At 54.8% G+C, this 56,755-nt stretch carries 56 protein-coding genes, 3 tRNA genes, 1 pseudogene and 1 other annotated feature (2 of these 61 only partly in view); of the genes and pseudogenes, 22 read left to right on the forward strand and 38 right to left on the reverse strand.

The annotated features are described in order from the left end of the window. Nucleotides 1–536 carry the 5' portion of a transaldolase gene (gene tal, locus EGY08_RS10855; protein ID WP_004098458.1) on the reverse strand. 418 nt of this gene lie to the left of the window's left edge, so the window shows 536 of its 954 coding nt (coding positions 1–536); it begins with the start codon at nt 534–536; its stop codon lies off the left edge, out of view. A gap of 203 nt (nt 537–739) precedes the next feature. Between tal and EGY08_RS10860 the strand changes: the two genes are divergently transcribed. Together EGY08_RS10860 and yaaA are read left to right on the forward strand one after the other, a co-directional pair. Then, nucleotides 740–2,170 carry an alanine/glycine:cation symporter family protein gene (locus tag EGY08_RS10860; protein WP_087828605.1) on the forward strand — a complete coding sequence of 477 codons (1,431 nt, stop codon included), beginning with the start codon at nt 740–742 and terminating at the stop codon, nt 2,168–2,170. 77 nt (nt 2,171–2,247) lie between these two features. Then, nucleotides 2,248–3,021, forward strand: a complete 774-nt coding sequence (gene yaaA, locus EGY08_RS10865) for a peroxide stress protein YaaA (RefSeq protein WP_004128743.1) — start codon at nt 2,248–2,250, stop codon at nt 3,019–3,021. A 51-nt stretch (nt 3,022–3,072) separates the two neighbouring features. Here yaaA and thrC read toward each other — a convergent pair whose 3' ends face one another. The 6 genes from thrC to yjjY all read right to left on the reverse strand — a co-directional run bounded on the left by thrC (nt 3,073) and on the right by yjjY (nt 9,338). Beyond that, a complete protein-coding gene (gene thrC / locus EGY08_RS10870) occupies nt 3,073–4,353 on the reverse strand; it encodes a threonine synthase (RefSeq protein WP_004128741.1) in 1,281 nt (426 codons plus the stop codon). A gap of 3 nt (nt 4,354–4,356) precedes the next feature. Then, the gene (gene thrB / locus EGY08_RS10875) at nt 4,357–5,286 is read right to left on the reverse strand and encodes a homoserine kinase (RefSeq protein WP_004128739.1); all 930 of its coding nucleotides are present in this window, start codon (nt 5,284–5,286) and stop codon (nt 4,357–4,359) included. A 1-nt stretch (nt 5,287) separates the two neighbouring features. Continuing rightward, the gene (thrA, locus tag EGY08_RS10880) at nt 5,288–7,750 is read right to left on the reverse strand and encodes a bifunctional aspartate kinase/homoserine dehydrogenase I (RefSeq protein ID WP_004128737.1); all 2,463 of its coding nucleotides are present in this window, start codon (nt 7,748–7,750) and stop codon (nt 5,288–5,290) included. Between the two features lie 25 nt (nt 7,751–7,775). Next, nucleotides 7,776–7,893: a sequence feature (Thr leader region), on the reverse strand. After that, nucleotides 7,832–7,900 (reverse strand): thr operon leader peptide, encoded by a 69-nt coding sequence (thrL, locus tag EGY08_RS10885; protein WP_004222578.1) that lies wholly within the window; start codon nt 7,898–7,900, stop codon nt 7,832–7,834. Its footprint overlaps the feature before it by 62 nt. A 212-nt stretch (nt 7,901–8,112) precedes the next feature. Continuing rightward, complete coding sequence (locus EGY08_RS10890; protein WP_049115930.1) at nt 8,113–8,799, reverse strand: tRNA/rRNA methyltransferase; 687 nt, start codon at nt 8,797–8,799, stop codon at nt 8,113–8,115. Between the two features lie 398 nt (nt 8,800–9,197). Then, complete coding sequence (gene yjjY / locus EGY08_RS10895) at nt 9,198–9,338, reverse strand: protein YjjY (RefSeq protein WP_001541509.1); 141 nt, start codon at nt 9,336–9,338, stop codon at nt 9,198–9,200. Nucleotides 9,339–9,433: 95 nt separating this feature from the next. On the opposite strand from yjjY, the gene arcA reads away from it, so the two are divergent. Beyond that, the gene (gene arcA / locus EGY08_RS10900; RefSeq protein WP_002887843.1) at nt 9,434–10,150 is read left to right on the forward strand and encodes a two-component system response regulator ArcA; all 717 of its coding nucleotides are present in this window, start codon (nt 9,434–9,436) and stop codon (nt 10,148–10,150) included. A gap of 55 nt (nt 10,151–10,205) precedes the next feature. Here the strand turns inward: arcA and creD are convergent, their stop codons facing one another. From creD to creA, 4 genes are read right to left on the reverse strand one after another with little or no spacing between them, the layout of a single operon-like run. Further along, a complete protein-coding gene (gene creD / locus EGY08_RS10905) occupies nt 10,206–11,564 on the reverse strand; it encodes a cell envelope integrity protein CreD (RefSeq protein WP_177447636.1) in 1,359 nt (452 codons plus the stop codon). Between the two features lie 57 nt (nt 11,565–11,621). Next, nucleotides 11,622–13,046 (reverse strand): two-component system sensor histidine kinase CreC, encoded by a 1,425-nt coding sequence (creC, locus tag EGY08_RS10910; protein WP_123828481.1) that lies wholly within the window; start codon nt 13,044–13,046, stop codon nt 11,622–11,624. Beyond that, nucleotides 13,046–13,735, reverse strand: a complete 690-nt coding sequence (creB, locus tag EGY08_RS10915) for a two-component system response regulator CreB (protein WP_004128730.1) — start codon at nt 13,733–13,735, stop codon at nt 13,046–13,048. The genes creC and creB overlap by 1 nt, the downstream gene beginning before the upstream one ends. 12 nt (nt 13,736–13,747) lie before the next feature. Continuing rightward, the gene (gene creA, locus EGY08_RS10920; protein WP_004128728.1) at nt 13,748–14,221 is read right to left on the reverse strand and encodes a protein CreA; all 474 of its coding nucleotides are present in this window, start codon (nt 14,219–14,221) and stop codon (nt 13,748–13,750) included. Between the two features lie 209 nt (nt 14,222–14,430). Between creA and robA the strand changes: the two genes are divergently transcribed. Further along, nucleotides 14,431–15,300: an MDR efflux pump AcrAB transcriptional activator RobA gene (robA, locus tag EGY08_RS10925; protein WP_004128726.1), complete on the forward strand. Its 870-nt coding sequence runs from the start codon at nt 14,431–14,433 to the stop codon at nt 15,298–15,300. On the opposite strand, the gene gpmB is transcribed toward robA, so the two are convergent. Continuing rightward, nucleotides 15,297–15,944 (reverse strand): 2,3-diphosphoglycerate-dependent phosphoglycerate mutase GpmB, encoded by a 648-nt coding sequence (gene gpmB / locus EGY08_RS10930; protein WP_049115926.1) that lies wholly within the window; start codon nt 15,942–15,944, stop codon nt 15,297–15,299. The two genes, robA and gpmB, sit on opposite strands and share 4 nt — an antisense overlap. A gap of 114 nt (nt 15,945–16,058) precedes the next feature. Between gpmB and yjjX the strand changes: the two genes are divergently transcribed. After that, nucleotides 16,059–16,574, forward strand: a complete 516-nt coding sequence (gene yjjX, locus EGY08_RS10935) for an inosine/xanthosine triphosphatase (RefSeq protein ID WP_004128722.1) — start codon at nt 16,059–16,061, stop codon at nt 16,572–16,574. Here yjjX and trpR read toward each other — a convergent pair. Continuing rightward, a complete protein-coding gene (trpR, locus tag EGY08_RS10940; RefSeq protein ID WP_004128720.1) occupies nt 16,561–16,893 on the reverse strand; it encodes a trp operon repressor in 333 nt (110 codons plus the stop codon). The genes yjjX and trpR overlap by 14 nt on opposite strands. A gap of 117 nt (nt 16,894–17,010) precedes the next feature. Further along, a complete protein-coding gene (gene sltY / locus EGY08_RS10945) occupies nt 17,011–18,948 on the reverse strand; it encodes a murein transglycosylase (protein ID WP_087828602.1) in 1,938 nt (645 codons plus the stop codon). 273 nt (nt 18,949–19,221) lie between these two features. Here sltY and ettA point away from each other — a divergent pair, with 273 nt between their 5' ends. Further along, on the forward strand, nt 19,222–20,889 hold the full coding sequence (gene ettA / locus EGY08_RS10950; protein WP_014227837.1) for an energy-dependent translational throttle protein EttA: 1,668 nt from the start codon (nt 19,222–19,224) through the stop codon (nt 20,887–20,889). A gap of 73 nt (nt 20,890–20,962) precedes the next feature. On the opposite strand, the gene nadR is transcribed toward ettA, so the two are convergent. The 3 genes from nadR to serB are packed head-to-tail and all read right to left on the reverse strand — an operon-like array spanning nt 20,963 to nt 24,580. After that, the gene (gene nadR, locus EGY08_RS10955) at nt 20,963–22,195 is read right to left on the reverse strand and encodes a multifunctional transcriptional regulator/nicotinamide-nucleotide adenylyltransferase/ribosylnicotinamide kinase NadR (protein WP_004128716.1); all 1,233 of its coding nucleotides are present in this window, start codon (nt 22,193–22,195) and stop codon (nt 20,963–20,965) included. 21 nt (nt 22,196–22,216) lie between these two features. Next, nucleotides 22,217–23,599, reverse strand: a complete 1,383-nt coding sequence (radA, locus tag EGY08_RS10960) for a DNA repair protein RadA (protein ID WP_004128714.1) — start codon at nt 23,597–23,599, stop codon at nt 22,217–22,219. Between the two features lie 9 nt (nt 23,600–23,608). Then, entirely contained in the window at nt 23,609–24,580 is a 972-nt protein-coding gene (serB, locus tag EGY08_RS10965) for a phosphoserine phosphatase (RefSeq protein ID WP_123828482.1), read from the reverse strand. Nucleotides 24,581–24,684: 104 nt separating this feature from the next. Here serB and EGY08_RS10975 point away from each other — a divergent pair, with 104 nt between their 5' ends. Together EGY08_RS10975 and lplA are read left to right on the forward strand one after the other, a co-directional pair. Continuing rightward, nucleotides 24,685–25,326 (forward strand): YtjB family periplasmic protein, encoded by a 642-nt coding sequence (locus EGY08_RS10975; protein WP_004128710.1) that lies wholly within the window; start codon nt 24,685–24,687, stop codon nt 25,324–25,326. A 10-nt stretch (nt 25,327–25,336) separates the two neighbouring features. Continuing rightward, on the forward strand, nt 25,337–26,353 hold the full coding sequence (gene lplA, locus EGY08_RS10980) for a lipoate--protein ligase LplA (RefSeq protein ID WP_004128708.1): 1,017 nt from the start codon (nt 25,337–25,339) through the stop codon (nt 26,351–26,353). Nucleotides 26,354–26,410: 57 nt separating this feature from the next. Here the strand turns inward: lplA and deoD are convergent, their stop codons facing one another. The 13 genes from deoD to EGY08_RS11045 all read right to left on the reverse strand — a co-directional run bounded on the left by deoD (nt 26,411) and on the right by EGY08_RS11045 (nt 38,807). After that, nucleotides 26,411–27,133: a purine-nucleoside phosphorylase gene (gene deoD, locus EGY08_RS10985; protein ID WP_004098401.1), complete on the reverse strand. Its 723-nt coding sequence runs from the start codon at nt 27,131–27,133 to the stop codon at nt 26,411–26,413. A gap of 94 nt (nt 27,134–27,227) precedes the next feature. Beyond that, on the reverse strand, nt 27,228–28,451 hold the full coding sequence (deoB, locus tag EGY08_RS10990; protein ID WP_004128706.1) for a phosphopentomutase: 1,224 nt from the start codon (nt 28,449–28,451) through the stop codon (nt 27,228–27,230). Nucleotides 28,452–28,503: 52 nt separating this feature from the next. After that, nucleotides 28,504–29,826 carry a thymidine phosphorylase gene (gene deoA / locus EGY08_RS10995; RefSeq protein WP_049123169.1) on the reverse strand — a complete coding sequence of 441 codons (1,323 nt, stop codon included), beginning with the start codon at nt 29,824–29,826 and terminating at the stop codon, nt 28,504–28,506. Nucleotides 29,827–29,903: 77 nt separating this feature from the next. Next, on the reverse strand, nt 29,904–30,683 hold the full coding sequence (gene deoC, locus EGY08_RS11000; RefSeq protein WP_004128701.1) for a deoxyribose-phosphate aldolase: 780 nt from the start codon (nt 30,681–30,683) through the stop codon (nt 29,904–29,906). A 414-nt stretch (nt 30,684–31,097) separates the two neighbouring features. After that, nucleotides 31,098–32,375: a NupC/NupG family nucleoside CNT transporter gene (locus EGY08_RS11005; RefSeq protein ID WP_123828483.1), complete on the reverse strand. Its 1,278-nt coding sequence runs from the start codon at nt 32,373–32,375 to the stop codon at nt 31,098–31,100. A 145-nt stretch (nt 32,376–32,520) separates the two neighbouring features. Beyond that, nucleotides 32,521–33,300 carry a metal-dependent hydrolase gene (locus tag EGY08_RS11010; RefSeq protein WP_004128696.1) on the reverse strand — a complete coding sequence of 260 codons (780 nt, stop codon included), beginning with the start codon at nt 33,298–33,300 and terminating at the stop codon, nt 32,521–32,523. Beyond that, nucleotides 33,297–34,370, reverse strand: coding sequence for a patatin-like phospholipase family protein (locus EGY08_RS11015; protein WP_004128693.1), 1,074 nt, complete (start codon nt 34,368–34,370; stop codon nt 33,297–33,299). The genes EGY08_RS11010 and EGY08_RS11015 overlap by 4 nt, the downstream gene beginning before the upstream one ends. Nucleotides 34,371–34,490: 120 nt before the next feature. Then, nucleotides 34,491–34,652 (reverse strand): DUF1328 domain-containing protein, encoded by a 162-nt coding sequence (locus EGY08_RS11020; RefSeq protein ID WP_003856556.1) that lies wholly within the window; start codon nt 34,650–34,652, stop codon nt 34,491–34,493. 123 nt (nt 34,653–34,775) lie between these two features. Beyond that, nucleotides 34,776–35,387: a molecular chaperone OsmY gene (osmY, locus tag EGY08_RS11025; RefSeq protein ID WP_004128691.1), complete on the reverse strand. Its 612-nt coding sequence runs from the start codon at nt 35,385–35,387 to the stop codon at nt 34,776–34,778. 217 nt (nt 35,388–35,604) lie between these two features. Further along, nucleotides 35,605–37,194, reverse strand: coding sequence for a peptide chain release factor 3 (gene prfC, locus EGY08_RS11030; RefSeq protein ID WP_087828598.1), 1,590 nt, complete (start codon nt 37,192–37,194; stop codon nt 35,605–35,607). Nucleotides 37,195–37,286: 92 nt separating this feature from the next. Further along, a complete protein-coding gene (gene yjjG, locus EGY08_RS11035) occupies nt 37,287–37,964 on the reverse strand; it encodes a pyrimidine 5'-nucleotidase (RefSeq protein WP_004128688.1) in 678 nt (225 codons plus the stop codon). Nucleotides 37,965–37,978: 14 nt separating this feature from the next. After that, entirely contained in the window at nt 37,979–38,425 is a 447-nt protein-coding gene (gene rimI, locus EGY08_RS11040; protein WP_004128686.1) for a ribosomal protein S18-alanine N-acetyltransferase, read from the reverse strand. Beyond that, nucleotides 38,394–38,807 carry a DNA polymerase III subunit psi gene (locus EGY08_RS11045; RefSeq protein ID WP_004128684.1) on the reverse strand — a complete coding sequence of 138 codons (414 nt, stop codon included), beginning with the start codon at nt 38,805–38,807 and terminating at the stop codon, nt 38,394–38,396. Before EGY08_RS11045 ends, rimI begins: the two co-directional genes overlap by 32 nt. A gap of 158 nt (nt 38,808–38,965) precedes the next feature. On the opposite strand from EGY08_RS11045, the gene rsmC reads away from it, so the two are divergent. From rsmC to EGY08_RS11065, 4 genes are all read left to right on the forward strand, one after another. Next, a complete protein-coding gene (gene rsmC / locus EGY08_RS11050; protein WP_049114002.1) occupies nt 38,966–39,994 on the forward strand; it encodes a 16S rRNA (guanine(1207)-N(2))-methyltransferase RsmC in 1,029 nt (342 codons plus the stop codon). Between the two features lie 165 nt (nt 39,995–40,159). Beyond that, nucleotides 40,160–40,246 (forward strand) — tRNA-Leu (locus EGY08_RS11055). Nucleotides 40,247–40,274: 28 nt separating this feature from the next. Then, nucleotides 40,275–40,361, forward strand: a tRNA-Leu gene (locus EGY08_RS11060). 31 nt (nt 40,362–40,392) lie between these two features. Beyond that, nucleotides 40,393–40,479 (forward strand) — tRNA-Leu (locus tag EGY08_RS11065). Nucleotides 40,480–40,500: 21 nt separating this feature from the next. Here EGY08_RS11065 and EGY08_RS11070 read toward each other — a convergent pair. Further along, nucleotides 40,501–40,740 (reverse strand): DUF1435 domain-containing protein, encoded by a 240-nt coding sequence (locus EGY08_RS11070; RefSeq protein WP_004128679.1) that lies wholly within the window; start codon nt 40,738–40,740, stop codon nt 40,501–40,503. Nucleotides 40,741–40,844: 104 nt separating this feature from the next. Between EGY08_RS11070 and EGY08_RS31420 the strand changes: the two are divergent. The 3 genes and pseudogenes from EGY08_RS31420 to fhuF form a co-directional block, all read left to right on the forward strand. Further along, a pseudogene (locus EGY08_RS31420) lies at nt 40,845–40,910 on the forward strand (hypothetical protein); the annotation flags it as partial. 92 nt (nt 40,911–41,002) lie between these two features. Further along, nucleotides 41,003–42,049 carry a GGDEF domain-containing protein gene (locus EGY08_RS11075; protein WP_004128677.1) on the forward strand — a complete coding sequence of 349 codons (1,047 nt, stop codon included), beginning with the start codon at nt 41,003–41,005 and terminating at the stop codon, nt 42,047–42,049. Between the two features lie 108 nt (nt 42,050–42,157). After that, entirely contained in the window at nt 42,158–42,946 is a 789-nt protein-coding gene (fhuF, locus tag EGY08_RS11080) for a siderophore-iron reductase FhuF (RefSeq protein WP_004128675.1), read from the forward strand. Nucleotides 42,947–42,993: 47 nt separating this feature from the next. Here the strand turns inward: fhuF and EGY08_RS11085 are convergent, their stop codons facing one another. Then, a complete protein-coding gene (locus tag EGY08_RS11085) occupies nt 42,994–44,337 on the reverse strand; it encodes a PTS cellobiose transporter subunit IIC (protein ID WP_004128673.1) in 1,344 nt (447 codons plus the stop codon). A gap of 341 nt (nt 44,338–44,678) precedes the next feature. Here EGY08_RS11085 and EGY08_RS11090 point away from each other — a divergent pair, with 341 nt between their 5' ends. After that, nucleotides 44,679–45,137 (forward strand): YbaK/EbsC family protein, encoded by a 459-nt coding sequence (locus tag EGY08_RS11090; protein ID WP_123828484.1) that lies wholly within the window; start codon nt 44,679–44,681, stop codon nt 45,135–45,137. Nucleotides 45,138–45,150: 13 nt separating this feature from the next. Here the strand turns inward: EGY08_RS11090 and bglJ are convergent, their stop codons facing one another. From bglJ to pobA, 4 genes are all read right to left on the reverse strand, one after another. Further along, nucleotides 45,151–45,831 (reverse strand): DNA-binding transcriptional activator BglJ, encoded by a 681-nt coding sequence (gene bglJ, locus EGY08_RS11095; RefSeq protein ID WP_004128669.1) that lies wholly within the window; start codon nt 45,829–45,831, stop codon nt 45,151–45,153. Continuing rightward, nucleotides 45,792–46,514, reverse strand: a complete 723-nt coding sequence (locus tag EGY08_RS11100; protein ID WP_123828485.1) for a helix-turn-helix transcriptional regulator — start codon at nt 46,512–46,514, stop codon at nt 45,792–45,794. The genes bglJ and EGY08_RS11100 overlap by 40 nt, the downstream gene beginning before the upstream one ends. 279 nt (nt 46,515–46,793) lie before the next feature. Continuing rightward, nucleotides 46,794–47,663, reverse strand: coding sequence for a helix-turn-helix domain-containing protein (locus EGY08_RS11105; RefSeq protein ID WP_004128665.1), 870 nt, complete (start codon nt 47,661–47,663; stop codon nt 46,794–46,796). 23 nt (nt 47,664–47,686) lie between these two features. After that, on the reverse strand, nt 47,687–48,871 hold the full coding sequence (pobA, locus tag EGY08_RS11110) for a 4-hydroxybenzoate 3-monooxygenase (protein ID WP_004128662.1): 1,185 nt from the start codon (nt 48,869–48,871) through the stop codon (nt 47,687–47,689). Nucleotides 48,872–49,155: 284 nt separating this feature from the next. Here pobA and EGY08_RS11115 point away from each other — a divergent pair, with 284 nt between their 5' ends. The 6 genes from EGY08_RS11115 to opgB all read left to right on the forward strand — a co-directional run bounded on the left by EGY08_RS11115 (nt 49,156) and on the right by opgB (nt 54,893). Next, nucleotides 49,156–49,932, forward strand: coding sequence for a threonine/serine ThrE exporter family protein (locus EGY08_RS11115; protein ID WP_004128660.1), 777 nt, complete (start codon nt 49,156–49,158; stop codon nt 49,930–49,932). Then, nucleotides 49,923–50,396 carry a threonine/serine exporter gene (locus tag EGY08_RS11120; RefSeq protein ID WP_004134228.1) on the forward strand — a complete coding sequence of 158 codons (474 nt, stop codon included), beginning with the start codon at nt 49,923–49,925 and terminating at the stop codon, nt 50,394–50,396. The genes EGY08_RS11115 and EGY08_RS11120 overlap by 10 nt, the downstream gene beginning before the upstream one ends. A 108-nt stretch (nt 50,397–50,504) precedes the next feature. Next, entirely contained in the window at nt 50,505–51,044 is a 540-nt protein-coding gene (gene dnaT / locus EGY08_RS11125; RefSeq protein ID WP_049113888.1) for a primosomal protein DnaT, read from the forward strand. A gap of 2 nt (nt 51,045–51,046) precedes the next feature. After that, nucleotides 51,047–51,784, forward strand: coding sequence for a DNA replication protein DnaC (dnaC, locus tag EGY08_RS11130; protein ID WP_014227813.1), 738 nt, complete (start codon nt 51,047–51,049; stop codon nt 51,782–51,784). Nucleotides 51,785–51,849: 65 nt separating this feature from the next. Further along, entirely contained in the window at nt 51,850–52,344 is a 495-nt protein-coding gene (locus tag EGY08_RS11135) for a DUF2501 domain-containing protein (RefSeq protein WP_004128652.1), read from the forward strand. Between the two features lie 257 nt (nt 52,345–52,601). Further along, entirely contained in the window at nt 52,602–54,893 is a 2,292-nt protein-coding gene (gene opgB / locus EGY08_RS11140) for a phosphatidylglycerol--membrane-oligosaccharide glycerophosphotransferase (protein ID WP_004128650.1), read from the forward strand. 53 nt (nt 54,894–54,946) lie between these two features. Here the strand turns inward: opgB and EGY08_RS11145 are convergent, their stop codons facing one another. Then, nucleotides 54,947–55,885, reverse strand: coding sequence for an Rpn family recombination-promoting nuclease/putative transposase (locus tag EGY08_RS11145; RefSeq protein WP_123828486.1), 939 nt, complete (start codon nt 55,883–55,885; stop codon nt 54,947–54,949). Nucleotides 55,886–56,024: 139 nt separating this feature from the next. Beyond that, nucleotides 56,025–56,755 carry the 3' portion of an SIS domain-containing protein gene (locus EGY08_RS11150; protein ID WP_112167019.1) on the reverse strand. It continues 280 nt past the right edge of the window, so the window shows 731 of its 1,011 coding nt (coding positions 281–1,011); its start codon lies off the right edge, out of view — the gene reads right to left on this strand; it ends in the stop codon at nt 56,025–56,027.

The following is a 56,755-nucleotide window of genomic DNA, read 5'->3' on the forward strand; positions in this document are numbered from 1 at the left end:
ACGAACGGAGAAATCAGGAATACGCCCGCTTCGGCGCAGGCACGTGCCTGAGCGAAGGAGAACAGCAGCGTCAGGTTGCAGTTGATGCCTTCTTTTTCCAGCTGCTCAGCGGCGCGGATGCCCTGCCAGGTCGAAGCCAGTTTGATCAGAATGCGATCGTTGCCGATGCCGGCATCGTTGTACAGCTTGATAAGGCGCTTAGCTTTGGCGATAGATGCCTCGGTGTCATAGGACAGGCGAGCATCGACTTCGGTGGAAATACGGCCAGGGATCAGCTTAAGGATTTCAAGACCAATGTTCACCGCCAGCTTATCGGAAGCATCGATAATCTGCTGCGCGCGGTCGCTGCTCTGGCCGCGAGCCCAGGCAACAGCGTCATCGATCAGCTTACGGTACTCAGGGATCTGAGCCGCGCCGAGAATCAAAGAAGGGTTAGTCGTGGCGTCCTGAGGCTGATACAGCTTCATTGCCGCGATATCTCCGGTATCAGCTACGACAGTGGTGTACTGACGCAGAGAGGTCAATTTATCCGTCATGATAGTGTTTCTCTTAAACAGCAGTTAAGGGGATGTAACCGGTCTGCCAAGATGATAACACGCTGCCGGGGCAGCGCAACCGCCTACAATGCATGAGCGCAGAGTGTGATAAACTGGGCCAATTAATTACCTGAACACTAAAGGATTGTCACTGGATTGGTAGCGCTTACACTTGCGCACCGATATGGGCAAGAGGATGCTTGATGCCTGATTTTCTTTCGTTTATCAATGAAATACTCTGGGGCTCGGTAATGATTTATCTGTTACTGGGCGCCGGCGTCTGGTTTACCTGGCGAACAAAATTCATTCAGTTCCGTTATATCCGCCAGTTCAGCAAAAGTCTGAAAAAGAGCCTTCAGCCGCAGCCCGGCGGCTTAACGTCTTTTCAGGCGCTGTGTATGAGTCTGGCGGCGCGCGTGGGCAGCGGCAATATGGCAGGCGTTGCGCTGGCCATTGCCGCAGGCGGCCCCGGCGCCGTATTTTGGATGTGGATCTCGGCGCTGCTCGGTATGGCCAGCAGCTTTGCCGAATGCTCTCTCGCCCAGCTTTATAAAGAGCGCGACTCCCGCGGGCAGTTTCGCGGCGGCCCCGCCTGGTATATGGCCCGGGGACTAGGTATGCGCTGGATGGGCGTGCTGTTTTCCATTTTTCTACTGCTGGCCTACGGGGTCATCTTTAATACCGTACAGGCCAACTCCGTTGCCCATGCCATGGCGTATGCGTTTCATTTACCTGAGGCGATTACCGGCGGCGTCCTGGCGGTTCTGACCCTGCTGATCATCATTCGCGGTATTCGCGGCGTAGCGCGAATGATGCAGTGGCTCGTGCCAGTGATGGCCCTGCTATGGGTGGCGACCAGTCTGGTCATTGGTCTGTGGCATATCACCTCCCTGCCAACGATTTTTGAAACTATCTTCCGCTGCGCTTTCGGCTGGCAAGAGGCCGCTGCGGGCGCAGTCGGCTATACCATCAGCCAGGCGCTAACCAGCGGCTTTCAGCGCGGGATGTTTTCCAATGAAGCGGGGATGGGGTCAACGCCTAATTCCGCCGCCGCCGCTGCCTCCTGGCCCCCTCACCCAGCGGCGCAGGGGATCGTACAGATGATTGGCGTTTTCATTGACACCATCGTGATCTGTACCGCCAGCGCCGTGATCATCATGCTGGCGCCGCGAGACGGCAATGCAGAAGCGGTGAACGGCATTCAGGCTATTCAGCACTCGATGAACAACCTCATCGGCGACTGGGGTTCCAGCTTTGTCGCTATCATAGTGCTACTGTTTGCCTTCAGCTCGATCGTCGCAAACTATATCTATGCCGAAAATAATCTCATTTTTCTCCGCATGGATAGTGACCGTAATATCTGGCTGCTGCGTCTGCTTACGCTGTGCATGGTTGCTACCGGTGCGATGATCGGCCTACCGGTGGTGTGGCAGATGGCGGATACCATCATGGCGTTGATGGCGATAACCAACCTGACGGCTATCCTGCTGCTCTCGCCAACGGTGCGCATTATTGCCAGCGATTATCTGCGGCAGCGGAAGCTGGGCCAGCGGCCGGAATTTGACGTCACCCGCTACCCTGAGATTCATCAGCAGCTGGTACCGGGAACATGGGACAACCTGCCGCGCGAATAGCGCGGCAATCGCAGCTATCGATCCTCTCATGACGTTTTTTTGCTAAAGTCGTCAAAAATTTCCCGCAAGGACTGGATATGCTCATACTGATTTCACCTGCAAAAACGCTCGATTATCAAAGCCCGCTGGCAACGACGCGTTATACCCAACCTGAACTGCTGGAACACTCTCAGGAGCTTATCGGCATTGCCCGCCAGCTGTCGGCGCCACAGATTGGCAAACTGATGGGCATCAGCGACAAGCTGGCTGACCTGAACGCGACCCGCTTTCACGACTGGCAGCCAGACTTCACCCCGGACAACGCCCGCCAGGCGATTCTGGCGTTTAAGGGGGATGTCTATACCGGCCTGCAGGCAGAAACCTTTAGCGAGGCTGATTTCGATTTCGCCCAGCAGCATCTGCGAATGCTTTCCGGGCTGTATGGCGTTCTGCGCCCGCTGGATCTGATGCAACCTTACCGCCTGGAAATGGGGATTAAGCTTGAGAACGCGAAAGGCAAAGATCTGTATCACTATTGGGGAGACGTGATTACCGATAAGCTGAATCAGGCGCTGAAAGCCCAGGGCGACGATATTGTAGTAAATCTGGCCTCTGATGAGTACTTCAGGTCGGTAAAACCCAAACGGCTTGAGGGCCAGTTGATTAAGCCGGTATTCCTCGATGAAAAAAACGGCAAGTTTAAAGTGATCAGCTTCTACGCTAAAAAAGCGCGCGGCTTGATGAGTCGTTACATCATTGAGAATCGCTTAACGAAGCCGGAGCAGCTGACCCGCTTTGATAGCGAAGGTTATTTCTTTGACGCCGACGCGTCGGGTAAAGGGGAGTTGGTCTTTAAACGCCACGAGCAGTAAAAGAAAACTCCCCTGCCGCGGATAACGCAGCAGGGGAGCGTGAGTTCGGATTTAACCCATCATCAGCTTACGCAGCGCGGCAAAATCGGCCGGCAGGTTATGCGACAGCAGCGGCAGGTCTGCGCGATCGGCCAGCTCTTTTGGCAGCGGCAGCGTCTCTTGCAGAATCTCTTCCACGCTCTCTTTAAATTTCGCCGGATGCGCCGTGCCGAGGAACAGGCCGTACTCGCCCGGCTGCAGCTGGTCGCGCAGCGCGCGATAGGCAATTGCCGCATGCGGTTCTGAGGTATAGCCGATGGCCTTCAGCTCACGCATGGTCTCTTTGGTGGTTTCATCATCCACTGCCGCGTAGCCCAGCTCATTCAGACGCCAGATTTTACGACGGAATAGCTCTTCCACGCGCGGCCAGTTGTTCGGCTGGCTGACGTCCATGGCGTTGGACAGCGTGGCCTGAGTCGCTTTCGGCGACCAGTTACCGTCCTGCAGGAAGCGCGGCACGGTGTCATTGGCGTTAGTCGCCGCGATAAAGCGTTTGATTGGCAGACCCAGGGATTTGGCCAGCAGACCGGCAGTAAGATCGCCAAAGTTACCGCTGGGTACAGAGATAACCAGCTGATTACGGGCTTCCTGAGGCAGCTGAGCAACGGCTTCAAAATAGTAACAAATCTGCGCCAGCAGACGGCTGATATTGATTGAGTTAGCCGAGTTCAGACCCAGAGCAGCCTTCAGCTCTTCATCATCAAAGGCCTGCTTAACCAGCGCCTGGCAGGCATCAAAATCACCGTCGATTGCCACAGTTTCAATGTTGCCACCGAGGGTACAGAACAGCTTTTCCTGCAGCGGGCTGATTTTGCCGCGCGGATAGAGAATGACCACTTTGACGTTTGGCAGGCCATAAAACGCGTGCGCAACCGCCGCGCCGGTGTCGCCGGAGGTGGCCGTCAGAATAGTGACCGGTTTGTCGCCGGCGATATGGGTCAGCATCTGCGCCATAAAGCGGCCGCCGAAGTCCTTAAACGCCAGAGTCGGGCCGTGGAACAGCTCGAGGCAGCCGACATCATCCTGCACTTTGCTGACCGGCGCCGGGAAGGTGAACGCGTTGCCGATGCGTTCTTGCAGAACATCATGCGGGATCTCGTCGCCGATAAATGCCGACAGGATTTTCGCGCTACGCGACACGAAGTCCTGCTGCAGCATTTCGTCGATTTCACTCAGGCTGAATTCCGGCAGATCGTGCGGAAAGAACAGCCCCTGATGCTTGCCAAGCCCCTGAGTGACGGCCTGCGCAAAGCTGACCTGTTCGTTATGATCTTTTAAGTTATAGAGTTTCATTGGTTATCCCACTACTCGAGCGCCCGCCGTGTCCAGCCGGCAAATATGAACGAAGCCTTCCTGATTTTGCAGATAGTGCGTAGCCAGCCAGTCGGCGACGCGCTGCGCGGTTTCCGGTTTATCGCATAATGCGAACAAGGTTGGACCGGAACCGGAAATGCCGCATGCCTGCGCGCCAATTTCCATTGCTGCCTGACGCGCTTCGCTGAAGCCCGGCAGTAGTTTGGTACGATACGGTTCGGCAATCACGTCTTTCATCAATTTCGCCGCCAGCTGAGGCTGGCGGGAATAGCAGGCGTGAATAAAGCCCGCCAGATGACGACCGTGGGCAATACAGTCCTGACGGCGATACTGCGCCGGCAGAATTGCCCGCGCTTCCGCCGTTGAGACCTTAATCCCCGGATAGGCCAGCACCCACAGCCACTCGTCGAAGGCCGGAATCTGCTGACTGATGATGCCGTTTTCCTCAAGCATCAATTGTATCCCGCCCAGATAGCACGGCGCGACGTTATCGTAATGGATACTGCCGGAAATCCGCCCTTCCATCTCCCCCATCAGCGCCAGCATCCGGCTCTCATTGAGCGGCTTGCCGCAAAATTCATTCATCGCCACCAGCGCGGCGACCACGGAACAGGCGCTGGAGCCCAGCCCGGAACCGATCGGCATGTTTTTTTCCAGCGTCATCGCCACCGGAACCTTTTTGCCAATCTCCTGGCAAAAACGCTCCCAGCATTGATAGACGATGTTTTCCTGTGGCGCCGTCGGCAGTTTGCTGGCGAACCGACCCACGTTTTGCAGGCTGAAGCTCGTCGCCGCCTCAACCGAGACGTTGTCCCCTAGCAGAGTGCCATCAACCGGCGTGACCGCCGCGCCCAGCACGTCAAAGCCGACGCTCATATTGGCACTGGAAGCCGGGGCATATACTTTGACCATCTTAAACTCCTAACTTCCATGACAGGGTACGCAGCAGGTCGGCGAATACGCCAGCCGCCGTCACATCGTTCCCCGCGCCATAACCGCGCAGCACCAGCGGCAGCGGCTGGTAATAGTGGCTGTAGAACGCCAGCGCATTCTCGCCGTTTTTCACTTTAAACAGCGGATCGTTGCCATCAACCGCGGCGATTTTGACGCGACAGGTGCCATCCTCTTCGATATTACCGACATAGCGCAAGACCTTACCTTCATCGCGCGCTTTGGCGACCCGCGAGGCAAACTCATCATCCAGAGAAGGCAACCGCGCCATAAAGCTGTCAACATCGCCGCTGGCATCAAACTCCGCCGGCAGCACCGGTTCCACGATAATGTCAGACAGTTCAAGCTCACGCCCGGTTTCACGCGCGAGGATCAGCAACTTACGCGCGACATCAACGCCAGAAAGGTCGTCGCGCGGATCCGGTTCGGTATAGCCCATCTCACGCGCCAGCCTGGTCGCCTCAGAAAAGCTCACGCCCTCATCGAGTTTGCCGAAGATAAACGACAGCGAGCCAGACAGAATACCGGAAAAGTGCAGCAGCTCATCGCCCGCGTTCAGCAAATTTTGCAGGTTTTCGATAACCGGCAGCCCCGCGCCGACGTTGGTGTCGTATAAAAACTTACGCCGTGAGCTGCTTGCGGCGTGGCGCAGCTGATGATAGTAATCCAGCGATGAGGTATTGGCCTTTTTGTTCGGCGTGACCACGTGGAACCCTTCGCGCAGGAAATCGGCGTACTGATCGGCCACGGCCTGGCTGGAGGTACAGTCGACAATCACCGGATTCAACAGGTGGTACTCTTTCACCAGACGAATGAGTCGGCCCAGATTGAACGACTCTTTGGCTTCCGCCAGCTCGTCGCGCCAGTGTTCAAGGTTCAGGCCGTGTACGTTAGTCAGCAAGGCGCGAGAGTTGGCCACGCCGCAAACGCGCAGGTCGATATGCTTACTCTTCAGCCAGCTCTGCTGGCGTTTGATCTGTTCGATCAACGCACCGCCGACGCCGCCGATGCCAATGACAAACACTTCAATAACCTGATCGGTATTGAACAGCATCTGGTGAGTCACGCGCACGCCGGTGGTGGCGTCATCGTTGCTGACGACAACGGAGATAGAGCGCTCGGAAGAGCCCTGAGCAATAGCGACAATGTTGATATTGGCGCGGGCCAGCGCAGCGAAGAACTTCGCAGAAATTCCGCGCAGCGTGCGCATACCGTCACCAACAACGGATATAATCGCCAGGCGCTCCATTATCGACAGCGGCTCAAGCAGCCCCTCCTTCAGCTCCAGATAAAATTCATCTTCCATCACCCGCTTCGCCCGAACGCAATCGCTCTGCGGCACGCAGAAGCTGATGCTGTATTCAGAAGAGGACTGGGTAATAAGAACAACGGAGATTCCCGCGCGGGACATGGTGGCGAACACGCGCGCCGCCATGCCAACCATGCCCTTCATCCCCGGACCGGAGACGTTGAACATCGCCATATTATTGAGGTTGGAGATCCCCTTCACCGGCAAATCGTCTTCATCGCTGCTGGCGCCGATAAGCGTACCCGGCGCCTGCGGATTGCCGGTGTTTTTGATTAAACAGGGGATCTGGAACTGGGCGATAGGGGCAATAGTACGCGGGTGCAAAACTTTAGCGCCGAAGTAGGAGAGCTCCATCGCTTCCTGATAGGACATCGACTTCAGCAAACGCGCATCCGGAACCTGACGCGGGTCGCAGGTATAAACACCGTCAACGTCGGTCCAGATCTCGCAGCAGTCGGCGCGCAGGCAGGCGGCCAGCACTGCTGCTGAGTAGTCAGAACCGTTACGCCCCAGCACCACCAGCTCACCTTTTTCGTTACCCGCGGTGAAGCCCGCCATCAGCACCATATGGTCAGCCGGGATCTGGCTGGCGGCAATACGCCGAGTCGACTCGGCGATATCAACGGTGGATTCGAGGTAATGGCCAACGGCAAGCAGTTTTTCAACCGGGTTGATCACCGTGACGTCATGACCGCGCGCTTCCAGCAAGCCTGCCATAATGGCGATAGAGAGCTTTTCTCCCCGGCAAATAAGGGACGCATTAACGCTATCCGGGCACTGCCCAAGCAGACTAATGCCGTGCAGGACGTGTTTGATTTGCGCGAATTCCTGCTCAACAAAAGCTTTCAGCGGCGCAAGCGGAAAGCCCGGTTGTGCATCGGCGAGACCTTGCAGAAGTTCGGTGAAAATGCGTTCGGCATCGGCGATATTGGTCAGCGCATCCTGCCCGCCAATGGTTTTTTCGATCATCGCAACCAGATGGTTAGTGATCTTCGCCGGGGCAGATAGTACGGTCGCTACCTGCCCCTGCCTGGCATTACTCTCCAGAATATCGGCAACACGCAGAAAACGTTCTGCATTTGCCACTGATGTACCGCCGAACTTCAACACACGCATGGTTATGACCCCTTGATTTTTTATCGAAAAAAAAGCCCGCACTGTTCAGGTGCGGGCTTTTTTCTGTGTTTCCTGTACGCGTCAGCCCGCACCGTTACCTGTGGTAATAGTGGTGGTGATAATCGTGGTGATCATGCCGATGCGATTCATGGATGTTGTGTACTCTGTAATTTTTATCTGTCTGTGTCCTGTGCCTATATTGGTTAAAGTATCTGTCGACTTAAGTCAACGAATTTCTACTTTTGGCCCATTTTTTCACACCTGGCCAATACGCCATGGCCGCCTGATAATTCATCCGCATTTGCGCATCAGGAGGCCAATAATTAGCACATAAGACCATATGAAAATGGTATGACAGAACTTTAACCTGGAAGGTTTTTTTCAATATCGTGCAGTAAACGATGCAGCATGGCAGTATCCCGCTGCTGCAAAAGACCCATTCGCTGCTGGAGCCAGTCGGTCAGTTTTATATCGTCACCCACGCCGAGGCGCTCGAGCAGATCGCGAGTGCGAAGGCGTAGCGCCTGCAGCTGATTGTCATCCACGCTAGCGGATGTTGGCGGGGTATTCTGCAACAACGAGGTCAGCTGATAACAATAGACCATCACCGACTGCCCCAGATTGAGCGAGGGATAGTCAGCCACCATCTGCACGCCGCTCAGCACATCGGCAAGGGCCAGCTCTTCGTTGGTTAATCCGGAATCTTCCCGGCCAAACACCAGCGCGGCATGATGCATCCATTGCGCTTTTTCTTCCAGCAGCGGCAAGAGCTGCTGCGGCGTCGCGTAGTAGTGAAAACGCGCCCGGCTACGGGCGGTAGTGGCGACGGTAAAATCGACATCGTGCAGCGCCTGCTCAAGCGTGGCATAAGTTTTAACATTGTCGAGGATCTCGCCAGAACCGTGCGCGACCCAGCGCGCCGCAGGCTGCAAATGAGCATCGCTATCGACGATACGCATATCGCTAAACCCCATGGTTTTCATCGCTCTGGCTGCCGCGCCCACGTTTTCTGCCCGCGCCGGGGAGACTAATACAATTGATAAACGCATTTGGTTTCTCTTTTACTTTTTAGGCGGCGGGAATGACGATTTTTCCCTTCATATTACGCGCCGTGAATTTACAAATTTGCAACAAAAATCACTAAATTTGAGCTTTATCACCCATAAAAAAAACTAAACTATTCCCAAGGCACCGTGTCACAGAGTATGTTAACAGAACAGCTTTATCCGTATGTTTGGCAATGAAATTTATGTCCGAATACGTTTTTAGGCTTTGGATTCATCACGTTTATTATTTTCTTAGCGTAACTAATTGCGCATGATATGAATTGTGACGATGAATCCCGTTTAGATGCAATGATTTCACAAGACTGTTAACGTGCTACAATTGAACTTGATATATGTCAACGAAGCGTAGTTTTATTGGGTGTCATGCCTCACTTAGCCTGTTATGTTGCTGTTAAAATGGTTAGGATGACAGCCGTTTTTGACACCGTCGGGTCCAGAGGGAAAGTACCCACGACCAAGCTAATGATGTTGTTGACGTTGATGGAAAGTGCATCAAGAACGCAATTACGTACTTTAGTCATGTTACGCCGGGCATGTTAATTTGCGACATGCACCAGGCAGGTCAGGGACTTTGGTACTTCCTGTTTCGATTTAGTTGGCAATTTAGGTAGCAAACATGCAGACCCCGCACATTCTTATCGTTGAAGACGAGTTGGTAACACGCAACACGTTAAAAAGTATTTTCGAAGCAGAAGGTTATGATGTATTCGAAGCGACCGATGGCGCGGAAATGCATCAGATCCTGTCTGAAAATGATATCAACCTGGTGATCATGGATATCAACCTGCCAGGCAAAAATGGTCTCCTGTTAGCACGCGAGCTGCGTGAGCAGGCGGACGTCGCGCTGATGTTCCTCACCGGCCGCGATAACGAAGTGGATAAAATCCTTGGCCTCGAAATCGGTGCCGATGATTATATCACTAAACCTTTCAACCCACGTGAACTGACGATTCGCGCGCGCAACCTGCTCTCCCGTACCATGAACCTTGGTACCGTGAGCGAAGAACGCCGTAGCGTAGAAAGCTATAAGTTCAACGGTTGGGAGCTGGATATCAATAGCCGTTCGCTGGTTAGCCCTAATGGTGAGCAGTACAAGCTGCCGCGCAGTGAATTCCGCGCCATGCTGCACTTCTGCGAAAATCCGGGCAAAATCCAGTCGCGTGCGGAACTGCTGAAGAAAATGACCGGCCGTGAGCTGAAGCCGCACGACCGCACCGTGGACGTAACCATCCGTCGCATTCGTAAACATTTTGAATCCACTCCGGATACCCCGGAAATTATCGCCACCATCCATGGCGAGGGGTACCGCTTCTGTGGAGATCTGCAGGAATAACACCGTTTTTCTTGCTGTCATAACGTAAAAACGGCGCAATTCGCGCCGTTTTTTTTTATTTCCAGATCCTCAGCTTATCGCCATCATCACCGTCTTCGGGCAGTCTCTCTTTTGGCTTCGGGAGAGATAGCGTGTACCAGTCAACGCGACGCGTCAGGAACATCAGCGCGCTGAGCGCCAGCAGTAGTACTCCCGTCCCCAATAGCAGCGCGCTATCTTCTGAACGCAATAGCATCCACATAACGCCATCCAGCAGCAGTAATGCGCAGACAAAAAGAAAGCTGCTACGCCATCCCTTCAGCACCGCGTGCAGATAAACCCCATTGATCAGCGCCCCTATCAGGCTGGCAACGATCCAGGACGGCGTAAAGCCAATATGCTCGGACAGGGCCAGTAATATCAGATAGAACATCACCAGTGACAAACCCACCAGCAGATACTGCATCGGGTGTAAACGGCACTGAGTCAGGCTCTCAAAAACGAAAAACGCCATAAACGTAAGTGAGATTAGTAGAATGGCATACTTTGTCGCCCTATCGGTCAGCTGGTACCGATCGGCTGGCGTCGTAACGTTAACGTTGAAAGCGGGCAGTTGACGCCACTCAATCTCGCGATCGTCCATAAAAAACCGGGCCATATTGTTCGCAAACCAGCTACTCTGCCAGCGGGCGCTATAACCTGATGGGGAAACCTCACGACTAACCGGGAGAAAATCGCCCAGGAAACCAGGATGCGCCCAGTTACTGGTCAGCTGTAATTGGCTATTGCGTCCGAGCGGCGCGACTGAGAAGCTTCCGGTTCCGTTCAGATTGAGTGTGAATTCAACATCCAGCGTTTTTTGTTGGGGAGTTAACAGCGGCATTGGCATATGAATTCCCTCTCCGCTGCCGCTGATACCGATTCCGGGTTCCACCGGCAGCGCCTCTCCATTAATTTTCGGGGCAATAATGGTGCCAATCCCGCGTGCATCGCTAACGCCGACCACCATAATCGGTTTACCTAACGTAATATTATCTTTTCTGAGTTCAGCCAGACGGGAAACATCAAATTGCGCCTTAATACCCAGATCGTTGTGCCAGATTTGGCCTTCATAAATCCCTATTTTTCTGGATTCAACGTTCTGTTTTCCGGCTATCGCCAGCGACTCAGGTAACCAGTAATGCAGCCAGTGACGTTGATATGTCACCTCTTTTTTATCCTCAATGCGGGTCAATACCTCGGTCACGGGAATGGCGATCAGCGGCCCGACCAATTTCTGCGATCCGCTGGTACTGCTCTCCAGAGCCTCAATGACTTCGCTGCGATAATCCGCGCGTTCAACGATCAGTTGCCGGACGATCATCAGCGGGATCGATAACAGTAAAATACACCCCAGCAGGGTGCTCATTTTCCAGAATAGTGGTGATTTCAACATAGCCCTCTCCTTAGTGATGCGCTTACCTTAAAGGGGCTATGTGGGGAGAATTTGAAGCTATGTGAAGTGAGCGTGAAGTCTCAGCAAAGCGCACACGCCGCCTTCCGGGCGATTAACCAGCTCGATATCGCCCTGATGCAGGCGCGCAACTTCACGAACAAACGCCAGCCCCAGGCCGCTGCTTTTTTGGCCATTATCACGAGGCAGAGAATAGAAACGCTCGAAAACACGCCCCAGCGCGTAGTCGGGAATACCGCTTCCCGTATCGCATACGGTTAATCGCACGCCGCCATCACATTCTTCCGCGCCAAGGACAATCACCCCTTCGGCAGGAGTGAAATCAATAGCATTATCAAGTAGATTGCCCAATGCCTGCGCCAGGAGCTCACCATCACCCTCTACCGTCAGGGGCGTTTCCTGCCAGCGTAGTGTGAGGTTTTTCGCCACCAGCGCGATGTCGCGCTCCTCGGCCAGACGACGAAAAAGCGCAGCGACGGAGACGGGACGCTGGGCGATCTCCAGCCGATTCTCCAGCCGGGCCTGCTGAAGTAAATTTTCCACCAGCGACTGCATTCGCGCATTCTGCGCCAGGATATTGCGGGTAAAACGCGCGGCGACCTCAGGCGGAGGCGCCTCCCGGAGAATTTCTGCCGCGCCGCGAATCGCCGCTAGCGGGCTCTTTAGTTCATGGGTCAGCGCATAAACGTAGTTCTCAATTGCGTTCTTACCTTCAAGTTTAAGGCGCATACTTTCCAGCGCCTGCGCCAGCTTGCGCAGTTCGCTGCTGCCCGTGTCCGGCAACGGAAGCGGACGGTCAGCGGTCACGGAGTCGGCGTAGCGAACCAGCTTGCCGATGGAAAAGTTAATCCACCATACCATCGCAACGCCGATCAGTAGCGCGATCCCCAGCAGCGCCCCTCCGGCCCACAGAATACGCCGCTCGCTGCGTTTGATGACCGGCGCCATGGCCAGATTGGGTTTTCCGACGCTGAGCACGCCAATGATTCGACCATTATCCATCACCGGCGCGGCAATATACATCACCGAGCTACTATCATCGTCTGGATCGCTGCGCGTGCTGCGCGCCCCGTATTGTCCGCGTAAAGTGAGCCAGACATCGTTCCAGCGCGAATAGTCTTGCCCCAGCGCATTGCCCGCGGAATCAAATACCACCTTGCCCTGCGCATCGGTCATATAGACGTGATATTCGTTGCGAACTTTATTAATGCCGGCAATGTTGGCATTGATCGGCTGGCGATGCAGCGTTTGAAAAGCCTGGGCCAGGCGCCCATGCTGGGGATTGGCGGAAAGTAAATCCTCACGGGCCAGCCCGGCAAGCAGGGTCGCCGTATCAATCAGCGTCCCTTCCGTTGCGCGCCGAACACCGGGTTTAATCTCCTGAACGAAGATAGAAAGCACAAACCAGGCAGCAATCGCCACTATCAAAAAGTAGCCCATCAGCAGCCGCATACCGATGCGCATCAGAAGCCTCCAAGGCTGTATCCCATACCGCGGTGCGTATTGATCGGAGAGAGATCGGGATTCACTTCTCGCAGCTTAGCGCGCAGCGTTTTGATATGGGTATCAACGGTACGGTCGAAGCTCTCGTTCGCGTCGCCCCATACTTGCTCCAGCAGCAGCTGGCGGGAAAAAATGCGCCCAGGAGAATGAAGTAGCGTTTTTAATAATAAAAACTCATAGCGGGTCAGATTCAGACCCTGGCCGCACCACGTGACCTGAGCCGCGGCGTCATTCAATGTGAACTCCCCCACGCGCAAAAGCGGTGAAGGGGCGGCGAATTTCTGCAGCCGCCGCAGGACAGTGCGAACCCTGGCGCAAACTTCACGGGGAGAAAATGGCTTGGCGATATAATCATCAGCGCCGATTTCCAGGCCGAGCAGCTTATCCACCTCTTCGCTGCGGGCCGTCAGGAACAGCACCGGCAGCGCAGGATAGCGGGCCAGCAGTCGGCGACATAGCTCAAACCCGCTGATATCAGGCAGGCCGACGTCAAGAATCGCGAGGTCGGGTTGGTGATGATGCGCCGCGTCCAGCGCAGGGAGTCCGCGCTCGAACGCCGTAACGATAAATCCTTCTTGTTGCAGCATGTAGACGAGCGTATCCGCGATACTCATCTCATCTTCCACCAACCAGATCCGCGGTTGTTGCATCGGCGTTCCCTGTTATTTATTCCATGGCATAATCGGCACGGCGCTAAGCGCATTTTTCGGCGAGCCATCGACGATTTTATCCGAATAGGTCAAATAGATCAGCGCATTGCGTTTGGCATCGTAAAAACGCACGACCTGCAGCTTTTTAAATACCAGCGAGGTGCGTTTCTGGAACACCACATCGCCCTGAGTTTTACCGTTTTTGATTTTATCCGTCAGCTCAATCGGCCCCACCTGCTGACAGGAAATTGCGGCATCGGAGGTATCCTCCGCCAGTCCTAACCCGCCTTTAATTCCTCCGGTTTTCGCCCGGCTGATGTAGCACGTGACGTTCTGGACATCCGGGTCGTCAAAGGCCTCGACGACGATTTTATGATCCGGCCCAAGGAACTTAAATACGGTATCCACAGAGCCGATTTGTTCCGCCTGCGCCACCTGGCAGCCCGCCAGCAAAAGCATTCCTGCCACTAACTTCTTGTATTTCATATTGTTACCATTCTTAAAAATTTAGCTGAGTGATTATCACATATTAAGAAGAAAAGTTTTATAGATCACAGCTTTACAAAATTACCACCAGAACTTCTGGAATAATCGCATTTAAAAGCAAAAAAAACACTGAATGCTAAAACATCAAAAAATGCTATTATCCGCTACCTTTAGTATCAGGCACCTGAGTTTAAGGATGGGGATATTTTATGGATCAAGCAGGGATTATTCGCGATCTCCTTAGCTGGCTGGAAGGTCACCTGGATCAGCCTCTCTCACTGGACAATGTGGCAGCGAAGGCGGGCTATTCCAAGTGGCATCTGCAAAGAATGTTCAAGGACGTGACCGGCCATGCTATCGGTGCCTATATTCGCGCCCGTCGCTTATCTAAGTCGGCGGTTGCCCTACGCCTGACCGCGCGTCCGATTCTTGATATTGCGCTACAGTATCGCTTTGACTCGCAGCAGACTTTTACTCGCGCCTTTAAAAAGCAGTTTTCGTTGACGCCAGCCCTCTACCGACGCTCTCCAGACTGGAGCTCCTACGGTATGCGCCCTCCGCTGCGTCTGGGCGAGTTCACCATGCCGCACTATGAATTCGTCACGCTGAATACCACTCAGCTGGTCGGCGTCACCCAGAGCTACACCTGTAAGCTCGAGGAGATCTCCGATTTCCGTAATCAGATGCGCGTCCAGTTCTGGCGTGAATTCCTCGCCAATACGCCATCGATTCCCCCGACGCTATACGGTCTGCATGAGCCGCGTCCTAGCCTCGATAAAGACGATGAGCAGGAGGTGTTTTACACCACCGCGCTGACGCCGGAGCTGGCAAACGGCCACCTGCATAACGCCCATCCGGTGATACTGGAAGGCGGCGAATACGTGATGTTTACCTACGAAGGATTGGGCACCGGGTTGCAGGAGTTTATTCTGACGGTTTACGGCACCTGCATGCCGATGCTTAACCTCACCCGTCGTAAGGGCCTGGATATCGAACGTTTCTTCCCGGAAGATGAAAGCCGGAATCAGGAACCGCCTATTCAGCTGCGCTGCGAATACCTGATCCCGATTCGTCGTTAACGCTGTAGCTCATCCATCGCGGGGGCATCAAGATGCGACACATCCCCCGCGGTTTCCACCACCCATCCCGACGCCAGCCAGGGACTTTGCTGGTAGTCAACGCGGGAAATAGAGCAGTTGCGTAGACGCAGGCGACGCTCCGCGTAAGCGGGCAGACCAAGAATCGTACTCACCAGACATCCCAGCGCCATCCCGTGGCTCACCAGCAGCGGTCGGCTACCCGCGGGCAATCCCAGACAAGACGTCAGCGCCGCGTGCATACGCTCGCTCAGCTCCTGCATTGACTCCCCCTGCGGGATACGCCCGTCGGGCGTGCCGTTAACCAGCTGTCGACGCCAACCCTCCTCTTCTTCGCTCAGCGAGTCGATATGGCGCTTTTCAAGCACGCCCATATCCAGCTCACGCAAGCGCGAATCGGTCACGACGCTGCATCCGCAGGCTTCAGCGATGATTTCCGCGGTACGGCGCGTCCGGCCTAAATCGCTGGCGATAATATGCGTAATCCCCAACGTTCTGGCGCGCTCGCCCACCTGCCAGGCCTGACGCTCACCGTGGGCGGTAAGCGGGCTGTCGGACTGGCCCTGAATACGTCGCTCGGCGTTCCACTGCGTTTCACCGTGGCGAACAAGGTATACCTGTAACATGCTTTATTATCCGTTCTGAGCTCTTAACCCTCGAGCTACAAGCATAGCCGCCTGCAGCAAGAATGATTTGGAGTATACTGCGATGATGTTTAGTAATTCTGAGTTGTTTTGATTATGCACCATGTTGTCTCAGCTACCACTAATCCCGCCAAAATTCAGGCAATTCTGCAGGCTTTTAACGAGATCTTCGGCGAAGGATCCTGCCACATTGAGTCCGTCTCCGTCGAGAGCGGCGTGCCGGAACAGCCCTTTGGCAGCGACGAAACGCGCGCTGGCGCACGAAATCGCGTGGCTAACGCGCGTCGCGCACGGCCAAACGCGGACTTCTGGGTCGCCATTGAAGCCGGAATCGACGAAGGCAGCACCTTTAGCTGGGTGACGATCGACGACGGCAACCTGCGCGGCGAAGCGCGCTCGGCGACCCTGCCGCTACCGCGGGTCATTCTTGAAAAAGTCCAGGCAGGAGAAGCCCTGGGGCCGGTGATGTCTCAGCATACCGGCATCGATGAAATTGGCCGCAAAGAGGGCGCTATCGGCGTATTCACGGCCGGAAAACTGACGCGCAGCAGCGTTTATCATCAGGCCGTCGTGCTGGCGCTAAGCCCGTTCCATAACGCTATTTACCGCTAGCGTTAATCAACGCCTGTTCCAGCCACAGACGCAGCTCCGCCGGGGCCGATTTGAGGCTGTTCGAACCGCGGGTAATGGTGGCGATCCCGGCGCCGAGTTCATTTTTCAGCTCGCGCTGGCTCATCTCGCCGCGCAGCAACTCTTCAATGATGCGCACCCGCGTGCCGAGCGCCTCGCGCTCGTCGGGCGTCAGCATGAGCTGTAAAAGCGGCAGATGGAGGTCGTCGGCGTACGCTTGCTGCAGGAGGGCGACAAAACGCAGCCACTCCTGATGACGCTGTTCGGCCACGGCCGCTGAATAGGGGGATTGTTGGGTCATGTTACGCCACCTGTCAAATGTACTCACTAACGAGTACAAAGCATAACATACTTCTGTCCGGACTCTACGGGTTTCGGGCAACATCGCGAAATACGATGTTGCCCGAAGGAGGCTGTATTAATAACGCAGCTTCCATTCCGCATCGCTCAGCAGCGTGTCTTTTTGGCCCATAAAATAGCGATAGTAGGCATCATAGGACAGAACGTTTTTCACATAGCCGCGCGTTTCAGAGAACGGAATGCTCTCGATAAACGCCACCGCGTCAATGCGTCCGCCGCTGTTGCCCCGCCAGGTGCGCACTCGCCCAGGACCAGCGTTATAGGCCGCAGAGGCGAAGATTCGGTTATTGCCAAACTGCTGATAAACATATTGCAGATAGCTGGTACCAATGTTGATGTTCATTTCCGGATCCAGCAGCTGCGATGGACCGTTATAGCCGGGAATACTGAACATGCTCACCGTATGCGTTGCCGTACCCGGCATAATCTGCATCAGACCGCGGGCGCCAACCGGTGAACCGGCTTTCGGGTTCCAGGCGCTCTCCTGGCGCGCGATGGCCATCGCGTAGCTCTGCGGAATATCTTTACCGCTGATGTAGCGGGTAAAGAGGTCGTTATAGGCCAGCGGGAAACGCTCTTCCAGCTGATCCCACAGTTTTCCGGCGATGGTGGCCTGGACGCTCAGATCCCACCAGTCCTGATTAAACGCGTAACGAGCCAGCTGCGCCTGCTGATCTTTGGTTTTGCTGGTGACCAGATTTGCCCACTCGCTGCGGGCGGTATTATCCATATTCCAGTACATCAGCTCGCGGACCCGCGCCATTTCCGGCCCCGAGGTCAACGCCGGATCGAGGTTCGCCGGCGCTTTGTCGATGCGGAAAGTGTACTCCTCGCCCAGGCGCTGGGCAGCGACCATCGGATAGAAGCCGCGCTGCTGCATCAACGAACGGAGAATATCTTTCGCTTCGTCATCGCGTCCGCGCTCCAGCAGCAGATCGGCCTGCCAATAGCGCCATTCGTCCTTCTCTTTCGCCTCCATCGGCAAACGCGCCAGCCAGGTGTTCAGGCCACGCCGATCCCCAAGCCCCAGCGCCATACGTACCCTGCGCTCCACCAGCGAGGTGGATTGCGAACGCATAATGGCGTCGTCGCGCCAGATGGCCTGCTCTTCGGTCACGTCGCTGCCCATCAGGCGCCAGGCGACAATATCCCGCAGCTCCTGAATCTGATCTTCATTGAGCTGCTGCGCCTGCGCTAATGAGGGGATCATCAGGCGCGCGTTTTCCACATCCTGCCGGGCAACGCTGGCAAACGCGACTGCCGCCATCTGGCGGGTGAAATCCGTCGCACCGGTTGTGCGGGCGAAGGTCATCACGCTATTGGGATCGTTAGCCAACGCGATGACCGCCGTCGAAATGGTTTGATAATCGGCAGGCATCTGCTGGGCCAGGACCCGTACCAGACTGGTATTACCCGCTTTCATCGCCAGGCGAATGCGTTCAAGGTAGGCCAGCGGATCCTGCTGGCCGGAGGCGCGCCAGGCGCCAAATAGCTGGTCACAGGCGTTTGGCTGGCTTTTGCCGCTCAGCCACAGCGCTTTCGCCCCGTCCCAGGCCTCCTGAGCCTGGCCGACGTTCCACTTCGCATAGTAGTAATTGCACTGCGCCTCGGTGCCGGTCGGCTTATCCGGGCTGAAGGCCAGCAGGCCGCGCCAGTCGCTGCGGCGCGCCAGTTCGTTGACGAACCGTGATTTCAGCGAACGCGCGGGAGGCAGCGTAGGGTTGGCGGCGATAAAATTGGTCACCACCAGCGCCGGTTGGTTCATCAGATCATCGGTAATCTGCCGGTACTGGAGATAAGGATAGAGCGGATAGGTCGTTAGCGTGGGCATCAGCTGATTGACGACATCCATTTGTCGACTGTCCCACGCCTGTTTAACTTGAGCATAGCGGCTGCGCTGTTCATCCAGTGAATCCGCATGCGCCAGTTGGCTTAACGTCAGCAGACTTACGCCGGCGGCCAGAAGACGCCACGTCACAGTTTTGGCTTTTTCCACAAGCTCTTCCTCTATTCAGATACACCACAACAGCATCATGCCGCGGGCAAAAATTTCAGGTATTACGTAGATATGCTAATCAGACAACGCGAATCGCGCCACGTCCCGGACATTTTTTTACGCTTTTGTGAATCCCATCGCCTCGCTGGGATTAAAGCGCGAAAAAGGCTACACTTCGCCTTTGAAAACTATTCACTACCCTACTCAAAATCATTCTGGCTGCATCAAGCTAGCCTGAGGGATGAAGAGTATATAAAAGAGGCGAAGTCCAACGTGGCTCAATTCGTTTATACCATGCATCGTGTCGGCAAAGTGGTTCCGCCGAAACGTCATATTCTGAAAAATATCTCCCTGAGCTTTTTCCCAGGCGCAAAAATCGGCGTTCTCGGCCTGAACGGCGCCGGTAAGTCGACCCTGCTGCGTATTATGGCCGGCATCGATACCGATATCGAAGGCGAAGCGCGTCCGCAGCCAGGTCTGAAAATCGGCTATCTGCCACAGGAGCCGCAGCTCAATCCGGAGCAGACCGTACGTGAGTCGGTTGAAGAAGCAGTGGCCGAAGTGGTCAATGCGCTGAAAGGCCTGGACGAGGTGTACGCCAAATACGCGGAGCCGGATGCCGACTTTGATAAGCTCGCCGCTCAGCAGGGCAAGTTCGAAGAGATTATCCAGGCGCACGATGGCCATAACCTGAACGTCCAGCTTGAGCGCGCAGCGGATGCCCTGCGTCTGCCGGACTGGGACGCGAAAATCGCCAATCTGTCCGGTGGTGAGCGCCGCCGCGTCGCGCTGTGCCGCCTGCTGCTGGAAAAGCCAGACATGCTGCTGCTCGACGAACCAACCAACCACCTGGACGCAGAGTCCGTGGCCTGGCTGGAACGCTTCCTGCACGACTTCGAAGGCACCGTGGTGGCGATCACCCACGACCGTTACTTCCTCGATAACGTCGCCGGCTGGATCCTTGAGCTGGACCGCGGCGAAGGTATTCCGTGGGAAGGTAACTACTCCTCCTGGCTGGAGCAGAAAGATCAGCGTCTGGCGCAGGAAGCATCTCAGGAAGCGGCGCGCCGTAAGTCAATCGAGAAAGAGCTGGAGTGGGTCCGTCAGGGCGCGAAAGGCCGTCAGTCTAAGGGCAAAGCCCGTCTGGCGCGCTTTGAAGAGCTTAACAACGTCGAGTACCAGAAGCGTAACGAGACCAACGAACTGTTTATTCCACCAGGCGCACGTCTGGGAGATAAAGTGGTTGAAGTTAGCAACCTGCGTAAGTCCTATGGCGACCGCCTGCTGATTGACGACCTGAGCTTCTCGGTACCGAAAGGCGCTATCGTCGGCATCATCGGTCCTAACGGCGCGGGTAAATCGACCCTGTTCCGCATGATGTCCGGTCAGGAACAGCCTGATGCCGGTTCAATCACCCTGGGTGAAACCGTCAAGCTGGCCTCCGTCGATCAGTTCCGCGACGCCATGGACAACAGCAAAACCGTATGGGAAGAAGTTTCCGGCGGGCTGGATATCATGAAAATTGGCAACACCGAGATGCCAAGCCGCGCCTACGTGGGCCGCTTTAACTTCAAAGGCGTTGACCAGGGCAAGCGCGTTGGCGAGCTGTCCGGCGGTGAGCGCGGCCGTCTGCATCTGGCGAAGCTGCTGCAGGTGGGCGGTAACGTCCTGCTGCTCGATGAACCGACCAACGACCTGGATATCGAAACCCTGCGCGCGCTGGAAAACGCCCTGCTGGAGTTCCCGGGCTGCGCGATGGTCATCTCGCACGACCGTTGGTTCCTCGACCGCATCGCGACCCATATTCTGGACTACCAGGATGAAGGTAAGGTGGAGTTCTTCGAAGGTAACTTTACCGAATACGAAGAGTACAAGAAACGCACCCTCGGCGCCGATGCGCTGGAGCCGAAGCGTATCAAGTACAAACGTATCGCGAAATAAAAGCAAAAGGGCAACGCAGGTTGCCCTTTTTGGTGGTTGCTCCTCACCCTGTGGGTGACGCAGAGGAGCTTAGCTATCCCTGCTCGCCCATCATCTCTTTTACCAGCTCAACGCAGCGCAGGAAGCGGGCATCGTAATCGGCCTCTTTCACATGCACAAAATCTATCTCATTCTCTTTGAGCAACGACACCAGCATCGTCTGAAACTCCTTGCGGTCTACCGAGCTGCCAAGACTACGTAAACCGTCGGCCACCCACGGCGTGTTGTTTTCCAGCAGGATGACCAGGTCAAAACGATATTCGTCGATCAGCGCCTGAACAAAGGGATGTTCCCGCCCCTCGTACTTGAGACAGAACGCCTGGGTGCTGACAAAGTCCGTGTCGATGAACGCCACCTTGTTGGCATATTTCACCGCGAAATCAATATATTGCGCGTGACCGAGGGCAATTTTGTCATAGTCGGAGTATTGCAGCGCCATCTCATCGCCGCCGAGGTGCGAAAAGACGTAGTCGCGGCCATATTCCCAGGCGCTGGTAGTATTAAAGATATTGGATAGCTTATTCACCAGCGTCGACTTACCGCTCGACTCACCGCCGAGAATCGCCACCGTGCGCACGAAAAACGGCTTCACTTCGGTAGGAATATATTCCCAGTAGCGGAACGGGTTTTCACGAATCTGTCCGCCGCTGATGTTCATAAAGGTGCGTTTAGGATCGATCAGAACGGTTTCAATACCCAGATGCTCCAGATACTGCGGCGCATCGCCCTCTTCCGAGGTGTAGATCCAGTTAGGCTCGATGCCCTTCTCGCTCATAAAGGCGCGGATCCCGCGGCTCCAGACGTCCCAGCCGTGCGGATAGGGTTCCATTCCCTCTTCATTGAAGGCGTGGATGCGGATGTTCTTCTGGTATTTGAAGGTTTGCAGCAGCCAGCGCAGGCGGTCAGGTACGGTCGGCTGCTGCGACATCGCGCTTTTTTCAAACAGCTCACGGTCACGGGGATCGTCGTAGCCCATAATGATATGCAGCTCATCGACCTGGCTACAGGCGCGCTGAATCAAGTAGATGTGTCCGGTATGCAGCGGGTAAAACTTACCAAATACCACGCCAACGCTTTTTTGCCGACGCGGAAACTCCAGCCCGAGAAACCGGTGCAGCGCTTCCAGCTTCTGCGCGCTGGGGCTTTTAATTTTCGCGTTCAGCAGCTGGCTCAGATAGCCTTTTGTCATCCCGCTGGCGTCAGCTACCTGCTGTAGCGTACAACCCTTCTGCTTAATGGCGCTTTTTAAATAGTCAAATGACGACATAGCGAGTCTCCTTTTCACTTATTATAAGTCGTCAAAGACGCTAAGTGCGTCCGCAAGCTTTTTCACGCCAAAGATTTGCATCCCTTCCGGCGCTTTTTTCGGCACATTCGCTGCCGGAACAATCGCCCGACGAAAGCCATGCTTAGCCGCTTCTGAAATACGCTCCTGGCCGCTCGGCACCGGGCGAATTTCACCTGCGAGACCCACTTCGCCAAAAACCACCAGGTCCTGGGGCAGCGGACGGTCGCGCAGGCTGGAAACCATCGCCAGCAGCAGCGCCAGATCGGCGCTGGTTTCGGTGACCTTCACCCCACCAACCACGTTGACGAAGACGTCCTGGTCGGCCATCTGCAGACCGCCGTGACGATGCAGAACCGCCAGCAGGATCGCCAGACGGTTCTGCTCCAGCCCCACCGCCACGCGGCGCGGGTTGGACATCATCGAGTGATCGACCAGCGCCTGGATCTCCACCAGCAGCGGTCGCGTGCCTTCCCAGACCACCATCACCGAACTACCGGAAGTCACTTCGTCCCCGCGGCTCAAAAAGATGGCCGAGGGGTTGCTCACTTCACGTAGACCCTGCTCGGTCATGGCGAATACGCCCAGCTCGTTGACCGCGCCGAAGCGGTTTTTATGGCTGCGCAGGGTGCGGAAACGAGAGTCGGCGTCGCCGTCGAGCAGCACGGAGCAGTCGATACAATGCTCCAGCACTTTCGGCCCGGCCAGCGAGCCGTCTTTGGTAACGTGGCCGACCATGACGATAGCCACGCCGCGCGTCTTGGCAAAGCGCGTTAAATAGGCCGCCGTTTCGCGCACCTGGGCCACACTCCCCGGCGACGACTGCACGTCGGCCATATGCATTACCTGGATGGAGTCGATAACCATCAGCTGCGGCTTTTCTTCATCGGCAATCTGGCAAATCTGCTCAATGCTGGTTTCTGACAGCATATTCAGATTGGCCGTCGGCAGGCCTAAACGGTGAGCGCGCATCGCCACCTGCTGAAGCGACTCTTCCCCGGTGACGTAGAGCGTTTTCATGCCTTCGGCGAGCTTACACAGGGTTTGCAGCAGCAGCGTCGACTTACCCGCGCCGGGATTGCCGCCGATCAGAATCGCGCTCCCCGGCACCACGCCGCCGCCGAGCACGCGGTCAAACTCTTTAAATCCGGTAGAAAAACGCGGCAGTGCTTCCAGGCTGATATCGGAGAGCTTCTGCACTTTCGACACGCCAGCATTACCGGCATACCCTGACAAGCGTTCGTTTCTTGCCACCTGCGGCGAAGCGGCAATGCGCATCTCGGTTATGGTATTCCAGGCATGACAGGCGCTGCACTGCCCCTGCCAGCGCGGATAATCCGCACCGCATTCATTACAGACAAATGCGCGTTTTGGAGCTTTCGCCACGTTAACCTCTTACTTTTGATTCATGCTGCCGGAGAGAATACAGAATACCCCCATCAGGTCAGCGTGGCGGATTGTCACTTCCGCCAGTTCATTAACTTTTGGCTTAGCATGATAGGCAATGCCGAGCCCTGCCGCTTTAATCATCGGCAGATCGTTTGCGCCATCGCCAATGGCGACGGTTTGCGCCGGCGGGATCTCATACTTTTCCGCCAGTTTACGCAGCGTATTGGCTTTATATTTCGCATCGACAATATCGCCGATGACGTTGCCGGTCAGCTTACCCTCCCTGATCTCCAGTTCGTTGGCGAACACCGCGTCGAGATGCAGCTTGTCGCGCAGATATTCGGCAAAGAAGGTGAAGCCGCCGGAGGCGATCGCCACCTTCCAGCCAAGCGTTTCCAACTTCAGCACCAACTGGGTCAACCCCGGCATCAGCGGTAGCGTTTCGCGCACCTGCAGCAGAATGCTGGCATCGGCATCTTTCAGGGTCGCCACGCGCTGGCGCAGGCTGGCGGTGAAATCAAGTTCGCCGCGCATCGCGCGCTCGGTCACTTCCGAGACCAGCTCGCCGGTCCCGGCCAGTTTGGCGATTTCATCGATACACTCAATTTGAATCGCCGTCGAGTCCATATCCATGACCAGTAAGCCCGGCGTACGTAAATGCGGGATTTTGCCCAGCGGCGCCACGTCAAACCCGGCCTCATGGGCCAGACGGGTGGCACGAAGCGTAAGGGAGCCCGCCAGCCGCATCACCTGGTAGTCGTCAACCGCCCAGGAGGCGACGATAACCAGCGCCGCGCCCAGCTCGCGCTGCCACTCGGTCAGACGATGCTTGTTAATGCCGCGACCATACAGCAGCCAACCGCTGCGTCCGGCATGATAGTCCAACGGCATGACCTCATCACCGCTCAGGGAAAGCGGCAATCCAGGCCACAGGGAAACATCTTCAGGCAGGTCGCACCAGGTCAAACTGTTTGGCATCACGGCTCCACATAACTTCATTCAGGCGAGGAAAATAACGCATGAGGCTACCTTGTAACCAGCGCTTCTGGCAACATTAAGCTGCAAATTTTCAAAGGTGGAATATGGTACGCGCAAAACTTAAATTCCGACTGCATCGCGCGGTAATTGTTCTGATCTGTCTCGCACTCCTCGTCGCCCTGATGCAGGGGGCCTCCTGGTTCAGCCAGAACAGTCAGAAGCAGCGCAATCCGCAGCTGGAAGAACTGGCACGCACGCTCGCCCAGCAGGTCACGCTAAACCTGGCGCCGCTGTTGCGTAGCGAAACGCCTGATGAAAAGCGGATTAGCCAGCTGCTGGAACAGCTTACCCACAAAAGTCGCATCCTCGACGCCGGCGTTTATGACGAACAGGGCGACCTGGTGGCGCGTTCCGGCGAAAGCGTCGAGGTACGCGATCGGCTGGCGCTGGACGGTAAAAAAGCGGGCGGTTACTTCAACCAGCAAATCGTCGAGCCTATCCAGGGTAAAAACGGCCCGCTCGGCTACCTGCGCCTGACGCTGGATACCCATACCTTAGCCACCGAAGCGCAGCAGGTCGATAATACCACCAATATCCTGCGTCTGATGCTGCTGCTATCGTTGGCCATCGGCGTCGTCCTGACGCGCACCCTGCTGCAGGGGAAACGTACCCGCTGGCAGCAATCGCCTTTCCTGCTCACCGCCAATAAGCCGGTGCAGGATGAAGATAAAGATGAATCAGAATAAGGAAATCACTATGTCTACGCTGCGCCTGCTGCTCTCTGACTCTTACGACCCCTGGTTCAACCTGGCGGTTGAGGAGTCTATTTTTCGCCAGATGCCCGCCACTCAGCGGGTGCTGTTCCTGTGGCGCAATGCCGATACGGTGGTCATTGGCCGGGCGCAAAACCCGTGGAAAGAGTGCAATACCCGACGCATGGAAGAAGATAACGTGCGCCTGGCGCGTCGCAGCAGCGGCGGCGGCGCGGTATTCCACGATCTGGGCAATACCTGCTTTACCTTTATGGCTGGCAAACCGGAGTACGATAAAACCGTTTCCACGAATATCGTCCTGTCGGCGCTGAATGCGCTGGGCGTCACGGCGGAAGCCTCGGGCCGTAACGATCTGGTGGTCAAAACCGCCGACGGCGAGCGCAAGGTCTCCGGTTCCGCCTATCGCGAAACGATGGATCGCGGCTTTCACCACGGTACGCTGCTGCTGAACGCCGATTTAAGCCGCCTGGCCAACTACCTCAATCCCGATAAGAAGAAGCTGCAGGCCAAAGGCATTACCTCCGTGCGCGGACGGGTAGCCAATCTGGTCGAGCTGCTGCCGGGCATTACCCATCAGCAGGTTTGCGAGGCGATTCAGGAGGCGTTCTTCGCCCATTACGGCGAGCGCGTAGAGGCCGAAGTTATCTCTCCGGAGAAAATGCCGGACCTGCCGAATTTTCCCGCAACCTTTGCGCGACAGAGCAGTTGGGAGTGGAACTTTGGCCAGGCGCCCGCCTTTAGCCATCTGCTGGATGAACGTTTTACCTGGGGCGGCGTAGAGCTCCATTTCGATGTTGAAAAAGGCCATATCACGCGCACGCAGATTTTTACCGACAGCCTCAACCCGGCGCCGCTGGAGGCGCTGGCTACCAGATTGCAGGGTTGCCTCTACCGCGCGGATATACTGCAACAGGAGTGCGAGGCGTTATTGGCGGATTTCCCGGAGCAGGAGAAAGCGCTACGGGAGCTGTCGGCATGGATTGCCGGCGCGGTGCGCTAGCGCGGTCAGAGCCTCTCATCCCGGCCCTCTCCCATAGGGAGAGGGAGGAAGAGATGATTACTCTTTATCGCCCAGCAGAACGGATTCCAGCGCGATTTTAATCATGTCGTTGAAGGTCGTCTGACGTTCAGCGGAGCTGGTCTGCTCGTGGGTACGGATGTGGTCGGAGACCGTGCAGATGGTCAACGCTTTAGCGCCAAATTCCGCCGCGACGCCGTAGATCCCGGCCGCTTCCATTTCCACGCCCAGGATGCCGTATTTTTCCATCACGTCGAACATTTCACCGCCGTCCGGCGCATAGAACAGGTCAGCGGAAAAAATGTTGCCCACGCGAGCGTCAACGCCCAGCGCTTTTGCCGCGTCAACCGCGTTACGCACCATGCCAAAGTCGGCAATCGCCGCAAAGTCGTGGTCCTTAAAACGCATACGGTTAACTTTAGAGTCGGTGCAGGCACCCATGCCGATAACCACGTCGCGCAGCTTAACGTCCATACGCACCGCGCCGCAGGAGCCTACGCGAATGATTTTTTTTACGCCGAAGTCGGTGATCAGCTCTTTTGCGTAAATGGAGCAGGACGGGATCCCCATACCGTGACCCATAACGGAAATTTTGCGGCCTTTATAGGTACCGGTGAAGCCCAGCATACCGCGCACGTTGTTCACTTCACGAACATCTTCAAGGAACGTTTCTGCAATGTGCTTCGCGCGCAGCGGGTCGCCCGGCATCAGCACAACGTCAGCGAAATCGCCCATTTCTGCATTAATGTGTGGAGTAGCCATCGTTAAATCCTTCTGAATGTTGTTGCCTGCTGGCGGCAGCGCCTTATCAGGCCTACAAAAAAGGCCCGGGGAGCGTCGCTCACCGGGCAAATAATCACAGCATGTTTTTGCCGTATTCCATCGCAGAGGTACCGAAGTACGTCGCCAGGGTCTGGCCAATATCAGCGAAGGTTTCACGGTGCCCCAGCGAGCCCGGCTTCACTTTCGGGCCATAGATCAGCACCGGAATGTGTTCACGAGTATGGTCGGTACCGGTCCAGGTCGGGTCGCAGCCGTGGTCGGCGGTCAGGATCAGAATGTCATCTTCCCCGACCAGCGCCATCAGCTCCGGCAGACGGCGATCGAACAGCTCCAGCCCTGCGGCATAGCCTGCAACGTCGCGGCGGTGGCCCCAGGAAGAGTCGAAGTCTACGAAGTTGGTGAAGACGATGGTTTCGTCCCCCGCTTCTTTCATCTCTTTGATGGTGGCGTCAAACAGCGCATCCAGGCCCGTCGCTTTCACTTTTTTAGTGATACCGCAGTTGGCGTAGATATCGGCGATTTTACCCACCGATACAACCTGGCCCTTTTTCTCGTCGACCAGCTTCTGCAGTACCGTCGGCGCCGGCGGCTCAACGGCCAAATCGTGGCGGTTACCGGTGCGCTGGAAGTTGCCGGCTTTGTCTCCGATAAACGGACGCGCGATCACGCGACCAATGTTGTAGCCGCCTTCGGTCAGCTCTTCACGCGCGATTTCACACAGCTCGTACAGCTTATCGAGACCATAGGTCTCTTCATGGCAGGCAATCTGGAATACCGAGTCAGCGGAGGTATAGAAAATCGGCTTGCCGGTTTTCATATGCTCTTCGCCCAACTGGTCGAGGATAACGGTACCGGAAGAGTGACAGTTGCCGAGGTAGCCCGGCAGGTTGGCGCGCTTAACCAGTTTATCCAGAAGCTCCTGCGGGAAGCTGTTTTCATGCTCGGGGAAATAGCCCCAGTCAAAGAGAACCGGTACGCCGGCGATTTCCCAGTGGCCTGACGGGGTGTCTTTGCCTGAAGAGAGCTCATGCGCCCATGCGTAAGCGCCGATAACGTCCGCGTTGCCGTCCATACCGGCGGCAATTTTACCGGTAGAACCCTCATGGGCTTTAACCAGCCCCAGACGGGTCAGATTCGGTAGATTGAGCGGGCCTTTGCGGCCATTGTCAGCCTCGCCTTTGGCGCAGGCTTCTGCAATATGGCCCATGGTGTCTGAACCGACGTCGCCAAAGCGATCGGCGTCTTCAGTCGCACCGATGCCGAATGAGTCCAGCACCATAATAAATGCACGTTTCATATTATTCTCCGTACCTTTTGCGCTGCAAAAAAGCGATCAGATCAGTATATAACTATTCGGTGATACGACGATAGACCGTCGGCGTCATTTCAGGCGCTTTATCGTCAAGTTTAATGGCCGCTTTCACGGCTTTGGCCGCTTCCTGCCAGCTGTTTTCGTCTTTAGCATGGATAACCGCCAGCGGCTGCTGTGCGTCGATACGCGCGCCGAGGCGAACCATATCGGTGAAACCGACGCTGTAATCAATCAGATCCGATGCCTGACGGCGACCGCCGCCCATTGACACCACCGCCATGCCCAGCGCGCGGGTGTCCATTTCGGCGACAAACCCTTCGCCTTCGGCATAGACCGCTTTGCTCAGCATCGCGGACGGTAGATACTTATCGTAGTTTTCCACGAAGTCGTTCGGCCCTTTTTGCGCCGCCACCATCCGGCCGAAGACTTCTGCGGCTTTACCGTTATCCAGCACCGCCTGTAGCTTCGCCCGCGCGTCGGCGTCGTTCTCCGCCAGCTTGCCGGAAATCAGCATCTCGACGCATAGCGCCATCGTCACCTCAAGCAGCCTCGGATTGCGGTACTCGCCGGTGAGGAACTGCACGGCTTCACGCACTTCCACCGCATTACCGGCGCTGGAAGCCAGCACCTGATTCATATCGGTTAACAGCGCGGTCGTTCGCACGCCGGCGCCGTTGGATACCCCGACGATAGCTTCAGCCAGCGCGGCGGAAAGTTCATAAGTAGGCATAAAGGCGCCGCTGCCGACTTTGACATCCATCACCAGCGCGTCCAGGCCTTCCGCCAGCTTTTTGGCGAGAATCGAGGCGGTAATCAGCGGGATAGAGTCCACCGTCGCGGTGATATCGCGCGTGGCGTAAAAACGTTTGTCAGCCGGTGCCAGAGAGCTGGTCTGCCCGATAATCGCGACACCGACATCTTTAATGATTTCGCGGAAGCGGCTATCGTCCGGGAAAATATCGAACCCCGGAATCGCCTCCAGCTTATCGAGCGTACCGCCGGTGTGCCCGAGGCCGCGCCCGGAGATCATCGGCACATAGCCGCCGCAGGCCGCAACCATCGGCCCCAGCATCAGCGAGGTCACATCGCCTACGCCGCCGGTGGAGTGTTTATCGACGATGGGGCCATTAAGGTTAAGATGCTTCCAGTTCAGAACGGTTCCTGAATCCCGCATCGCCATGGTCAGCGAAACGCGTTCCGGCATAGACATATCGTGGAAAAAAATGGTCATCGCCAGCGCGGCGATCTGCCCTTCTGAGACGCTGTTATCGCGGATACCGTTGATGAAAAAGCGAATTTCTTCATCGCTCAGCGCATGACCATCACGTTTTTTACGAATAATTTCTTGTGCGAGAAACAAGATAACCTCCCGGGGAAAGAGTCAAAGACCAACCGCAGGCCGGACAGCATCCGGCCTTGAGGTCGGCAAATTACGTTTTAGTAGCTGCTGGCGCTCTTACCATCGCCGTGACCCAGCGCTTTCAGCAGGCTTGCCAGCAGGCTGGAGGCGCCAAAACGGTAGTGGCGAGAGTCGGCCCAGTCGGCACCGAACAGCTCATCAGCAATCGCGAGGAATTTTTGCGCGTCTTCTGCGCTACGCACGCCGCCTGCTGGCTTGAAGCCGACGCTCTGCTGAACGCCCATATCGCGGATGACCTCCAGCATGATGCGCGCGCTTTCCGGGGTCGCGTTCACCGGAACTTTACCGGTAGAGGTTTTGATGAAGTCGGCGCCGGCTTTGATAGCGATTTCAGACGCTTTACGAATCAGCGCTTCTTCTTTCAATTCGCCGGTTTCGATAATCACTTTCAGCAGCACGTTTGCTGCCGCGCAGGCTTCTTTACAGGCTTTCACCAGGTCAAAACCGACCTGTTCATTGCCCGCAATTAGCGCACGATAAGGGAACACGACGTCAACTTCGTCAGCGCCGTAAGCGATCGCCGCGCGGGTTTCCGCCAGCGCGATATCAATATCATCGTTACCGTGCGGGAAGTTGGTCACCGTCGCGATACGAATATCCGGGGTACCTTGCTCGTTCAGCGTTTTACGCGCGATCGGGATAAAGCGCGGGTAGATGCATACTGCAGCAGTATTCCCTACCGGTGTTTTGGCCTGGTGACACAGCGCGATCACTTTTTCATTGGTGTCGTCATCATTCAGGGTGGTCAGGTCCATCAGTTTCAACGCGCGCAGGCTGCTTGCCGTTAAATCAGTCATTTCATACTCCGACGGCGTAGTGCCGTTTTAAAGTTTGTTCACCTTGCGAGTCTGTTACTATTGTAACATTCCCTCGCCGCTACACTTCGATACACATCACAGTTAATGAAAACTAATTACTAATTTGCATTACTGTATAGTGATACAAATCACATAACAAAGCCTAATCCGTGCTCTTCCAATGCCAGACTCTCTTTAAGCATAATCAGGAATCGCCACTCCGAATCAATGTTATTATTATAACACCATCAGGCAACAAGCCACGATACCGACACGGGCATTTTGTGCAAAAAAAGGCCATAAAGATCATTACATACTGATAAATAAAGAATTATATAATGATAGGATTTTAACATTCTGAAGTGAGAACCCCACGACGGCAATGCCGCGGGGTTCTTAGCGTGCAAGAGGGCGTTACAGCGCGAGGAATACGCCCGCTATCGTGGCGCTCATCAGGTTAGACAGTGTCCCCGCCGCCACGGCCCGCATACCCAGCTGGGCAATTTCCTGACGGCGATTAGGCGCCATGCCGCCCAGTCCGCCAATCAGGATCGCAATGGATGACAGATTGGCAAAACCGCACAGGGCAAACGAGATGATGGCCTTGGTGTGAGTTGAAATCACCTGCAAACCGGCGGCAGCGACCTCGGCGTCGGCTTTCAGGTATTCACCGAAATTCATATAGGCCACAAACTCGTTGATAATCAGCTTCTGGCCGATAAACGAGCCGGCAACGGTGGCTTCATTCCACGGCACGCCAATCACCCACGCCAGCGGCGAGAAGACCCAGCCGAGGATCATTTGCAGCGACAGGTCCGGATGGTTAAACCAGCCGCCCACGCCGGAGAGAATACCGTTAACCAGGGCAATCAGCGCGATAAACGCCAGCAGCATCGCCCCGACGTTCAGCGCCAGCTGCATCCCGGAAGCCGCGCCAGATGCAGCGGCATCCAACACGTTCGCCGGCGCCTGCGGATCGGCGTCATTTTTATCCATCGCCGGGTTGTCCCGGGGCTGCTCGGTTTCCGGCACGATAATCTTCGCAAACAGCAGGCCGCCCGGGGCCGCCATAAACGAAGCGGCAATCAGGTATTCCAGCGGTACGCCCATCTGCGCGTAACCGGCCAGAACGGAGCCCGCAACCGAGGCCAGGCCCCCGCACATCACCGCAAAGAGCTCGGAACGGGTCATGGTGGCGATATATGGACGCACCACCAGCGGCGCTTCGGTCTGGCCAACAAAGATGTTCGCCGTGGCAGAGAGCGATTCCGTGCGCGAGGTTTTCAGTACCGCCCGCAGCGCCCCGCCGAGAATGCGGATAACACATTGCATGATGCCGAGGTAATAAAGCACGGCGATCAGCGACGAGAAGAAGACAATGACTGGCAGGACGCGCAGGGCAAAAACAAACCCGCCACCGCCGAAGACTTCAAACATCTTGTCGGAAACCAGCCCACCAAAGATAAAGCCGATCCCTTCATTGCCGTAAGCAATCACGTTAGCAACGCCATTCGACATGGCCAGCAGCGCCGTGCGCCCGGCCGGCACGTAGAGAATTAACGCGCCGATCCCCACCTGGATAATCCAGGCGCCGAGGACGGTACGCAGGTTGATGGCTTTTCGATTACTGGAGAGGAGCACAGCGATGGCTAACAACACCACCATGCCGATAAGTCCCATGATAATTTGCATACAGAGTCCCTGTGTATTGAGAGTTCAGCCTAAAACCCCGCGATTATAACGGCATGAAACCATCATGCTCATTTCAGCTCACACATTTTAAGCAAAACAATGAGATAAAAAGGCAGGAATGAGACACAGGTCACTCAAAAAAGCGTTATGGGAGCGCAAAAATCGCATTTGTATTATCAATCAGGGTATTAGCTATCTCTTCCGCGGGCTCCGGGCGTAGCTCACATAAGGTGGAGAAGACGCGAGCCGCCCGTTCTGGCCTGTTCGGCTGCCCCTGAAAACCGTTCAATGGCATATCCGGCGCATCGGTCTCCAGCAGCAGCGCCGAAAGCGGCAGCTGCGCCATCACAGCGCGGGTCTTACTGGCGCGCGGATAGGTAATTGTGCCACCAACGCCAATCTTGTAGCCCAGTTGCACAAACCGCTCCGCCTGCTGAAGGCTACCGGCAAAACCGTGCACTACGCCGGTTCGCGGTAAAGCGTGCTTTTTCAGCAGCATCGCCAGCTTGTCGTGAGTGCGTCTGGAGTGGAGGATCGCCGGCAAATCGTAGCGTTTCGCCAGCCGCATCTGCGCCTCAAATACAGAAACCTGACGCTCAAACTGCGGATCTTCGCGATAGAGATCGAGACCGATTTCCCCAACCGCGACCAGCTTAGCATCGCGTTTCGCCAGGCAGGCTTCAAGCCGTTCAAGACTCTCTGCGCTATGCCGTTCAATCGCTATCGGGTGGAGGCCTAAGGCGGCGTAGAGCTCATCATATTTCCCCGCCAGCGCTAACACGCGGGCAAAGTTATCCGCTTCTGTCGCAGGTACCACGATCTGCGTCACGCCAGCCTCCGCCGCCCGGGCAATGCTGGCGCTTTCGTCGCCGGTGAAAGGGGGAAAATCGAAATGGCAGTGAGTATCAATAAATCGTAGGGTCACGCCAGGTCCTCATTTTCAAAGCTGGCATCATTGGCCTGCACCGCCGCGATGACCGGCGCCTGAGGGATCTCATTGGCCACCGGCGCTGGCGGAATAACGACCGTTTTCGGTACCGCAATACGCGGCGCGTGGCGCAGCAGCGGCGGTCTGTCGGCCAGCAGTTTACCGACGGTAGCGAGAAAGTAGCGCCCGCACTGGCGCCCGGTCTTGTAGTCCTCCAGCAACGCCGGAAGACGGCTGCCTAACGCCATACTCTTCAACGGCTTCTGCGGATAAATTTCCAGAATTCTCAGCTTACCCGGCGGTTTTTCAATGAACTCTTGCGTGGAGCGATAGGTAGTTTCGTGATGCTGCACCAGATTCACAAACGGCTGCAGACTACTTTCGCCAAGCCAGCGCTCCATCCGTTTAAACCACTGCGGGGTGTAGTACATCTGGGACGGAACGGTACGGATCACCACGATGGTTTGCGCCCCTCGACGGGCTGCCTCCTGGACGGGGATCGCATCGCTGACGCCGCCGTCAAGATAGCTCACGCCATCCAGCAGCACGCCGCTGCGGTAAAAACCGGGAATGGCGCTGGAGGCGCGAATCAGGTCAAGCCAGGTCTGCTGAGTGGGGGAAAAGTAGTTTGGCGTGTAATCATCGCCGCGACAGGCGCACATCCAGAACTCTTTGCCCTGGGCAAAACAATCTTCAGCATAGGCCATCGCCAGCGGCATCTTTTTCGAGGTGGTGTCGACCAGCCAGTCAAGATCGATAAGATTTCCGCCGCGCACAAAACGCATCGGGTCGAAAAACTCGCGGGCGGTGGTGTAGCGGGTGATCACTTTGCGGGCATAGCCGGGCTGGTTGCACAGATAGGCCGAGAGATTTTGCGCCCCGGCAGAGGTACCGAACATCATGTCGAACGGGTTGAATCCCGCGCGCATAAATTCGTCCAGCACCCCGGCGGTAAAAATCCCTCTCTGCCCCCCGCCTTCGCACACCAGTGCGAGCCTGCCCGGCTGGAAGGGTTTAACAGATAACGGCGTAATGTTGCCCAACGTAACGGGAATTCGCTGCCCCACCCTGCTTTCCTGTCTGGCTTATTATAAAAACAAAGGTAACGCAATTTTTAACGCCCTGAAACTGAGAAAGCCAGTCACATTGACTGGCTTTATGTAAGACGGTATTTCACGCGTTAACGTCTAGGGACGCCGACGGCCGGTAAACAGGCTGACCAGGAACAGGATAATACCGACAACGAAGACAATTTTCGCAGCCCAGGCAGCGGTACCCGCCAGGCCACCAAAGCCCAGAGCGGCGGCAATTAACGCGATCACCAGAAAAATAATGCCCCATCTAAACATACGTCTCTCCTTACCATAGTTAATGACGGTCGATTTTCTGCGCACTCAGGCCGCGCATACACAACCCTGTGGTGCTACACATCCTGCGGAAAGACCGCAGAATAAATTTTTTAGTGAATAGATTTATTTGACGCTAAGGTCATTCTTCACGCTTTTGACGCCGGAAACGGCTTTCGCAATACCTTCCGCCCGCTCCGACTGCTTACTGGACTCGACCGTACCGGATAAATGTACAACGCCATCGGTGGTCTCAACCTTCACGTTACGCGACGGAACGATATCGTCAGCCAGCAATTTCGCTTTGATCTCGCTGGTCACCGCCGTGTCGCCGGCATAGCCCTTCAGCGAAGCAGATTTTTCGTTCTGTACGCTAAGCTTGTCGTTAACGGAGGTCACGCCTTCAACCGCTTTCGCAACGCTAAGCGCCTGCTTATGCTGCTCTGAACTGTCAACCGTACCGCTTAAGGTGACGACTTTATTTTCAGTTTTCACAGAGATATCGGTGCTGCGAATATCTTTATGATCGATCAGCGCCGCTTTCACCCTGGCGGTGATGGTGCTGTCGTCCATAAAATTCCCGACTTTGTTCATCGAATTATCAACGGCTTGCCCGGCATTGCTTGCTGCGGATTTCGCGCTGTCTACGGTCGAGTTTTCCGCATACGCCGAAGCGCTGATTATTGCTGAGCCCAGGAAGAGGGCCAGGAGTGTCTTGCCGCTCTTAAGTCTTGTCATCGTTTTTCCTCGTTATATCTAAGCAGGTAAAGCAAAATAAGTAGACTATTAAGCCAGGATTCCAAAAATTACTTATTAAATGTAGTAGATACGCAGAAGAGTGCGGCATGATCGGGTAAAAAAGCGCGCAAAACGGTAAGAATTAAGAACTTTCCAGAAAGGGCAAACCGAGGGGAAAATGACGTGGAGCGCGGCGAAAACCGCGCTCCGGAGAGGATTAGTGCTCGCGGGTTTTACGGAACTGGACGTCAGGGTACCGTTCCTGCGTCAGGTTCAGGTTAACCATGGTCGGGGCGATATAAGTCAGGTTATCGCCACCATCCAGCGCCAGCTGAATTTCGTTCTTACGCTTAAACTCTTCGAATTTCTTCGCGTCGCTACATTCCACCCAGCGTGCGGTCGCGACGTTGACGGACTCGTAAATCGCCTCAACGTTGTATTCGCTCTTCAGGCGAGCAACAACCACATCAAACTGCAGCACACCCACCGCGCCAACGATCAGATCGTTATTGGCGATCGGACGGAACACCTGCACCGCCCCCTCTTCAGAGAGCTGAACCAGCCCTTTCAGCAGCTGTTTCTGCTTGAGCGGATCTTTCAGGCGAATGCGGCGGAACAGTTCCGGGGCGAAGTTCGGGATACCGGTGAACTTCATCATTTCACCCTGGGTGAAGGTATCGCCAATCTGAATGGTGCCGTGGTTATGCAGACCCAGGATATCGCCCGGATACGCTTCTTCCACGTGCGAACGGTCGCCGGCCATAAAGGTCAGCGCGTCGGAGATCATCACGTCCTTGCCGATACGCACCTGGCGCATCTTCATGCCTTTCTCGTATTTACCGGAAACCACGCGCATAAAGGCCACGCGGTCGCGGTGTTTCGGGTCCATGTTGGCCTGAATTTTAAACACGAAGCCGGTGAACTTATCTTCCGAGGCTTCCACCGTGCGGGTGTCGGTTTTACGCGGCATCGGCGCAGGCGCCCACTCCACTAAACCGTCCAGCATATGGTCAACGCCAAAGTTGCCCAGCGCGGTACCGAAGAATACCGGCGTAATTTCGCCCGCCAGGAACAGCTCTTTATCGAATTCGTTAGACGCGCCCTGCACCAGCTCCAGCTCATCGCGCAGCTGCTGCGCCAGATCTTCACCCACCGCGGCATCAAGCTCCGGGTTATCCAACCCTTTCACGATGCGTACTTCCTGGATGGTGTGGCCTTTACCGGTCTGATACAGGTAGGTTTCATCTTTATAAAGATGGTAAACGCCCTTGAACAGTTTGCCGCAGCCAATCGGCCAGGTGATCGGCGCGCAGCCGATTTTCAGCTCGTTTTCCACTTCATCCAGCAGCTCCATCGGGTCACGGATGTCGCGGTCAAGTTTGTTCATAAAAGTCAGGATCGGCGTATCGCGCAGACGGGTGACTTCCATCAGCTTACGGGTACGATCCTCGACGCCTTTCGCGGCATCGATAACCATCAGGCAGCAGTCAACCGCCGTCAGGGTACGGTAGGTATCTTCGGAGAAGTCTTCGTGCCCCGGGGTATCCAGCAGGTTAACCAGGCAGTCGTGATAGGGGAACTGCATCACGGACGTGGTGATGGAGATACCGCGCTGCTTTTCCATCTCCATCCAGTCAGATTTCGCATGCTGGCTGGAGCCGCGACCTTTTACCGTACCGGCAGTCTGAATAGCCTGTCCGAATAACAGAACCTTTTCAGTAATGGTCGTTTTACCGGCATCCGGGTGAGAAATAATGGCAAAAGTGCGGCGCTTAGCCACCTCCTGCAAATAAGGAGACAACGTCATAATTCAATCTTCTTAGTAAACGCGGCAACGCGCCGCGCATGTTGAATACGAAAAAATTGCGGCTATTTTACCCATCAATGGGGGGGAGGCAATCAGTGTTTACACAGGAGTTGCTCCAGTTCGCTTAAAGAGGTGACCGTCCAGTCCGGGCGGAGGTCCGCGGGCAGCTCGCGCTGATGGGGGTTGAACCAGCAGGTCGCCAGGCCGGCATTTACGCCACCGCGAATATCAGACTCAGCGGTATCGCCAACCATCAGCACCCGCGAACGATCGGGGTTGCCCGCCTGCGCCAGCGCATAGTCAAAAATACGCGCATCCGGCTTAGCCACCCCAACCTCTTCGGAGATAATCAACAAATCAAAGTGATCGCGTAAACCTGTACGTTCAAGACGCGTCTGCTGTAGCGAGGTAAAACCGTTGGTGATAATGCCCATTTTCACCTTCCCCTGCAGCGAATCGAGCAGCGATACGGCCCCCGGCAGCGGCGAACAGATCTCCGCCATCGCGTTCATAAATGCGGCGTTCAGCTCGCCGGGAGGGACGTTCAGGCGCTCCGCCCAACCGTCAAAGCGCTGATGCTGCAGCTGAAGCGAAGTAATGGCGCCGTTTTGATAATCCACCCACAGCGGCTTATTCACGGCCTGGTAGTCCTGAAAATCCTCTGCGGAGAACGTCACGCTATAGTCGAGAAACATCCGCTGTAGGCCGCTAAATGAGTCAAACGTAAATAACGTTTCATCGGCATCAAAGAAAATCCAGTCCCACTTCATCGTATCACCTTGTCTTACATACTGATTGGCAGTGCCATAATGATTGCGTCCTCACGTCCGTCGACCGTGGGGTAATAGTTGCGGCGAATCGTCGCCTCGTTAAAGCCTAAGCTTTCATAGAGCGCGATGGCGGCGACGTTAGACGCGCGCACCTCCAGCCACAGCGTGACGACGCCGCGTTTTTCGACCTCATCAATCACCTGTTCCAGCAGTTCCCTGCCCAGACCACGACGCTGAAAGGCAGGGTCGACGGCAATATTGAACAGCGTCGCCTCGTCGAGGATGATTTGCGTAATGGCAAAAGCCGCCATCACGCCGTCCACGGACAGTTGAAGATTCAGATAGCGCTCGCCCTGATTACTGGCAAACGTCTGTTCGCTCCACGGAAAAGCGTGGGCGCGCGTTTCAATTTGCCAGGCGCGGGGCAAATCAGCCGGGTTGAGGGTAGAAATCGTGTTCATGTGCGCAAATCTGTTGCCAGAGCGCCATGCGAGCAGGCGTGCTGGTCTGAAGTTCATCGAAAGCAGGCGTGGCGATCTGTGCGCCCGCCAGCGGTAGCGCCGCGTCGGTGCCCAGCCGCCAGCTATTACAGCGTGCGTCCTGAGGCAGCATCGCAACGCGCTCAGGCGTCAGCTGCATCACCTGCCCCGGCGTCAGGGCCAGCGCGCGCAGAATATCGCTGATAAGCGGTTCGCTCAGCGATGGCGGTTCTTCCGCTACCATCACCAGGCGAATGTGTCCAGGAAGCGAGATAGCGATTTCACCCTGTAACGCCCCAGGACGACGCAGCGACCACTGGGTAATACCCAGCTGCTGTAATTGCCAGTCTCGTCGGGATGTCATAGCGAAACACTCCTGTTAATCAAGCGCGCAATATAGCAAATCCGTCGTATCTGCGCCAACAAACTACGCGGCGCTCGAAGCGCGTCCCACCGCCAACAAAGAGGCAGCCTGAAAGATAACGTGTATAATCGGCGCCAGTCTCAATGAAGGAGTGTTTCATGTCCGCTTTTACCCCGGCAAGTGAAGTCTTGCTGCGCCACAGTGATGATTTCGAGTCCGCCCGCGTTCTGTTTGCCGGTGACCTGCAGGATGACCTGCCCGCACGTCTGGACACGGCTGCCAGCCGCGCCCATACCCAGCAGTTCCACCACTGGCAGGTACTGAGCCGCCAGATGGGCGAAAATGCCCGCTATAGCCTGGTCGCAGAGGCTGGCGATGTCGCCGATTGCGATACGCTGATCTACTACTGGCCAAAGAATAAACCGGAAGCGCAGTTTCAGCTGATGAACCTGCTTTCGCTGCTGCCGACCGGTGTTGATATTTTCGTGGTTGGCGAGAACCGCAGCGGCGTACGCAGCGCCGAGCAGATGCTGGCGGAGTATGCGCCGCTGAGCAAAATCGACAGCGCGCGCCGCTGTGGGCTGTATCACGGTCGTCTGGAGAAACAGCCCGCGTTCGATCCCGAACAGTACTGGGGCGAGTATCCGCTGGAAAATTTGACGATTAAAACGCTTCCCGGCGTCTTCAGCCGCGACGGGCTGGATATTGGTAGCCAGTTGCTGCTTTCCACGCTCACCCCGCATACCAAAGGTAAAGTTCTGGACGTCGGCTGCGGCGCTGGCGTGCTGGCAACCGTACTGGCCAGCCACTCGCCTAAAGTTCGCTTAACGTTATGCGACGTCAGCGCGCCGGCAGTAGAAGCCAGCCGCGCTACGCTCGCCGCTAACGGCATCGAAGGGGAAGTGTTCGCCAGCAACGTCTTCTCTGAAGTGAACGGCCGCTTCGACATGATTATCTCCAACCCGCCTTTCCACGATGGTCTGCAGACCAGCCTGGAGGCCGCGCAAACCCTGATCCGCGGCGCAGTTCGTCATCTCAACAGCGGCGGAGAGCTACGCATTGTCGCCAACGCCTTCCTGCCCTATCCGAACGTGCTGGATGAGATCTTCGGCTTCCATGAAGTGATTGCCCAAACGGGCCGCTTTAAGGTCTACCGAACGGTGATGACCCGTCAGGCGAAGAAATAACCCCATTTTTCGGCGCCAGCAGCCGCTGGTCGCCGATGTTTCCCCTACCTGACCGCCCATTTTTGCAACAATCAATCCAACTGATACAATTAACTATTGACGAATAGCTGAAAACCACTAGAATGCGCCTCCGTGGTAACGATACTTTCATAGTGTCGATGGTATGCGAAGGTGGCGGAATTGGTAGACGCGCTAGCTTCAGGTGTTAGTGTCCTTACGGACGTGGGGGTTCAAGTCCCCCCCCTCGCACCATAATCCACATTGATATTGCTCGCACTGGGCGAAGGTGGCGGAATTGGTAGACGCGCTAGCTTCAGGTGTTAGTGTTCTTACGGACGTGGGGGTTCAAGTCCCCCCCCTCGCACCAACGAGGCGATATCAAAAATTAAGAATACTGTGCGAAGGTGGCGGAATTGGTAGACGCGCTAGCTTCAGGTGTTAGTGTCCTTACGGACGTGGGGGTTCAAGTCCCCCCCCTCGCACCAATATTCTTAACTCCTTCTGTTTTATCCCATCAGCTTTATATTCATTACAATCAGCATCATTCCACTGACTAACGCCACGCATGACGGCAGCAAAACAAAATGTCGTAGCTGACGGTGCCAAATCATGATCGCTGACATGAGCATTCCCAGCGCCACCAATGCGCGCCAGGCATCGACCGACAAATCGGCAAACCCGAGTGCGGCAATCAGTACGCCAGGGATCACCGCGCCCCATCCACTCCCTAAAGTTCGCTGCAACATGTTTTTGCCTCTAATAGCGATAATGATAACCAATATCATATGATAATTTTTATCATTTGTCATGTCAGGGAAACGGGAAGTCTTTATTCTTTACGTTTGCGGTAATGACATACATTCATGAAGGTGATAAATTAAGCAAAAGAAATTATATATTAAATAATCTGATTATTTCGTAAAAACCTTATTTTGCGCACTGTTTTTTATTATTCACTTCAAACTAATATCACATTGAATTTTAACGATTAATAATGACAACTCCGACATGACTGCACAATCCTGGCGCTCCCATTACGAACAGAAATATCAGTATTCCTTACGGCTATTTTTACTGCTTAATTTAGTTTCATCCGTCTTATCCCTTGTCAGCCCGCTCTTTACCGTCATCACTTTTACATTACCCTGTTTTCTGATAGTTGCCTGCAGCACGGTTCTGCTGCTATGGCACTGTAAATTCTCTCAGCACAAAATAAATATTCCGATTATTTCTCTGATATTTGGCCTGCTTTGGGCATGGCACGTTGCGCTAAAAGCATTGATGATGGGTCCGCCGCATTTTAACTACCTGGTAATCGCCTTATTAAGCGTGTTATTTATTGGCACTATTGCTTTTTCCAGCAATATCATTGGCTTTACTTTGCACTCTATACCAACCTACTTTACCTGCCTGATTCTGGGCGGCGGAGAACAGTGGTTGCGCATGTCCTGGTGCTTCTTGTTGCCTATTGCGGGCATCACCCTGCAAAGCTTAATTCAGAAACGCAGCGATATATTCACCCAGGGACTTATGGATAAGCTGCTGGAGGAACGTAATACCCTTAACGATCTCAGTATGTTGGATCCGCTTACCGGTTTGTATAACCGTCGGGGTTTGCAAAATCGTCTCGACACCGTCCTCTCTCTGGACAGCGCCGGACATTACGTCCTGCTGCTGGATATTGACCATTTTAAAGCCTACAACGACCACTATGGGCATATGATGGGCGACCAGGCATTGATTCAGGTTTCCGCCGCCATTCGTAACGCTGTGCGCTCACGCGATATCGTAGCCCGCTTTGGCGGCGAAGAGTTCATGGTGCTGTTGACCAGCAGCAGCGCAGAAAATGCTCTTCAGGCCGCAGAGCGGATTCGTCAGCGGGTCTATGATCTGAAAATCCCGCATATGTTTAACGAAAGCGTCGCGACCAATGTGACTATCAGTGTCGGTATGACGCCGCTGGTGGATGCTGATATTGACAGCGCCCTGAAACGGGCGGATAACGCGCTCTACGAAGCCAAAAATATGGGAAGAAACGTCATTCTCGCCAGCTAATCCTTTACCGCGCGGCAGAAGTCGCCGCGCGGACAAATCGCTTGCCAAGCCGGGACCACGGCATTAGTATCAGAAATCATTATCATTTAGATTTGTATCTGGCACTCGATGGCTTACCGTTCACTCGCATTCAACACTGAGATCATCTGGCGGGCACCGCTCCCTTCGGCTGACCGTGAACTGGCAAATTCAATACGCGACAAAATTACCGTGTTACGCCCCCATCTGCTGGATTTTCTCCGTCTGAATGAAGAAGCCCCTCCCCATGCGCTAACCCTGGCTGAATGGTCACAACCCTCGACGCTGAGTTCGTTCATCGCGACCTGGTCCGACCATATTTATCGTCACCAGCCCAGTCAACCCCGTGAGCAAAAACCGCTGCTGTCCCTCTGGGCGCAATGGTACATCGGTTTACTGGTGCCCCCTTTAATGTTGGCGCTGTTGAGCGAAGATCGCGCCATTAGCCTGGCGCCGGAACATGTGCGCGTCGAGTTTCATGAGTCAGGCCGCGCCGCCTGTTTCTGGATTGATATTCATTCAGCAGGTACTTCCCCGACAGAGCCCGCGCAGTCCCGGATAGAAAAGCTGGTCATCACGGCTTTACAACCCGTCGTGCAGGCGCTTGAAGCCACCGGCGATATTAATGGCAAGCTTATCTGGAACAATACTGGCTACCTGATTAACTGGTATCTGGGAGAAATGAAAACATTGCTGGGAGATGAAAAAGTGGCCGCTCTACGCCAGCACTGCTTCTTCGAAAAACAGCTATCCAACGGCGAAGATAACCCGCTGTGGCGAACCGTGGTTTTACGTGAAGGGCAGCTGGTGCGCCGCACCTGCTGCCAGCGCTATCGCCTGCCGGATGTGCAGCAGTGCGGGGACTGCACGCTGAAATGATCTTTTGATAACGTCAACGGGCGGCTATTTCAGCCGCCCGTTTGCTTTTATGCCGTCTGCTGGCTCTCTTCCGCGATGCGCTGCGCCTCTTCGGCCTCTTGCGCTAACAGCTGTTTCTCATAAACCTTGAAGAACGGGAAGTAGATAATCGCGGAAACGCACGCGAGGACAACCACCAGAATCGCCGCCCGAAAATCCCAACCCAGCGCCCATGCGCCGCCAATCGGTGCCGGGGCGGTCCACGGCACAACCGAAATCACCCGGCCAATGAGATCCATCTTCATGGCGGCCCAGGCCAGCACGGCATTGACCATCGGCGCCAGCAGGAAGGGAATAAAGAACACCGGGTTCATCACGATAGGCGTGCCAAAAATGACCGGCTCGTTGATGTTAAACAGGCTTGGCACCACGCTCAGGCGGCCAATTGACCGCAGATGCGCGGAGCGGCTACGCAGATAGCAGAACACAAGCCCCATCGTCGCTCCAGAACCGCCAATCACAATAAAGAATGTCCAGAACGCTTCCATAAAGATATGCGGCAGTGGAGCACCCTGCGCCAGAGCCTGCTGGTTCATGCCGAGGTTAGTGAGCCAGAACATCTGCAGCATGCCAGAAACAATAGCCGCACCGTGGATACCCGCAAACCACAGCAGGTGGCCCACCAGGACCGCCAGTAAAATTGCGGGCAGCGAGTCGGCTGCGGAAACCAGCGGTTTAAAGATAGCCATAATGGCCTGAGGGATCAGCATATCAAAATGATGCTGAATAAGCAGGCTCAGGGGATACAGCGTCAGGACAACAACCAGTACCGGGATCAGCAGATCAAACGAGTTTTTGATCATCGGCGGCACCTGATCCGGCAGGCGAATACCAATATTATGCGCTTTCAGGAAACGCATCATTTCAACGCAATAGACCGCCACAAGAATCGCCGTAAATATCCCGGTTCCTCCCAGGCTATCTACCGGCAGGTTGCCGTTCGTTTTTGGCGCCGCCACCAGCAGGAAGGCCATAATCGACAGCATGGCGCACATAAAGGGGTCGAGCTGATTGGTTTTTTCGTAATGCTTACCGAGGTTATAGGCGATCGCGGCGCAAATATAGATCGACATAATACCCATCGTCATATCGAACGGCGTCAGAATTCGCCCTTCAAACTCTTTTGCCAGATCCAGCCAGGCGCGGGCAAATCCCCATGTGGTATCCGGTGAAAACGGCGGATAAGCGAATACCAGTAGAAAAGAGCCGACAATCATAAACGGCATGGCGGAGATAAAACCGTCGCGGATAGCCATCACGTGGCGCTGAGACGAGATGCGCCCGGCGACAGGGCTGATGTAATTTTCTACGAAGCGAAATATCAGATTAAATGCAGCATGGTTAGCAGACATAGCAGCCCTCCTGACAGGCTAGATGAACAGGCCCAACAACGATTATCTTGCCGCTGTGATGAATCCGCTTCTGCGAGTGAGCGACCAGATTTGATAGCCCGCAGGCTTTAGTGCTCAGGTACGTTCGATTCATCTTCGGCTCTTTTGTTATAGGTGACGCAGGGAAGTTACCTTGTCAGTATTCATGTCTCTATGAATAACCGCAACCGGTTACAGTAACCGGTTGCGGCGAATGTGAAGGAGATCCAGAAATTAGAAAGAATCTTGATTATCAACGAGAGATATTTACACTTTGCGAAGCTTGTGACAGATTTTTAACAAGCCTTAATCAGGAGATTCCAATGAGTCTGCAGTCCGTGCGGCAGTTTTTTGCTGACCACGCCCCCGATATCGAAATCATCGAACTTACTCAGAGCACGGCCACGGTAACATTAGCCGCAGCGGCGCATAACGTTGAACCCGGGCAAATAGCCAAGACCCTGTCTTTAAAAATAAAAGACAGGGTTGTGCTCGTTGTCGCAAAAGGCGATGCGCGCCTGGATAATAAAAAACTAAAGGAAGCCTTCGGCGCCAAAGCGCGCATGCTCAGCAGCGATGAGGTCATTACGCTAACGGGACACCCTATTGGCGGCGTCTGCCCCTTTGGCCTGGAAGTTCCGCTGGCGGTGTACTGCGATATTTCACTGAGGCAGTACCCGGAAGTGCTGCCAGCAGCAGGATCAATTCATAGCGCCGTTCGCATTTCACCCGAGCGGATGGCGCAGTTGACTGATGCTAAGTGGATTGATGTTTGTCTTTAATAGATCGTTGGCACTACTGAGCAAGGCGCATAACTCTGGCATCGTCATTATTCGCCGACAGGCGCATTAAAATGTCTGCCGCGCTCAGTAGTCCCATATCAGAACTGACGCCAAGCTTGGTCATGGCATTGAACTTATGGGCCCGAATCGTTTTAATATTTCTTTCCAGCTGTGTCGCTATTTCAGGTAAAGAGTAGCCATAAGACATATATCGTAGGATGGTATGCTCCGTTGGGCTCAAAATTTGGCCAGAAATGCTCTGCTTTTGACATACCGAGCCCTCATTGGTCTGATAGCTATGATCGAGAAGCTGAAGCAAATATTCCTGCAGCTGGATCCGACAGGCAGATTTATTCAGAATGCCGTGTAAGCGGGAGGGCGTCAGATGGCTAACCAAACGCATTTCCGCTTCATCATTCGCTAAGACAATTCTTTGCATTTCTGGGCAATAACGCGCGATCTCATGGAGAAAGAGCAAGCTTTCAAGACGGGACCTGCGATTACCTGAAAGTGAAAAAATAATCGCAGAAAAATCTTTAGACTGAAACTCTCGTTTTAATGCTTTAGTATCTTGAAAGAATTGAATACGATAATTCTTACCACTTTCATTAATTAAGATGTGGCGAAGAGCTACTTCCGTCATCGCACATTTCTCTACGATAGCGATATATCGTGTTGTGAAGTCTTTTTCCATTCCGTTTGATCTCCATAGGCTGAATAAATATTCAGCTCCTTCATTCCCTGTGCACTATTAATCCAGGCATACATCTCTGCATTACTACGTAGAGATAAGCGGCGCATAGCACTATTTTTCTGCGCACTTATGGTTTTATTGCTCTTCTTCAATAAAGCAGCAATTTGATTAATTCCCCATCCTTTTGCAAGAAGCCTCAATACTTTACGCTCGGAAAGAGTCAAAATGACCATTTTTTGCTGTTCTTCACCGATGCGTTCGACTTCAGGGGAGAACAACGTCTGGCTAATACGTTCGGCGGCAAGACCACCAGCGCGAACTACTTCGATAAGGCGTTTTACCGGTTCGCTGTCTGAAATTAACGTACTTTCAGGACGCATTAATAATTGAACGGCTAACGGAAAACAGGTGTTTCCTACCATAAAGACCCAGTGTATATCCCTGTATTGGGTCATTAAAGAGTAGTAGTGTTCACAAATGTTTCTAGGATGCTCTATTTCACCGGACAAGTCAGCGATAACCAGCACTGCGCGACGCAATTGCAGCAGGGTTAGCTCATCCTGAGAACGACAAAAATTCAATTCATAATCAGGGAGATGCTCCCCCGCGATGGCCTTCAAACCGGACTGCATCACCGGTATTCTGCTGATAATAATGCCGAACTTACCCTGTCCTGGTAACATAAACCCTCCGCTTCCTGTCGAAGACTCACCGCCGGCGCAAAAACAATCGGATGAATAATTTAATAACCATCATAATTATTTTGCCAAAATGAATCTTTATCGTCCCTGGCGGGTACGCTATATCGTACCCTAAAACCAACTTATATAGTGAGGAGTAACATATTGCTGTTATCCATGCCAATGATTAACATTAACACAGGTAGTTGTCATCAATAAATTAGAAATGGTTAACATCGTCGTTAGATACGCTAACTTAAGATAAATTAAATAAAGATTTCTTTATTTAATTTTTTTCCTAAATGCTTTTGGGGATTCGCCGCTATAGCGACGAAAGAAACGAGAAAAATAGGCAGCATCATTAAACCCCAAGTAATCAGAAAGTTGCGCAATAGTCATGCTGGTATACAACAGGTTGCGACGCGCCTCAAGCATCACCCTTTGATGTAAAACTCCCAGCGCGCTGCAGCCATAAAATTCATGACACAAATAATTTAAATGGGTCGCGGACACACCCACCCGCCTGGCATATTCGGCTAAGGGCAGATGTTCGCGATAATGGCTTTCAATGAGACGAGAGAAATGGCGCATCACGCTACGCTTACGTTCCGCTTTGTCCTCCGCTATCGGTTGTGGGCGATATTGCCGATTCAGCCAGACCAGCAGCGCTCCCAGCAGCGAATGCAGCATCATTTCGCGCGCATCATACTCCTCACGGTACTCTTCTCGCAAAGCGGTAAACAGCGCCCGAATATGGCCCCGAGAGGCTTTTACCGGCACACACTGCGGCTGGCCGAGGAGATCCAACTGGCGGCCAAACTGATTCTCAACCCTCCTGAGCAGGGGTAATGCCAGGGATAAAACGTATCCTTCCGTGCCCGGCGAAAATCGAAATCCATGAATACAAAGCGCCGGAACAACCTGAATACAGGATTCCACCATCACGGTCGTTGTTCCTTCGATTTCAATTTCCGCCCGCCCTTTATGCAGGTACAACAGCTGCACCAGCTCAGCATGCTGATGCACGCGGATATGCCATTCATAAAGATGGCTGCGCTGGAGTATCGACTCACAGTGCAGAAGTTCGGGCGTTGGCCAGCCCTGCTCTTCGCCATACAGTTTGAAAACGGGAATGGTGCTCACTGCCTGCATCACGCCTCCGGATATTTTTGGTGTTACGCCACGCGCTCCATCGGCAGACCAACATAGTTTTCAGCGATAGTGGTTAAGCCGGCGCGTGATTGCAGATAATAACGACGATCCGCCGCCTGCATTTTTCTATCGAACTCGCTTTGCTGCGGAAAATCATGCAGCAGACGCGTCATAAACCAGCTGAAACGCTCCCCCTTCCACACCCGATCCAACGCCAAACGCGAGTAGCTGGCTAAGAGGTCAACGCGGCCATGGTGATAATACTCGCGCAGGATCCGCCATAAATAGTTCACGTCGGACGCTGCGAGATTCAACCCTTTTGCCCCGGTTGGCGGTACGATATGCGCCGCATCTCCCACCAGAAATAGCTTCCCGTACTGCATCGGCTCCACCACATAGCTGCGCAGCGGCGCGATGCTCTTCTCCAGTGAGTGACCCGTCACTAACTTGCCGGATAACTCATCAGGGAGACGCCGTTTAAGTTCATTCCAAAAGCGCTCATCAGACCAGGCCTCCACCTTTTCGCTAAGCGGTACCTGCAGATAATAGCGACTTCTGGTTAGTGAGCGCTGACTACACAGCACAAACCCGCGTTCGTGGTGAGCGTAAATAAGCTCCGGATTTACCGGCGGCGTGTCGGCAAGCAGTCCCAGCCAGCCAAACGGCCAGACGCTCTCGTACTCTTTCAGAACCCCTGCCGGAATACTCTGCCGGGACACGCCGTGAAAGCCGTCGCAACCGGCGATAAAGTCGCACTCCAGGAGGAGGTTTTCTCCGTTACAGGTAAAAGAGACCGATGGTCTATCGCTTTTGGCATCATTAATTGTGACGTCGCTAACGCCATAAATCGTCGGGGCGCCACATTCCGCCCGCGCCGCCATTAAATCCCGCGTCACCTCAGTCTGGCCGTATACCATCACGCTTTTGCCTTCCGTCAACTCCGTCAGCGCAACCGGTACGCGCTTGCCTTCAAACAGAAACTCGACCCCATGATGGATCAGGCCTTCAGCATCCATTCGCCGGGCCGCCCCGGCTTCGCGCAGCAGCTCTACCGTTCCGCTTTCCAGAATGCCCGCACGGATCCTCCCCAGCACATACTCGGGCGTCTGTCGCTCAAGGATCACGGTCTGAATCCCGGCGTTATGTAAGAGCTGCCCCAACAGGAGTCCGGACGGACCCGCGCCGATAATCGCCACTTGTGTTTTCATAGGATCGCCTCAGCAAGGTTAATTATTTGTTTGTTTTTTGTTTATTAAAAGTTTGAATTTGCATTTTTGATAAGTCTGCCGGGAAAAAGAAGGGAGAAAATGGCGCAAAAATTGTACTTTTCACCAATCTTGCGGAAGTGTGGCTGAGTTCAAATTTTCACAGAGCCCGCAGAGCGGGTGTTTTTTTACACATTGTTTGATCCTGACCGCTCAGAGAAAGCACGACTTCAGGTAAAAGTATCGCCAGACACTACGGCATCGGGCATCACGGACAGCAGGTATTTATGCAAGCAGATCGGGCAACCCAGCGCGCAATCACGCGCTTGTGCATTCAATGTGGTCTTTTCTTATTACAGCATGGCGCGGAAAGCGCGCTGGTTGAGGAGCTTTCAACTCGTCTGGGCCTGGCGTTGGGGATGGATAGCGTTGAAAGCGCCATCTCTTCCAATGCAATTGTGCTCACAACCATCAAAGATGGCGAATGCCTGACTTCAACGCGAAAAAACACCGATCGCGGCATCAACATGCACGTCGTCACGGAAGTTCAGCATATTGTGATTATGGCAGAGCATAAACTGCTGGATTATAAGGATGTCGAAAAACGATTCGCGCAAATTAAACCGCTGCGCTACCCACGCTGGCTACTGGTATTAATGGTCGGCCTCTCCTGCGCCTGCTTTTGCAAACTTAACAACGGCGGCTGGGATGGCGCGCTGGTCACCTTCTGCGCCAGTACGATAGCCATGTATATTCGTCAGGTACTCACCCATCGCTCTATGCATCCGCAAATCAATTTCTGCCTCACCGCCTTCGTCGCAACGACCATCTCCGGACTGATGCTGCGCCTGCCCGCTTTCGCCAGCACGCCGACGATAGCGATGGCCGCCAGCGTACTGCTGCTGGTACCCGGCTTTCCGCTGATCAACGCCGTTGCCGACATGTTTAAAGGGCATATCAATACCGGCCTGGCGCGCTGGGCCATTGCCAGTCTGCTCACGCTCGCCACCTGTATTGGCGTGGTGATGGCGATGACGATGTGGGGGCTACGCGGATGGGCATAATTATGTATCTCTACGCGCTGGCGCAGGATATGGCTCTGGCAGCCATCCCCGCCGTTGGGTTCGCCATGGTATTCAACGTCCCACAGCGAGCGCTGCGCTGGTGCGCGCTGCTGGGGGCTATCGGCCACGGCTCGCGCATGGTCATGATGACGGCAGGTTTTAATATCGAGTGGGCAACGTTCATGGCCGCCCTGCTGGTTGGCAGCATTGGGATCCAGTGGTCCCGTTGGTATCTGGCGCACCCGAAGATTTTCACCGTAGCGGCGGTGATCCCGATGTTCCCCGGTATCTCTGCCTATACCGCGATGATTTCAGCGGTCAAAATCAGCCATTTCGGCTACTCGGAAGAGATGATGATTATGCTGCTGAGTAACTTTCTCAAGGCTTCATCCATCGTTGGCGCATTATCGATCGGTCTTTCTATCCCGGGGCTTTGGCTGTATCGCAAGCGTCCGCGCGTTTAATTCACCGCGCCGCCGGGTTACCTGCGGCGCTCCTTCCTGAGCGACCTCTATGCTACTATGTGTGCAGCTACCCCTCTCCTTTTAGTTGTTCAGAGTTGAGATTGATTTATGTCTTCACGAATATTAACTACCGATTTTAGCGGTCTGGATGACTTCATGCAGGATCACGCAGCGGTACTGGCAAAATCGGCCAGCGGCGCCGTCGCCGTATTTACCAACAATGCCCCCGCCTTCTATGCGCTGACGCCGGAGCGTCTGGCGCAGCTGCTGGAGCTGGAAGCCAAACTGGCGCGCCCCAATAGCGATATCGCCCTCGACGCGCAGTTTTTTGACGAGCCGACGGCGGTTCCCGTTGCAGTACCGATGGGCAAATTCCCGATGTACACTGACTGGCAGCCGGATGCCGATTTTCAGCGTCTGGCCGCGCTGTGGGGCATCGCCCTAAGCCAGCCCGTTACGCCGGAAGAGCTGGCCGCATTTGTCGCCTACTGGCAGGCGGAAGGTAAAGTCTTTCATCATGTCCAGTGGCAGCAGAAGCTAGCGCGCAGCGTACAGATTGGCCGGGCCAGCAACGGCGGCCAGCCGCGGCGTGACGTCAACGCGATTAGCGAACCCGAAAATCATATTCCACGAGGATTCCGCGGATGAGCATGAAAAATGTCGGCGATTTAATGAAGCGCCTGCAAAAGATGATGCCAGCCCATGTCGAACCCGCGTTTAAGACAGGTGAGGAGCTGCTGGCATGGCAAAAAGAACAGGGCAAGCTGCGGTCTGAAGCGCTGGAACGCGAAAACCGCGCCATGAAAATGCAGCGTACCTTTAACCGTTCCGGTATCCGACCGCTGCACCAGAACTGCTCGCTGGATAACTACCGGGTTGAGTGTGAAGGCCAGATGATTGCGCTTTCCCGAGCGCGCCAGTACGTCGAGGAGTTCGACGGCAATATCGCCAGCTTTATCTTTTCCGGCAAACCGGGCACCGGAAAAAACCACCTCGCCGCCGCTATCTGCAACGAACTGCTGCTGCGGGGCAAGTCGGTGTTGATTATTACCGTCGCCGATATCATGTCAGCGATGAAAGATACCTTCGGCAACCGGGAAACCAGCGAAGAGCAGCTTCTCACCGACCTGAGCAAAGTCGACCTGCTGGTGATTGACGAAATCGGGATGCAAACGGAATCACGCTACGAAAAGGTTATCATTAACCAGATCGTCGATCGTCGCTCTTCGTCAAAACGTCCCACCGGTATGCTGACTAACAGCACCATGGACGAGATGAACAAGCTTCTTGGCGAGCGCGTCATGGACCGCATGCGGCTGGGCAATAGCCTGTGGGTCAACTTCAACTGGGACAGCTACCGCGATCGCGTGACCGGCAAAGAGTATTAAGATATTTCTGAACACTGCCGGCGTTATAATCAGGACATTGTTCAGTCACGGCGAAGAGTATGTCTATGAAATCTGTAAAAACGTTATTCCGCACGGCGATGGTGGCCAGCGCTTTATTGACCTTCGGCGCTCACGCCACCTCCTGGCAGGACTCTCTCTCCAGCGCTGCGAACCAGCTCAGCAGCCAGAGCGGTAGCCAGCAAAGCGGCGGCATGTCCCTCTCTTCGCTGACCGGTTTGCTCAACGGCGGCAGTCAGTCGTTGACTTCCAGCAGCATGAATAATGCCGCCGGGATTATGTCTTATTGCGCGAAACAGAAACTGACGTCGGTAACCAATACCGAAAACATTAAAAACCAGGTTCTGGATAAGCTGGGTCTCAGCGCGCCGGAAAAACAAAAAGAAGACACCAATTATCTTGATGGCCTTCAGGGCTTGCTGAGTAGCAAAGACGGTCAGCAGCTGAATCTGAATAGCCTCGGCAGTAGCCCGCTGGCAGAAAAAGTGAAAACCAAAGCCTGCGACCTGGTATTAAAACAGGGCGTTAGCTTCCTCTCCTGATCCTGGCCGCATAATGCCGCGTTTGGCGCTTTACCCTGGCCAGCGCGGCCGCAACCTCTGTTTTTTAACATCTCTCCTTCTGAACCCCTGGCAGACAAGATGTGAAGCGGGTCAAAAATGGCGATTTCTAAACCAATTCTGAACCACAGCACAAATTCATGACGATACAATTGCGGCAATATTGCGCTGCAATTACAGTGTAGCGTGGAAAAAGATCTATCTGGCCAGCCGACAGCTGGCGTGAATGAGGATGAGCTGTGTCAGAGTTGTTATCCATCGCCCTGTTTGTTGCTTCGGTGATGATTTATGCGTTAAAAGCCGGTCGTAATACCTGGTGGTTCGCCGCCACGCTCACGGTGCTGGGCCTGTTCGTTATTCTGAATATTACCCTCTACGCCAGCAATTACTTCACCGGCGACGGTATCAATGACGCGGTACTTTATACGTTGACCAACAGCCTGACGGGCGCTGGCGTGGGCAAATATATTCTGCCGGGCGTTGGGCTGGTCGTGGCGCTGGTCGCGGTATTTGGCGCACTCGGCTGGGTACTGCGCCGCCGCCGGCATCATCCTCATCACTTTGGTTACAGCCTGGTGGCGCTGGTCCTGGCGCTGGCGTCCGTGGACGCCAGTCCGGCCTTCCGCCAGATTAGCGAGTTGGTCAAATCCCAGTCCCGCGATGGCGATCCTGACTTTGTGGCTTACTACAAAGAACCGTCAAAAAGCATCGCGGACCCGAAACTGAACCTGGTGTACATCTACGGCGAAAGCCTTGAGCGCACTTATTTTGATAACGACGCCTTCCCGAACCTGACCCCGGAGCTCGGCAAGCTAAAAAGCGAGGGCCTGGATTTCAGCAACACCGCCCAGCTCCCCGGTACTGACTACACGATTGCCGGAATGGTCGCTTCCCAGTGCGGGATACCGCTGTTTGCGCCGTTTGAAGGCAACGCATCGGCTTCGGTTTCCAGTTTTTTCCCGCAGAATATCTGCCTCGGCGATATCCTGAAAAACTCGGGTTATGAGAACTACTTCGTACAGGGCGCTAACCTGCGCTTTGCCGGAAAAGACGTTTTCCTGAAATCGCACGGCTTCGATCATCTGTACGGCGCGGAAGAGCTAAAAACCACGGTCGCCGACCCAACCTACCGAAACGATTGGGGCTTCTACGATGATACGGTGCTTGATGAAACCTGGAAAAAATTCGAAGCGCTTTCACAATCGGGAAAACGCTTCTCGCTGTTTGCGCTGACGGTCGACACCCATCATCCGGATGGTTTTATTTCCCGTACCTGCCAGCGCAAAAGCTACGATATGGACGGTAAAAAGAACCTCTCTTTCAGCGCCGTTTCCTGTAGTCAGGAGCATATCGCGGCGTTAATTGAGAAGATTAAAGCGTCGCCGTGGTTCAAAAATACGGTCATTGTGGTCTCATCCGATCACCTGGCGATGAAAAACACCGCCTGGGAGTATCTGAATAAACAGGATCGCAGCAACCTGTTTTTCATTCTGCGCGGCGATAAGCCCCAGCAGGATACGCTGGCCGTTAAACGTAATACTATGGACAACGGCGCGACGGTGCTGGATATTCTCGGCGGCGATAACTTTATTGGTCTTGGCCGCAGCAGTCTATCCGGGGAGTCGCTTTCAAGCGTTTTCCTCAATATGAAAGAGAAGGTGCTGGCGTGGAAGCCGGATATCATCCGCCTGTGGAATTTCCCCAAAGAGATGAAGAATTTCACCGTTGATTCGCAGAAGAATATGATCTCCTTCTCCGGCAGCCATTTCCGCCTGCCGCTGCTGCTGCGCATCTCCGATAAGCGCGTTGAGCCGCTACCGGAGAGCGAATACTCCGCGCCGCTGCGCTTCCAGCTAGCCGACTTCGCGCCACGCGATAACTTCGTCTGGGTCGACCGCTGCTACAAAATGGGTCAGCTATGGTCGCCGGAGCTGGCGCTCTCCACCGACTGGTGCGTATCCCAGGGTCAACTGGGCGGCGAACAGCAGGTCCAGCGCGTTGACAAAGCCCAGTGGCAGGGTAAAACCGCCTTTAAAGATACCCTTATCGATATGGAACGTTATAAGGGCAACGTCGATACTCTGAAGATTGTCGATAACGATATTCGCTATAAAGCCGACAGCTTCCTGTTCAACGTGGCCGGCGCGCCGGAAGAGGTGAAGCAATTCAGCGGCATATCTCGCCCGGAATCATGGGGGCGCTGGTCGAACGCGCAGCTCGGCAGTGAAGTGAAAATTGAATATAAAGAGCCGCTGCCGGAGAAATTCGACCTGGTGATTACCGCCAAAGCCTACGGGCCAAACGCCAATAAACCGATTCCGGTACGCGTGGGCAACAGCGAACAAACGCTAACGCTGGCCAATGATGTCACCACCACGACCCTGCATTTCGATAATCCGTCGCGCAGCAACACGTTGACGATTGCGCCGCCGGACCCGCAGTCCACGAACGAGGGTAATATTCTCGGCCATTCCCCGCGCCAACTGGGCATCGGCATGGTTGAAATCAAAGTGGTGAAAAGCGAAGGTTAAGTCATCGCGCCCGGCGACTTTTTGCGCCGGGCCATGGTTGTGGAGGCCGGGTATTAACAATGCAGCGGCTTGAGTTCATCCGCCGAAAGTCCGGTAATTCGCTGGACCGTTTCCTTATCCAAACCGTTCTGCAGCATACTGCCGGCAATGCGCAGCGCTTCCCGTCGGCTCCCTTCCTGCAGCCCTTCCTGCAGCCCTTCCTGGCGCCCTTCTTGCCGGCCCTCTAACCGCCCTTCCTGCTTGAGCTTTTGAGCGATGGACATTAATCTCTCCTCATATTGTGGCAGACGGCGGGCCAACCGGCGGAGAAACACGCCTGGATCGGCGGAATTGCCGTACTGCAGCATATAATGAAACAGCACTCTCAACTGCCTGCGGTTAGTGTATCCCAGCATCACGAGGGTCGCCAACGACTCCGTAATCCCGCTGAGATCGCGCTGACGAATATGCTTTTGCATCAGCTCCAGCAAAGCGACCCGCCGATGCTGAACGATTTCATCATCCGGCATCACCGTTACGTCAACCAGCGGAAACGGGCAGGCATACAGCTTCTTCGCCATCTGCGGGTCGGCAAATTCATCCAGCCAGTTCAGGGAAAAGGGATAGGGACTGGCCGCACCATGATAAAAAAGCATCGGCACGACCAGCGGCAGCGCTTTATGCCCAGCGTCGAGATGCCGCTGCATCGCGGCAATCGCATAGCGCATCAGGCGAAAAGCCATATGGTTATCCGGCGAGCTCTGGTGTTCTATGACCACATAAACATACCCCGGGCCGGAGCGGGTTTGTACTGACCACAGCACGTCCGAATACCAGGCGCGCAAATCCTCATCAATAAAGCTCGCTGGCTCCAGCCGCAGCGTCGCAAAATCACACCGCTGGCGGATCGCCTGGGGAAGGTAGAGCGTGAGGAAATCATGCGCCGTCTCCGGGTGGCGAAGAAATCGTTTGAATACCGCATCGTGCGGTGTCGACGTCATCCGTTTTTTCATGGCCGTCCGCTTGCCTGAAAGTGAAGGAAAGCCGGACTCTACCACCGCTTTTTACCCGGTTGGTTTTGGCGATGATTTTCTGGGAAGCGCCTCGGAGAATAGCGCGGCGGCCAGCCAGGCTGGCCGCCGCAAGCAAGGCTTAGTAATCAAACTGACGGTAATAACGGCGAATATTGAGATCGTGCCCGGTGTGATGTTCAAAATGGGCCGCCAGCCTGTCCACCAGCAGGGTGGAAACCACGCACGGCGCCATAATCCAGCGGAAAGCATCATCGATGCCGTTCAGCGGGTAGTCGCGCGGGTCAATCACCACCAGATGGTTGGTGATCTTCTCAGCGAAGCGTTCAACGCGCTCATCCAGCCCCCGGCATTTACCCTCGCCTTTGACCAGAAACAGCGGAACCTCTTTCTCCAGCAACTCCAGCGTGCCGTGGAAAAATTCGGCGGAACTCACCGACTTGGTCCGCTTCCACTGCATCTCTTCAAGAATACACATCGAGAACAGATAGACCTCGCCCCACATTTCCGCGCCGCCAATCCACATCATATAGTCGCAGCCATGATATTGAGCGGCTATTTTATCCGCCTGCGGATCGAACCGGCGTTTGGCCTGCAGGAGATTTTCCGGCAGCAGTTCCAGCTGGCTGGCAAAACGATCGTAATCGGCAAAGTCGCCGTGACGATAAATAACACGGAAGAATAACCAGTACAGCAGCATATATTCATATTCCACGCCGTTTTTGTGGCACATCGGAATATGCCAGCTCGCCGCCTCAGCTAATGGCGAATCAGCGTTACGGGTAATGGCCACCACGCGAATCCCCTGCGCTTTGCACCATTCGGCAATGGCGACCGACTCTTTGGTATCGC

Source organism: Klebsiella sp. FDAARGOS_511, from assembly GCF_003812845.1.
GTDB lineage: Bacteria > Pseudomonadota > Gammaproteobacteria > Enterobacterales > Enterobacteriaceae > Klebsiella > Klebsiella grimontii.

What these genes read in the sequence shown, in the direction of transcription:
- EGY08_RS10860 (WP_087828605.1), top strand. Translation starts at nt 740, where the DNA reads ATGCCTGATTTTCTTTCGTTTATCAATGAAATACTCTGGGGCTCGGTA.
- yaaA (WP_004128743.1), top strand. Translation starts at nt 2,248, where the DNA reads ATGCTCATACTGATTTCACCTGCAAAAACGCTCGATTATCAAAGCCCG.
- thrC (WP_004128741.1), bottom strand. Translation starts at nt 4,353, where the DNA reads ATGAAACTCTATAACTTAAAAGATCATAACGAACAGGTCAGCTTTGCG.
- thrB (WP_004128739.1), bottom strand. Translation starts at nt 5,286, where the DNA reads ATGGTCAAAGTATATGCCCCGGCTTCCAGTGCCAATATGAGCGTCGGC.
- thrA (WP_004128737.1), bottom strand. Translation starts at nt 7,750, where the DNA reads ATGCGTGTGTTGAAGTTCGGCGGTACATCAGTGGCAAATGCAGAACGT.
- EGY08_RS10890 (WP_049115930.1), bottom strand. Translation starts at nt 8,799, where the DNA reads ATGCGTTTATCAATTGTATTAGTCTCCCCGGCGCGGGCAGAAAACGTG.
- yjjY (WP_001541509.1), bottom strand. Translation starts at nt 9,338, where the DNA reads ATGACTAAAGTACGTAATTGCGTTCTTGATGCACTTTCCATCAACGTC.
- arcA (WP_002887843.1), top strand. Translation starts at nt 9,434, where the DNA reads ATGCAGACCCCGCACATTCTTATCGTTGAAGACGAGTTGGTAACACGC.
- creD (WP_177447636.1), bottom strand. Translation starts at nt 11,564, where the DNA reads ATGTTGAAATCACCACTATTCTGGAAAATGAGCACCCTGCTGGGGTGT.
- creC (WP_123828481.1), bottom strand. Translation starts at nt 13,046, where the DNA reads ATGCGCATCGGTATGCGGCTGCTGATGGGCTACTTTTTGATAGTGGCG.
- creB (WP_004128730.1), bottom strand. Translation starts at nt 13,735, where the DNA reads ATGCAACAACCGCGGATCTGGTTGGTGGAAGATGAGATGAGTATCGCG.
- creA (WP_004128728.1), bottom strand. Translation starts at nt 14,221, where the DNA reads ATGAAATACAAGAAGTTAGTGGCAGGAATGCTTTTGCTGGCGGGCTGC.
- robA (WP_004128726.1), top strand. Translation starts at nt 14,431, where the DNA reads ATGGATCAAGCAGGGATTATTCGCGATCTCCTTAGCTGGCTGGAAGGT.
- gpmB (WP_049115926.1), bottom strand. Translation starts at nt 15,944, where the DNA reads ATGTTACAGGTATACCTTGTTCGCCACGGTGAAACGCAGTGGAACGCC.
- yjjX (WP_004128722.1), top strand. Translation starts at nt 16,059, where the DNA reads ATGCACCATGTTGTCTCAGCTACCACTAATCCCGCCAAAATTCAGGCA.
- trpR (WP_004128720.1), bottom strand. Translation starts at nt 16,893, where the DNA reads ATGACCCAACAATCCCCCTATTCAGCGGCCGTGGCCGAACAGCGTCAT.
- nadR (WP_004128716.1), bottom strand. Translation starts at nt 22,195, where the DNA reads ATGTCGTCATTTGACTATTTAAAAAGCGCCATTAAGCAGAAGGGTTGT.
- serB (WP_123828482.1), bottom strand. Translation starts at nt 24,580, where the DNA reads ATGCCAAACAGTTTGACCTGGTGCGACCTGCCTGAAGATGTTTCCCTG.
- EGY08_RS10975 (WP_004128710.1), top strand. Translation starts at nt 24,685, where the DNA reads ATGGTACGCGCAAAACTTAAATTCCGACTGCATCGCGCGGTAATTGTT.
- lplA (WP_004128708.1), top strand. Translation starts at nt 25,337, where the DNA reads ATGTCTACGCTGCGCCTGCTGCTCTCTGACTCTTACGACCCCTGGTTC.
- deoD (WP_004098401.1), bottom strand. Translation starts at nt 27,133, where the DNA reads ATGGCTACTCCACACATTAATGCAGAAATGGGCGATTTCGCTGACGTT.
- deoB (WP_004128706.1), bottom strand. Translation starts at nt 28,451, where the DNA reads ATGAAACGTGCATTTATTATGGTGCTGGACTCATTCGGCATCGGTGCG.
- deoC (WP_004128701.1), bottom strand. Translation starts at nt 30,683, where the DNA reads ATGACTGATTTAACGGCAAGCAGCCTGCGCGCGTTGAAACTGATGGAC.
- EGY08_RS11005 (WP_123828483.1), bottom strand. Translation starts at nt 32,375, where the DNA reads ATGCAAATTATCATGGGACTTATCGGCATGGTGGTGTTGTTAGCCATC.
- EGY08_RS11020 (WP_003856556.1), bottom strand. Translation starts at nt 34,652, where the DNA reads ATGTTTAGATGGGGCATTATTTTTCTGGTGATCGCGTTAATTGCCGCC.
- osmY (WP_004128691.1), bottom strand. Translation starts at nt 35,387, where the DNA reads ATGACAAGACTTAAGAGCGGCAAGACACTCCTGGCCCTCTTCCTGGGC.
- prfC (WP_087828598.1), bottom strand. Translation starts at nt 37,194, where the DNA reads ATGACGTTGTCTCCTTATTTGCAGGAGGTGGCTAAGCGCCGCACTTTT.
- yjjG (WP_004128688.1), bottom strand. Translation starts at nt 37,964, where the DNA reads ATGAAGTGGGACTGGATTTTCTTTGATGCCGATGAAACGTTATTTACG.
- rimI (WP_004128686.1), bottom strand. Translation starts at nt 38,425, where the DNA reads ATGAACACGATTTCTACCCTCAACCCGGCTGATTTGCCCCGCGCCTGG.
- EGY08_RS11045 (WP_004128684.1), bottom strand. Translation starts at nt 38,807, where the DNA reads ATGACATCCCGACGAGACTGGCAATTACAGCAGCTGGGTATTACCCAG.
- rsmC (WP_049114002.1), top strand. Translation starts at nt 38,966, where the DNA reads ATGTCCGCTTTTACCCCGGCAAGTGAAGTCTTGCTGCGCCACAGTGAT.
- EGY08_RS11070 (WP_004128679.1), bottom strand. Translation starts at nt 40,740, where the DNA reads ATGTTGCAGCGAACTTTAGGGAGTGGATGGGGCGCGGTGATCCCTGGC.
- EGY08_RS11075 (WP_004128677.1), top strand. Translation starts at nt 41,003, where the DNA reads ATGACTGCACAATCCTGGCGCTCCCATTACGAACAGAAATATCAGTAT.
- fhuF (WP_004128675.1), top strand. Translation starts at nt 42,158, where the DNA reads ATGGCTTACCGTTCACTCGCATTCAACACTGAGATCATCTGGCGGGCA.
- EGY08_RS11085 (WP_004128673.1), bottom strand. Translation starts at nt 44,337, where the DNA reads ATGTCTGCTAACCATGCTGCATTTAATCTGATATTTCGCTTCGTAGAA.
- EGY08_RS11090 (WP_123828484.1), top strand. Translation starts at nt 44,679, where the DNA reads ATGAGTCTGCAGTCCGTGCGGCAGTTTTTTGCTGACCACGCCCCCGAT.
- bglJ (WP_004128669.1), bottom strand. Translation starts at nt 45,831, where the DNA reads ATGGAAAAAGACTTCACAACACGATATATCGCTATCGTAGAGAAATGT.
- EGY08_RS11100 (WP_123828485.1), bottom strand. Translation starts at nt 46,514, where the DNA reads ATGTTACCAGGACAGGGTAAGTTCGGCATTATTATCAGCAGAATACCG.
- EGY08_RS11105 (WP_004128665.1), bottom strand. Translation starts at nt 47,663, where the DNA reads ATGCAGGCAGTGAGCACCATTCCCGTTTTCAAACTGTATGGCGAAGAG.
- pobA (WP_004128662.1), bottom strand. Translation starts at nt 48,871, where the DNA reads ATGAAAACACAAGTGGCGATTATCGGCGCGGGTCCGTCCGGACTCCTG.
- EGY08_RS11115 (WP_004128660.1), top strand. Translation starts at nt 49,156, where the DNA reads ATGCAAGCAGATCGGGCAACCCAGCGCGCAATCACGCGCTTGTGCATT.
- EGY08_RS11120 (WP_004134228.1), top strand. Translation starts at nt 49,923, where the DNA reads ATGGGCATAATTATGTATCTCTACGCGCTGGCGCAGGATATGGCTCTG.
- dnaT (WP_049113888.1), top strand. Translation starts at nt 50,505, where the DNA reads ATGTCTTCACGAATATTAACTACCGATTTTAGCGGTCTGGATGACTTC.
- dnaC (WP_014227813.1), top strand. Translation starts at nt 51,047, where the DNA reads ATGAAAAATGTCGGCGATTTAATGAAGCGCCTGCAAAAGATGATGCCA.
- EGY08_RS11135 (WP_004128652.1), top strand. Translation starts at nt 51,850, where the DNA reads ATGAAATCTGTAAAAACGTTATTCCGCACGGCGATGGTGGCCAGCGCT.
- EGY08_RS11145 (WP_123828486.1), bottom strand. Translation starts at nt 55,885, where the DNA reads ATGAAAAAACGGATGACGTCGACACCGCACGATGCGGTATTCAAACGA.